Source organism: Kitasatospora sp. NPDC052868 (genome assembly GCF_044547105.1).
Taxonomy (GTDB): Bacteria; Actinomycetota; Actinomycetes; order Streptomycetales; family Streptomycetaceae; genus Kitasatospora.
The window spans coordinates 1-57,671 of sequence record NZ_JBITZW010000012.1 but is presented as its reverse complement, the minus strand read 5'-3'; the positions used below and the strand labels follow the sequence as shown (position 1 = coordinate 57,671).

The window sequence follows — 57,671 nt, the reverse complement described above, 5'->3', positions numbered from 1 at the left end:
CGACGCCTACTGGCTGCCCACGGCCTGGGCGGCGCCGACCCCGGTCTCCTTCGTCCGCGGCGCGCCCGTCGCGGCCCTGATCGGGCAGCACGACCGGGCCCTGTGCGCGTTCGCGGCGGTGCAGGCGGAGGCCGTGATCGGCAGCGGGGTGGTCGAGGCGACGGGGGACTTCCGCTTCTGGGTCAAGTCCGACAAGGTGCTGCGGCTGCGGATCGACCGGTCCGGCCGGCACTTCGCCCGCTGCCTCCAGGACCTGGTGGGCTGGTGGCCGGGGAGCGACCGGCGGATACCGGACGTCGCCCGGATGCCGGTCTACTCGACCTGGTACGCGCTGATGCAGGAGGTCTCGCCGGAGCGGATCGAGCGGCAGGCGGCCCTCGCCAAGCGGATCGGCTGCGACAGCATCATCGTCGACGACGGGTGGATGACCACCGACCGTGCCCGCGCCTTCGGCCACTGCGGGGACTGGGAGCCGCTGTCCCTTCCGGAGACCGCCGAGCACGTCGCGCGGGTCCGGTCGCTGGGCATGGCGTACCTGCTCTGGTACGGCCTGCCGCTGGTCGGGCAGGAGAGCTCGGTCTGGGAGAAGTTCCAGCCCTACGCGCTCCAGCGGGTCGAGCCGCTGCGCGCGATCGTGGTCGACCCGCGCTATCCGGAGGTCCGCGCGCACCTGGTGGAGACGACCGTCCGGGCGATCGCGGAGTGGGGGATGGACGGGTTCAAGTTCGACTTCCTGGAGCGGTTCAGCTCCGTCGGCGCGCCGCCCGCGGGCCCCGACGCGGACTTCGCCGACGTCGGCGAGGCGGTGGCCGAGCTGCTCCGCGAGATCGTGGCGCGGGCGTCCGAGGTGCGGGGGTCCGTCCTGCTGGAGAGCCGCCAGCCCTACGTCGGACACGGCTTCTGGCCGTACGCCACCATGGTGCGCGCGGTCGACTGCCCGCTGTCCACGACGCAGAACCGCAGGCGCACCATCGATCTGCGGCTGACGGCCGGTCCGCTCGCCGTGCACGCGGACATGGTCATGTGGCACCCGCAGGAGAGCGCCGAGCAGATCGCCGCGCAGCTGATCGGCGTCCTGTTCTCGGTGCCGCAGATCTCGGTCGACCTGACGGAGCAGACCCCGGAGCAGATCGAGGCGGTCTCGTTCTGGCTGGGATTCTTCCGGAAGTACGCGGAGGTGCTCCAGCAGGGCGAGTTCGTGCCGTCCCGCCCCGAGCTCGGCTACCCGGTCGTCCGGGCCGGGGACGGCCGGACGGTGGTGGTCGCCCGCTACGCGCCGGTGGTCGTGGACGTCCCGGCGGCGGGGTGGTCGGAGTTCCTGCTGGCCAACGCCGATGCCGACCGCCAGGTGACCCTCTCCGGCGGTCCGCGCCGAAACGTTTCCGCCACCGTCCGGAACGCGCGGGGGGAGGTGCTCTGGGAGGGGCGGCTCGAACTCGGCCGGGGCACCGTCGTGGTCGAGGTGCCGACGGGAGGCCTGGTCTCGCTGGCCGACACCGCGGCCTGACCGGGCCGCGGGCCCCGCCCGGCCCCGCGGCCCACCGCTCGCCATCAACCCCGCCTACCGCCGCCCGCCTCGTCTATCGCCCCCCGCCCGGTGCGCCCCTGCCGGGCGGGCCCGGCACCGCCCGGGCTCTGCTCGGCCCGGATCCCGGCCTGCCCGGCGCCACTGCTCGGGAAATCCCCGGGTCACCCCTTTCCGCGGATACGGGGATCCCGCCGCCCACGTATTCCGCCTGCCGCCGGCGCGCGATCACGGCTGCGCCGCCGCGGCCGATTCCATGCCAGTGCGATCGGCGGGTCTCCCGCCGTTTCGCCTGCATTCCCCTGCGATTCCGTCGTGAATTCGGCGCGGTTCCGCCGTCGAATTCGCCGATCCCGCACGCCCGAATCCGAATTGCCCGTTCGGGCGCTGTGCCGTGCATTCCGGCCCGGCCCCCGAAACACCGGGCAGCGCGAAACAAAGCAGCGCCCGACGAAGCGAAGCCAACTAGCGAAGCCGAGAACAGAGCAGGGCGAAACCCAACAGAACAGCGCGGAACAGAACGGTGCGCAGCGCGCCGTGCACGGACAGCAGCGGGTCTTGACGATGAGAGGCGAGTGTCCGAAGTGGCTCGACACGGCACGGTTCAGAGCACGGCGCAGGGCATGGTCAAGGGCGCGGCCCAGGGCGCGACACTGGTGCTCGGCGGGTTGGGCGCGGACTCCCACTCGGTGGGCCTCTTCGTGCTCCGCAACGCGTTGGAGGCGGCCGGCTTCCGGGTGGTGGACCTCGGCATCCAGAACGACTTCGCCCGCTTCGCCGCGATGGCGGACGACTGCGACGCGGTCCTGATCTCCAACATGGACGGGCACGCGGAGTACTACCTGCGCGAGGTCGAGGCCCTGCCGGGAGGGTGCCTCTGGTACCTGGGCGGGCTCCCGGCGGTCGCCGGGCGTACCGGGGAGCTGCTGGCCCGCGGGTTCGCGCGGGTGTACGGCGGCTTCGTCGACACCGACGAGGTGGTCGCCGCACTCGCCGAGGACCTCGCCGGCCGGGCCCGATGTACGCCGCGCCCGTCCGTCCCTCCGGTGCCCCCGCCGCGCCCGTCGGCCCCCGCGGTGCCCCCGCCCCGCCCGGGGCGCGGTGCGGGCCCGGACCCGGCGGGCCGGGCGGAGGTCCTCGCCCAGTGGCCGACGGGCGCCGGTGCGCGCGACATCGAGGCCAACGCCGAGGTGCTCGCCGCGCGGCCCTCGCTCGCCCTGCTGCAGGGCGGCGCCGCCCGGACGCTGCTGCACCCGCGCTCGGGGGTGCGCGGAAGCGACGACCAGCAGGAGCTCTTCGCCGACCTGTACGCGGCGGGCGCGGAGGTGCTGTCCTTCCAGGTCGACTCGCTGACCCGGGACGGGCGCTACGCCGAGGTCGAACAGGTCGCCCGGGACGGCGGCGCGCTCAACGGGTTCCCGGTCGTCAACCACGGGGTGGACACGCTGCGCAGGATCAGCGCGGCCTGCCCGGTGCCGCTGCAGACCCGCCACAGCGCCCGCGATCCGCGGCTGCTGGCGGAGGTGAGCTACGCGGGCGGTGTGACGGCCTTCGAGGGCGGTCCGATCTGCTACAACATCCCGTACTACGCGGACCTCCCGCTCGCGGTGTCGCTGGCGCGCTGGCGCTACGTGGACGAGCTCACCGCCCGGTACGCGGAGCTCGGGGTGGTGCTCGACCGGGAGTTCTTCGGCACCCTGACCGCCACCCTGATCCCCCCGGCGCTCGCGATCTGCACCAACATCCTGGAGGGCCTGCTCGCGGTCGGGGCCGGGGTGCGCTCGGTGTCGCTGGCCTACGCGGAACAGGGCAGCCGCGCCCAGGACGTGGCGGCCGTCGAGGTGATGGGACGGCTCGGGCGGGAGTACCTGGGGCGCGGCGGCCGGGTGCGGGTCGCCACCGTGTTCCACCAGTTCATGGGGGCCTTCCCGGCCGACCGGGAGGAGGCCGAGCAGCTGATCCGGGAGTCGGCCCGGACGGCGGCGCTCGCCCGGGCGGACCGGGTGGTGGTGAAGACCCCGGCCGAGGCGCTGCGCATCCCGGACGTCCGCGACAACGCGCGCGGGCTGGCCCTGGCGGCCGCCGGCCTGGAGCTGGCCGCAGCGGACCAGGGCGCAGCGGACCGGGCCGCAGCTGACCGGGGCGCCGTCGACGGGATGGAGGCGCACCGGATCGAGCGGACCGCCCGGCACCTGCTGGAGGCGGTGCTCGCACTGCGCCCGGGGGACGTCGGGGGCTGCGTCGAGGAGGCGTTCGCCACCGGGGTGCTGGACGTGCCGTTCTCACCGAGCCGGTACAACGCGGGCCGGCTGCTGACCGGCCGGGACACGAACGGCGCCGTCCGCGTCATCGACCCCGGCGGGGTGCCGCTGCCGCCGGACGTCCTGGCCTTCGAGACCGAGCGGATGCGCGAGCGGCTGGCGATCGCCCGGGTGCCGCGCGCCGAGGCCTGGCGCCTGGTCGCCCGGGACGTCCTGGAGGCGAGCCGCCTGCGGGCGGGCTGGCCGCTGGACGGGCGCCGGACGATCCGGGCCGTCGGATGAACCCGGACCTCTGGCTGCCCGCCGCGGACCGGCCCGGGGCGACCAGGCGGCTGGTGATCCTCCCGCACGCGGGCAGCGGCACGGCCGTGTGGTTCCGCTGGGCCGCCGGCCTGCCCGCCGACGTCGAGGTGCGGGTGGCCAGGCTGCCGGGGCGGGAGAACCGGCTGGCCGAGCCCGCGCCGGCCTCGGCGGCGGAGGCGGTCGACGCCCTGGCCGGGGCCCTGCGGTCGCTGCCCGCGATGCCCCTGGTGGTGCTGGGCCACAGCCTGGGGGCCACGCTGGCGCACGGCCTGTGCGCCGCGGTGCCCGGCGCCGCGCGGGCGCTCGTCCTCTCGGGGGAGACGGCGCCCGGCACCCCGCGCAGCCACAACGACCTGCTGGCGCTGGGGGACACCGAGCTGGCCCGGACGGCCTCCCGGCTCTGGGGCGGCGTCCCGCCGGAGGTCCTGGACCACCCGGGCGCGCTCGCGCTGTTCCTGCCCGCGCTGCGCGGCGACCTCGCCCTGGCGGCGAGCGTGCGGGCGCCGACCGGTCCGCCGCTGGACATCCCGTTCGACGTGTTCGTGGGAGTGGACGACCCGCTCGACGAGGACGGTTGGCGCGGTTGGGCCGCCCTCACCCGCGGCGCCACCGCCTTCCACCGCCATCCGGGCGGGCACCTGGCCGTCCTCGACGTGCCGGCCGTGGCCGACCGGATCACCCGCACCTGCCTTGGGAGACTGTCGTGACGTTCCTCCACCGGGCTGTCGCCCTGGCCGAGCAGGCACCGGACGCGCCTGCGGCCACCCTCCTGTCGCCGGACACCGGACCGCTCACCCTGACCCGCCGTCAACTGATGGACCGGGCAGGCAGCGTGGCGCGACAGGTCCGCGCCCGCACCGCGCCCGGCGACCCGGTCCTGGTCGCCCTGCCGACCGGTCCGGAGCTGGTAGCCGCGCTGATCGGCGTCCTGCTGGCCGGCCGGGTCGCGGTGCCCGCCCCCGCGGACCAGGGCGCCCGGACCAGGGACCGGCTGCGCGGCATCGTCGCGGACGCCGGGTGCGGGCTGGTCCTCAGCCGGCTCGACCTCGCGGACGCGGCGGTGCCCGACCTGGCGGGCGAGCCCGACCTCCGGGTGGAGCCCGCCGACCTCGCGGTGCTCCAGTACACCTCGGGGTCGACCTCCGCCCCCAAGGGCGTCCGGGTGGGCACGGCCAACCTGGAGGCGAACCTCTCCGCGATCGAGCGGGCCTTCGACCAGCGGCACACCGACGTGGTCGCGGGCTGGCTGCCGCTCTTCCACGACATGGGCCTGGTGGGCACGCTGCTGCACCCGCTGCGGATGGGCCTGCACACCGTCCTGATGGCCCCCGAGCACTTCGTGCGCCGGCCCGAGAGCTGGCTGCGGGCCGTCTCCGACTTCGGCGTCACGACCAGCGGCGGACCGGACTTCGGGTACGCCTGGAGTGCCGACCGGGTGGATCCGGCCCGGCTGGCCGGCGTCGACCTGAGCCGCTGGCGGGTGGCTTTCACCGGGTCCGAGCCGATCTCGCCCCGCACGCTGGAGCGGTTCGCGGACGCGTTCGCCGGCCACGGCTTCCGGGCCGAGGCGCTGACGCCCTGCTACGGGCTCGCCGAGTCCACGCTGCTGGTCGCCTCCCACCCGGTCGGCACGGCCCCCCGGCCGGGCGCGGCCGGGGTGAGCTGCGGCCGGCCGCTGGAGGAGGTCGTGATCGTCGACGGCGACGGCACACCGGTCGACGGCGTCGGGGAGATCTGGGTGCGCGGCCCCAGCGTGGCCGGGGGCTACCACGGCCGGCCCGGGGACGGGTCGTTCGACGCGCACACGGCCGACGGACGCGGCGGCTGGCTGCGCACCGGCGACCTGGGCGAGCTGCGGGACGGCGACCTGTACGTCCGCGGCCGGTCCAAGGACGTGGTGATCCTGCGCGGGGAGAACCACCACGCGGCCGACCTGGAGGAGATCGCGGCCGGCGCGCAGGGGGTGCTGGCCGCCTGCGCCTTCGCCGCGCCGGGCGGCGACGGCCGGGAGCGGCTGGTGGTCGCGGTGGAGGTGCGACGGTCCGCCGGGGAGGCCGTCGAGCCGGTCCGCCGGGCCTTCCGCGAGCGGCTCGCCCTCGAACCCGACGAGGTGCTGGTGGTCCGCGGCCGCGCCCTGCCCCGGACCACCAGCGGCAAGCTCCAGCGCTCCGCCTGCCGGGACGCCTGGGCGGCGGGGGAGCTGCCGGTCCGCCACCGGTGGACGGCGGCCGCGAGCGGCCCAGGCCGCCACGGCTCGGGTCTCGACGGCACGGGTCTCGACGGCCCGGTCGAGGAGGCCCTGGCGGAGCTGTGGCGGGACCTGCTGGGAGCGGAGGTCCGCTCCGCCGACGAGAGCTTCTTCGCCGCCGGCGGGGCCAGCGTCCTGGCCGTGGAGCTCTCCGTGCGGGTGGCCGACCGCTTCGGCGTCCGGATCACGCCGGCCGAACTGCTCGCGGCCGGCACCTTACGCGCCCAGGCCGGGCTGATCGGGACGGCCCCCCGGGGCGCCGCCGCCCCGCCCGAGCCGGACAGCGCGCCGCTCTCGCTCCAGCAGGAGGGCCTCTGGCTGCTCTCCCGGCTGTCCCCGGACGCACAGCCCGCGATCCGGATCACCGTGGGCGTGCCGGCCGGCGCGGACGTCGACCTGGCCCTGTCCGAGCTGGTGCGCCGTCACCCCGGGCTCGCGACGGCCGGCCCCGACGAGCACGGCCGCCAGCACCGGACGGCGTGGAGCGCCCCGGCGGGGCGGCCCGACCCGGCGGCGGGGCACCCGTTCACGGCCGAACTCCGCGGGGACCGGCTGGAGCTGGCCTGGGACCACCGGGTGGTCGACGGCTGGTCGATCCGGGTGCTCCTGGAGGAGCTGGACGCCCTGCTGGCCGGCCGCCCGCTGCCGCCGGCCCCGCCGTCCGCACTCGCCTGGGCGCAGGCCCAGCGCGAGGCGCTGGCCGCCGGTGACGACGCCGCCGACCTGGACTTCTGGCGCGACCGGCTCTCGGCCGGCCGCACCGCGCTGCCCTGGGCCGAACCGGGCGGCGCCGAGGCCGGCCTGACCTCCCGCCGCCTGCACGGCGCCGAGGCCCTCGGCCGGCTGGCACGCGAGCTCGACACCACCCCCGCCGTGCTGGTGCTGGCCGCCGTCACGGTCGTCCTCGGCCGGCTGAGCGGCCAGCAGGAGGTCGCCGTCGGCATCCCCTTCGCCAACCGCACCCCGCCGTGGACGCGCACCGTCGGCTGCCTGGTCTCCGTGCAGCGCGCGGTGGTGCACCTGCCCGACGGCGTCACCGGCACCGAGCTGGTGCGCCGGCTGACCGCGGAACTCCAGGAGCTGCGCGGGCACTCGTCCGTCCCGCTGGAGGCCCTGCCGGGCCGACTCGGCCTGCCCGGGGACCAGGCCCGGGTCGACGTGGTCTTCGACCACCTGCACGTACCCGAGCGGGTCGGCGCCCTCACCGTGCTCGGTACCTCGCTGGACAGCCGCCCGCCGCAGGCCAAGGCCCCGCTCACGATCACCGCGGTGGAGGACGGCGGCCTGCGGCTGCACCTGCTGCGCCGGCGCTCCTACCTCGGCGACGAGATGGCCGAGGAGCTGGCCGACCAGGTGCAGCTCGCCCTGGACGCCCTGCTCGCCGCGGCCGACACCCCGTGCCTGGGCTGGTCCCTGCGCACCGCCCGGGCCGAGCGGGAACTCCCCCTGCTCACGGCGCCGCTGACCCGGCCCGACGTCCCCTCGGTGCCCGCGTCGGTGATGGCCGTCGACCCGGACCGCACCGCCCTGCGCCGCGGCGCGTCCACCTGGACGTACGGAGAGCTGCAGACCCGGGCCCTGGCGGCGGCGGGCACCCTCCAGGAGGCGGGCCTGCGCCCCGGCGACGTGGTCGGCGTGCTCGGCAGCGCCGGCTTCGACACCGTCGCCGCCGCGCTGGGCACCATGCTCGCCGGCGGCGCCGTGCTGCACCTGGACCGGCGGCTCCCGGCCGGACGGCTGGCCACCATGGTGCGGGAGTCCGGAGCCGCGCTGGTGCTCCGCGCCCAGGGCCGGGACGCCCGGGACGCCGCGCTCGGGCGGGTGCTGGAGATCGGCACCCGGCCCGGCCGGGCCGTGGCGGCCGACCCCGGCGCGCCCGCGTACGTCGTCTTCAGCACCGGGACGACGAGCGCGCCCAAGGCGATCGTCGGGACGCACCGCGGCCTCGGCCACTTCCTGGACTGGCAGCGGCGGGAGTTCGCCGTCGACGGCGGGGACCGCTTCGTGCTGCTCACCAACCTGGCCTTCGACATGGCGCTGCGCGACCTCTGGCAGCCGCTCGGCACCGGCGGGGTCCTGCACCTGCTGGAGGACCCGGAGCGGGTCGGCGGCGACCACGTGGTGCCGCTGCTCGCCGCCCGCGCAGTGACCAGGCTGCACCTGGTGCCGACGCTGGCCCGGTCCTGGCTGGCGACCGCGGAGCCCACCCCGCTGCCCGCGCTGCGCAGCGTCTTCCTGGCCGGCGAGCCGCTGAGCGGCGCGCTGGTAGAGCGGTTCCGGCGGCACTTCCCCGGCGACTACGAGGTGCTGAACTTCTACGGCCCCTCCGAGACCACCCAGACCAAGGTGTTCCACCGGGTGCCGCAGCGGCCGCCGCTGGGCGTCCAGCCGATCGGACGGCCGCTGCCGCAGACCGCGGTCACGCTGGTCAACCGGGCCGGCGCCGCGTGCGGCCTGGGCGAGTCCGGCGAGATCGTCCTCAGGACGCCCTTCGCGACCCGGGGGTACGCCAACGCGCCGCAGGCCCAGGCGGAGCGGTTCGTCCTGGACCGGTTCGGCAGCGGGGAGCCGGTCTACCGCACCGGCGACCTGGGCCGGGCCCGGCTCGACGGGACGCTGGAGATCCTCGGGCGCGGCGACCGCCAGGTGAAGGTCCACGGCGTGGCCGTCGACCCGCAGGAGGTCGCGGACCTCCTCGGCGGCCTGCCCGGAGTCCGGCAGGCCGCCGTCCGGGCCGAGCCGGGGGAGGACGGGGACCACCGCCTGGTCGCCTGGTTCGCCGCCGACCGCGGCTGGGACGACCTGCGGGCGGAGCTGGCCGACCGGCTGCCCCGGGCCCTCGTCCCCGAGCTCGCCGTGGCCTGCGAGCGGCTGCCCGTCCACCCCAACGGCAAGGTCGACCTGCGCTCGCTGCCCGCGCCCGGCCCCGCGGCGCCCGCCGCCGCCGAACCGCCGGCGGACGCGCTGGAGGCCGCCGTGCTCACGGTCTGGCGGACCGTCCTCGGCGAGCCGGACCTCGACATGCACGCCGACTTCTTCGTCCACGGCGGCCACTCGCTCAAGGCCCTCGAACTGGTGGCCGCGCTCGCCCGTGAACTCGGCCGCGACGTCCCGCTCGCCGACGTCCTGGCCGCCCGGACCCCGCGCGAACTGGCCCGCCGGCTGCCCTCGGCCTCCGGCCCGGCCGGGGCGGACCCGCCCGAGCTGGTCCGCGCGCCGGACGAAGCCCACCAGCCGTTCCCGATGACCAGGGTCCAGGAGGCGTACTGGGTCGGGCGACGGGACTTCCTGGAGCTCGGCGGCGCGGCCGCCCAGACCTACCGGGAGCTGCGCTGCCCCGCCGGCCTCGACCTGGAGCGGCTGGAGCAGGCCTTCCAACGGCTCGTCGAGCGGCACCCCTCGCTGCGCACCGTCGCCACCGAGGACGGGCGGCAGTACGTGCTGGCGCAGACGCCGCCGTTCCGGATCCGGGTCCAGGACCTGCGCCCGCAGACGGACCCCGAGGCCGGTGTGCGGCGGTGGCGGGAGGAACTCGGCCACCGGGTGCGCCCGCTGGAGGAGTGGCCGCTGATCGAAGTCCGGGCCAGCCTGCTCCCGGACGAGGTCCGGCTCCACGTCGGGATCGACGCCTGGGTGTGCGACGCCTGGTCGCGGGTGGTCCTGGTGGACGAGCTCAGGGAGCTCTACGAGCGGCCGGGGGAGGAGCTGGCGGAGCTCGGGCTGACCTTCCGCGACTACGTGCTCAGCGTGGACACCGTCGTCAAGGACACCGACCTGGAGTGGTGGCGGGGCGAGCTGGAGAGCCTGCCGGAGGCCCCCCGGCTGCCGCTGGCCCAGCGCACCGGCTCGCGCTTCGTCCGCCGCCAGGGCCGGCTGGACGACACGGCCTGGGCCGCGTTCCGCCGGCGGGCCGCCGACAGCGGCGTCACCCCGTCGGCCGCGCTGCTGGCCGCCTTCGGCTGGGTGCTCGCGCGCTGGGGGGCCCAGGACCGGCTGGCGCTGAACGTCACCGTGTTCCGCCGGCTGCCGGTGCACCCCGACGTGAACCGCATCCTCGGCGACTTCACCTCGGTGCTGCCGCACGCGATGGCCTGCCGCTGGGACGACTTCCAGGGGCACGCCCGCGACGTCCAGGCCCGGCTCTGGCAGGAGCTGGCCCACGGCTCCGTCTCCGGCGTGGACCTCGCCCGCGCGTCGGCCCGCCGCTCCGGGCGGCTCGACGCGACGGGCCTGCCCGTGGTGTTCACCAGCGCCCTGACCGCGCCCGGGTTCGGCCGCGCCTTCGACTGGGCCTGGCTCGGCGAGCTGGTCGACGGCATCTCCCAGACGCCGCAGGTGTGGCTGGACCTCCAGGTGTACGAGCACCGCGGCGAACTGCACTTCAACTGGGACGCGGTGGAGGAGATGTTCCGGCCGGAGGTGCTGGACGGCATGTTCGGGGCGTGGACCGTACTGCTGGCCGAGCTGGCCGGCGGCTCCTGGCGCACGCCCGCCCCCGAGCTGCTGCCCGAGGACCAGCGCCGGCTGATCGACGAGGCGAACGCGACCGAAGGACCGGTGCTCGCGCAGACCCTGGCGGACGGCGTGCTGGCGACCCTCGCCCGGACGCCCGACGCCCTCGCGGTGATCGACACCGACCGGTCCCTGACCTTCGCCCAGCTGGTCGAGGAGGCCGAGCGGGTCGCCGCCGCCGTGCTCGCCCGGGGCGTGCCGGCCGGCGGCCGGGTGGCCGTCCTGCTGCCGCACGGCCGGCGCCAGGCCGTCGCCGCCCTGGGCGTCGTGCTCGCCGGGGCGGCCTACATCCCGGTCGACACCGCACAGCCCGCCGAGCGCGTCGACAGGATCCTCGAAGACGCGCTGCCGGACTGCGTGCTGGACCTCGACGGCGCCCGCCCCGGCGCGATCGCCTTCGAGACCCTGCCCGCCGGCCGCGCCCGCCGGCTGCCGGACCCGGCCGACACCGCCTACCTGATCTACACCTCCGGCACCACCGGCCGCCCCAAGGGCGTCGTCATCCGCCACGAGGCGGCGGTGAACACCCTCGCCGACATCGCGGCCCGGATGGACCTGACCGACCGGGACCGGGTGCTCGCGGTCTCCCCGTTCGCGTTCGACCTGTCGGTCTGGGACCTCTTCGGCAGCTGGCGGATCGGCGCGGCGGTCGTCTACCCGGGCGACCGCGCGGACCCGCGCGACTGGGCCGCGACGGCGCACACCCACCAGGTGCGGCTGTGGAACTCGGTGCCCTCGATCATGGGCATGCTGGTCGACGCCTGGGAGGCCGACCCGGCCGTCCCGCTCCCTGCGCTGCGCACCGTCATGCTCTCCGGCGACTGGATACCGCTCCAGCTCCCGGACCGGCTGCGCACCGTCGCGCCCGAAGCCCGGCAGTGGTCGCTCGGCGGCGCCACCGAGGCCTCGATCTGGTCGATCGCCCACCGGATCGAGAAGGTCGACCCCGCCTGGTCGAGCATCCCCTACGGCCGGCCGCTGACCAACCAGACCTTCGAGGTGCTCGACGAACACCTCCGCCCGTGCCCCGTCCACGTCACCGGCGCGCTCTTCATCGGCGGACGCGGCCTCGCCGACGGGTACTGGCAGGACGAGGCCCGCACCGCCGAACGGTTCCCCGTCCACGACGGGGCGCGCCGCTACCGCACCGGCGACCTCGGGCGCCGGCTGCCCGACGGCTCCATCGAGATCCTCGGCCGGGACGACTCCCAGGTGAAGATCCGCGGCTACCGGGTCGAGCTGGGGGAGATCGAGCACGCGGTGGAGCAACTGCCCGGCGTGGAACGGGCGGTGGTCCTCGCCGTCGGCGACCCGCAGCGGGACCGCCGACTGGTGGGCTTCGTGGTGGCCCCCGGCGGCCCGACCGAGGAGGAGCTGCACCGGGGCCTGTCCGACCGGCTGCCGCCGTACATGGTGCCGTACGCCTGGCGGCTGCTGGACACGCTCCCGCTCTCCGCCAACGGCAAGGTCGACCGGGCCGCCCTGCTGCCGAGGGCACCCGCGGACCCGGCGGTGCGCGCCGCGCTCCCCACCGACTCCGAGGTGCTCGCCCAGGCCTGGACCGAACTGCTGGGCGCCCCGCCGACCGGTCCGGAGGACAACTTCTTCATGGCCGGGGGCGACTCGGTGACCTGGCTGCGCCTGTGCGCGCAGGTCGCCCGGGCCGGCTGGAGGCTGCCCGTCGCGGCGATCGCCCGGGACGCCACCTTCGGCGGCATCGGCGCCGAACTCGCCCCCGCCGAGCCGCAGCAGCCGCTGCCCGAGGGGCCCGTACCGCCCGGACCGATGCGGACCTGGCTGACGGCCAGGGGCCTGCCCGGGCACTTCAACCAGGCGGTCGTCCTGCGGCTGCTCCGGCCGCTGGACGCCGCGGCGCTGGACCGGGCGCTGGCCGCGGTGGTGGCGGCGCACCCGGTGCTCGCCTCGACCCTCGGCGCGGAGAGCGGCGGCGGGCACCTGGTCGAGCAGGGCGGGAGCGTCGCGGACGCCTGCCGGGGGTTCCCGCCGGACGGGCCGCTGCTGCGCGCCACCCTGCTCCCCGGCCGCCTCGTCCTCTGCGCCCACCACTGGATCGTGGACGCGCAGTCCTGGCGGGTCCTGGTCGCCGACCTCGAACAGGCACTGGACACGCTGGAGGCGGGCGAGCGGCCGGAGCTGGTGCCGGAGGCCACCGGGTACGCCGCCTGGTGCCACGCGGTGGCCGCCCTGCCCGCCCCCGAGCCGCCCTCGGTGGCGCAGGCGCCCGCGGCGGGCACCGAGGGCGAGGCCCTCGTCACCACCAGGGCCTTCCCGAAGGCCGGCGAGGAGGAGACGGCGGCGGCCCTGCGCACCCTGCGCTGCACCCGGGAGGAGCTGCTGCTCGCCGCCGCGGCCTGGGCCGACGGCGCCTCCACCGGGCACTGGGCGGTGGAGTTGGAGCGCCACGGCCGCAGCCTGCGGGGCGTCGACCTCAACCGCACCGTCGGCTGGCTCACCACCCTGGTGCCGCTGGCCCTGCGGCCGGGGACACCGGCCGAGGTCCTCGTCCAGGTCAAGGGCCTGCTCCGGGCGATGCCCGAGGGCGGCCTCGCGCTGGGCGCCGCCCACGCGGCCTCCGGCGGCTCCACCCCCCTCGCCGTCAACCCGCTCGGCCGCCTGGACGACCAGGCCTCCGACCGGTTCGAACTGGTCCGGGCGGCCGGGCTCCCGCTGCGTTCGGCGGACCTCCCCCGGCCCAACGAACGGCGCTGCACGCTCTTCCACCGCGACGGCGTACTGCAGGTGGAACTCGGTCACCGCGGCGACGGAGAGAGCTGGCTGGCCGCACTGGACGAGGCGCTGACACGGCTGCTGGCCACCACCGGCCGGGCCGCCGCCAGCACCCACGACTTCCCCGACAGCGGGCTCGACGATCAGGAACTACAGCGGCTGCTGGCCGGCCTGGAGAAGACAGATGACTAGGATTCAGGACATTCACGCGCTTGCCCCGTTGCAGCAGGCCATGCTGGTGCGCGCGGTACTGGAGCCGGACTCCGGGGCGTACGTCGAACAGCTGCGGATCGCCCTGGGGGCGGTGCCCGACCCGGACGCGCTCCACCGGGCGTGGGCCGAACTGGCGCGGCGCCACCCGGTGCTGCGCAGCTCGTTCCACCACGCCGGCCTCTCCGAGCCGCAGCAGGTCGTGCACGCCGAGGCGGCGCCGCCGTGGCGGGTCGAGGACTGGCGGGTCGAGGACCGGCGCGACGGCGGCGGGGCCGATCTCGACGCGCTCGCCGCCGCCGAACGCGCCCGCGGCTTCGACCTCACCCGTCCGCCGCTGTTCCGCCTGGTCCTGGTGCTGCTGCCGCACTCCGCCGTCCTGGTGTGGACCTTCCACCACCTGCTGCTGGACGGCTGGAGCCTGGGCCGGATCCTGACCGAGATCGACCAGGGGTACCGGGCGGCGCTCGACGGGCGGGCCGATCCCGCCGCGCCGGCGGTGCCGTTCGCGCACTTCGTCCGCTGGCTGCGGGCCGCCGACCCGGAGCCCGCCCGGGCCCACTGGAGCGCCCGGCTCGCGGGTGCGGCCACGGCCCCGGTCGTCGGCGAGCGCGGGGGCGGCGGCGGAGAGCGCCGGATCCTGCTGGGCGCCGAGGAGTCCGAGCTGGTCCGGGAGCTGTGCCGCCCCCGCGCGGTCACCCTGGGCACGCTGGCGGCGGCCGCCTGGGCGGCCTGTCTGGCGGAGCCCGGAGGCCTTCAGGACGTCACCTTCACCTCGCTGGTGTCGGGCCGCCCCGCCGACCTGCCCGGCGCCGACCGGATCGTCGGCATGCTCGTCAACACCGTCCCCTGCCGGGTGCACTTCGCCGCGGGCGAGAGCGTCCACGCCTTCCTCACCCGGCTCCAGGGGGAGCTGGCCCTCGACCGGCGGCACGGCTGGCAGGCGCTCGACGAGGTCGCGCGCTCCACCGGGCTCGGCCCGGTCGAGTCGGTGCTGGTGGTCGAGAACTACCCGCTCGACCGCGCGGTGATCGAGGACTCCCCGCTGGCCGTCCGCGCCGTCACCGTCCACGAGCAGGCGGACGTCCCGCTGGTGGTGGCCGTGGTGCCCGGCGAGCGGATCGAACTGCGGCTGGCCGCGCCGCCCGGAGGCCTCACCGACGCGGCGCTCGACGCCCTGGGCGAGCGGCTGGCGGCCTGGCTGGTCGACCTCGCCGAGGGCATGGACCAGGAGAGTGCCGAACTGCTCGGCCGCCGGGAGCGGCTGACCCAGCAGCGGCTGCGCGCCCGCGTGCACACGGCGCCCCCGCAGGCCGACGGCCTGGCCGAGGCGATCCTGGCCGCCGGCCCGGCCGTGGACGACGGTGACGAGAGCTGGAGCGCCGAGCGGGTCCTGGCGACCGCGCGGGAGTTCGCCCGCGCGGTCGCGACCGGGGAGCCCGGCCCCGTCGCCCTGGTCGGCGACACCGACCCGCGGACGGTGGCCAGGATCCTCGGCTGCGTCCTGGCCGGGCGGCCCTACGTACCGCTGGAGGGCACCGACCCGCGCCGACGGGAACGGATCGCCCACGCCGGCGCGCGGATCGTCGACCCGGGGCCGGCGGAGGAGCCGTCCGGCCCGGCGGACCTCGCGCCGCCGGCGCCCGACACCACCGCCTACCTGCTCCACACCTCCGGCTCGACGGGCCGCCCCAAGGCCGTCGTCCAGACCCACGCCGGGGTGTACGCGCACGCCCGGCGGTACGCCGCCGCCATCGGGCTGCGGCCGGGCGACCGGCTCTGCATGACCGCGTCCTTCGCCTACGACGCCGCCGTGATGGACATCTTCGCGGCGGCGACCGTCGGCGCGACGCTGCTCCTCGGCTCGCCCAGGCGCCACGGCCTGCGGGAGCTGCGGGAGCGGATCCTGCCCCGCGCCACCGTCCTGCACACCACGCCGAGCCTGTTCCGGCTGCTGGCCGAGGAGCGGCTGCCCGCCGGGATCAGGCTGGTGGTGCTGGGCGGCGAGGGCCTGCTGCCCTCCGACCTCGACCTGTTCGAGGCCGCCGCCCCCGCCGGCTGCGTGCTGGTGAACGGCTACGGTCCGAGCGAGAGCAGCACCGGGCTGCAGTGGTTCGCCGACCGCGGCACCCGCACGGCCCCGGTGCCGGCCGGACTGCCGGTGGCCGGCACGGAGGCCTGGATCGTCGACGCCGAGGGCCGGCGCGACGACGCGCCCTGGGCCCGCGGGGAGATCGTCCTGGCGAGCGACGCGGTCGCGCGCGGCTACCTCGGCGACGACACCGGGGCGTTCCGCGCGACGGCCGCCGGCCGCAGCTACGCCACCGGCGACCTCGGCCGCCGCCGGCCGTCCGGCTGCATCGAGGTGCTGGGGCGCCGGGACGACCAGGTGCAGATCGGCGCCGTGCGGGTGGAACCGGGCGAGGTGCGCGCCGCGCTGGCCGCCCTGCCCGGGGTGACGGCCGCCGAGGTGCTCGCGGTGGGCGACGGGGCCGAGGTGCGGCTGCACGCCTGGGTGACGCCCGGAACGCTCGACCCGGGCGTGCTGCTGCGCGGGCTGGCGGCCCGGCTGCCGGCCGGGTTCCTCCCGCGCCGGGTCGACTGCCTGGACCGGCTGCCGCTGCTCGCGAACGGCAAGGTCGACCGTGCCGCCCTGCGGTCGGGGCCGGCCATCGGGTCGGCCATCGGGTCGCCGGAGCCCGCGCCGGAGCCAGTGCTGGAGCCTGCGTTGGAGCCGGAGCTGGAGGCGGTGCTCGCCGTCTTCGCGGAGGTGGTCGGCGCCCCGGTGGATCCCGACCGGGCCCTGTTCGAACTCGGCGCCCACTCCCTCGACGCGCTGCGGATCGCGGGCCGGCTGGAGGCCCGGCTGTCCCGCCGGGTCCCGCTCCAGCTGCTCTTCGAGCACCCCGCCGCCCGCGCCCTCGCCGCCGCGCTGGCGGCCGCCCCCGGTGCGGCGGCCGCCGGCCCGATCCCGCGGGCCCGGCGGGACTGGCGCTCGGACGGCCCCGACCGGGCTCCCGTGCCGACCCGCCGGTGGCCGGGCCTGAGCCTGTTCTTCTTCGCCGGCCGGGCCGAGGACCCGGCCGCCGCCTACCGGCTGATGCTGGAGGCGTCCGTCCGCGCCGACGAGCTCGGCCTGGAGGCGGTCTGGACCCCGGAACGGCACTTCGACGAGTTCGGCGGCGTCTACCCGAACCCGTCCGTGCTCGCGGCCTTCCTGGCCGCCCGCACCCGCCGGATCAGGCTCCGGGCCGGCAGCGTGGTGCTGCCGCTGCACGACCCCGTCCGGGTCGCCGAGGAGTGGGCGGTGGTGGACCAGCTCTCCGGCGGCCGGGTGGACCTGGCCATCGCCTCCGGCTGGCACCAGCGGGACTTCGTGCTCGCCCCGGACGCCTACCGCGACCGCAGGGAGCGGCTGGCCGAGCGGATCGACCTGCTGGGCCGGCTCTGGTCGGGCGAGCAGGTCGAACTCCCCGGCCCGGACGGCGAGATGCTCGCCGTCCGGACCTGGCCGCGACCGGTCCAGGGCCGGGTGCCGCTCTGGCTCACCGCGCAGTCCGCGGAGACCTTCGAACTCGCGGGCGCCGCCGGGCACCACGTCCTGACCAACCTCAACTACAAGTCCCTGGACGAACTCGCCGAGCGGGCGGCGCGCTACCGCCGGGCCGGCGGTGGCGGCGGCCGGGTCACGGTGATGACCCACACCCTGGTCGGCGCCGGCGACCAGGAGGCGCGCGAGAGCGCGACCGAGGCCTACACCGCGTACGCGCGCCGCAACCTGGTGCTGCAACAGGCCCACGCGCGCGGCGCGGACCGCGGGTTGCGGCCCGCCGAGGCCGATGTGACGGCGCTGGCGCGGCGGTCCGCCGAGCGGATGGTGCGCTCCGGCGGGCTGGTCGGCGACCTCGACCGGTGCCGCGAGCGGCTGGCCGAGCTGGCCGAGGCCGGCGCCGACGAGGTCGCCTGCCTGATCGACTTCGGGGTGCCGGACGAGCAGGTGCTGGCGGGCGTCGAACTCCTGGGCGAGCTGGTCGAGGCGCCGGCGCGGCGCTCGGGACCGCGCTCCGCCGAACTCCCGGCCGCCCCGCTCCAGGCGCAGCTGTGGGTGCTCGACCAGCTCTCCGACGCACCGGGGACGTGGATGATCCCCACCCTGGTCCGTCTGGAGGGCCCGCTCGACCCGGCCGAGCTGCGGGAGCGGCTGCGGCAGGTGTCCGCCCGGCACGAGGCCCTGCGCACCTCCCTCCAGGAGCGGCGCGGCCGGGTGGTGCAGGTGGTGGAGCAGGACGCCACCGTCGACCTGGAGGTGCGGCCGGTGGCCGACGAGGCCGAGGCGCTGCGCCAGGCCCGGCGGATCCTGGACGAGGGCGTGGACCTCACCAAGGCCCCGCTGGTGCGGGCGGTGCTCTTCGAGGTGAGCGGCGGGCACCGGGTGCTGCTGCTCGCCTGCCACCACGCCGTCGCCGACGGCAGCTCCACGGTGGTGCTCGCCGGCGAACTGCTGAACGGCTCGTCCGGCCCGGCCCCGCTGCAGGCCGGCGACTGGGCGGCCTGGCAGGCCGCGCGCGAGGAGCGCGGCGAGCTGAAGCACCAGGAGGACTGGTGGGACGCCGCCCTGCGCGACCTGCCGCCGCGCCCGCGCCTGGGCGGCGGCGTACCGGACGGCCGGCGCGCCGTCCACCCGGTGCCGTTCGACGGCGCGGAAGCGGCCGCGCTGCGGGCCCTGTGCCGGGGCTCAGGCTCGACCGCGTTCGAGGTGGTGCTGACCGCCTTCGCCCAGGCGCTCGGCGCGGTGTCCGGGCAGGACGACCTGCTGATCGGTCTGCACCACGCCAACCGCGACCGGCCCGAACTCGAAGGCGTCGTCGGCCCGTTGGTGAACCTGCTGCCGTTCCGCGCCCGGCTGGGCGCGGACGGCGGCCCGAGCGGCCAGAGCGGGCTGGACGGCCTGAGCGGCCTGAGCGAACTGCGCCGACAGGTCCGGGAGGCGCTGGAGCACCACGCGGTGCCGTACGCCCGGCTGGCGGCCCGGCACGGGCGGGCGCGGCAGGCCGGCGCCGATCCGCTGCTGGACGCGGCGCTGCTGCACCAGAACCTGCCCGCGGTGAGCTCCGGCGGCCCGGTGCGCTGGACCAGGATCGATCTGCCGGGAGGGCGGGCGCGCTTCCCGCTCACGCTGGTGGCGACGGAGCACCCGGACGGCCTCTCGCTCCAGCTGGAGGTGGACGCCGGACTGATCCGCGAGGCCGAGGCCGAGCGGCTGGTGCACGCCCTGCGGACCGCCCTGGACGCCCTGTTGAGCGGCCCGCAGGCTCGGCCGCCGGCCCGGATCGAGGCCGGCCGGCCGCGCTACTCGGCCGGCCCGCACCTGCTGGCCGCGTTCGCCGGGCACGCCACAGAGGCGCCGGACGCGGTGGCTGTCAGCGGACCGGACGGCAGCCTCACCCGGGCCGAACTGCTGGACGCCGCCCAGCGGTTGGCCGGCGCGATCCGCTCCCGGGTACCGGCCGGCACCCGGGTGGGCGTCCAGGTGCGGCCGGGAGCGGACATGCTGGTCGCCCTCTACGGCATCCTGTGGGCCGACTGCACCGCCGTCCCGCTCGACCCGCGCACCCCCGCGGCCCGGCGCCGGCTCGAGCTCCAACTGGCCGACGTGACACTCGCGGTGGCCGACACGGAGGTGGAGGTGCCCCGGCTGGCACCCGCCCAGAGCGGCCCGCCCCGTACGGAGCGGCCGTCCGGCCGCCACCTCGCCTACGTGATCTTCACCTCCGGGTCGACCGGGGTGCCCAAGCCGGTCGCCGTCGGCCACGACAGCGTCCGCGCCCTCATCGGCTGGGCCCGCACGGCCTACTCCGACGCGGAGTTGAGCGGTGCGCTGCTGACCGCCCCCATCCGCTTCGACATGTCGGTGTTCGGCCTCTACGTGCCGCTGGCCGGCCCGGGCTCGGTGGTGGTCGTCGACGACCTGACCGCCCTGCTGGACGGCCCGCCGCCGGCCCCGGTCAGCCTCGTCTACACCGTGCCCTCCGCCCTCCGGGCCCTGCTGGGCGCCGGCCCGCTCCCCGCCACCGTACGCACCGTCAACCTCGGCGGGGAGGCGCTCGCACCCGACCTGCTGCCCGCCCTCCTCTCCCGGGTCGACCGGGTGTGCAACCTCTACGGCCCGACCGAGAGCACCTCCAACGCCTTCTTCGAGGACTACACCGAACCCGCGGAACCGACGATCGGCCGCCCGATCACCGGTACCGGCGCCTGGATCCGGGACCTCGCGACCGGCGCCTGCGCCGCCGTCGGCGAGCCGGGCGAGCTCGTGCTGACCGGCGCCGGACTGGCCGCCGGCTACCTCGGCGACCCGGGACACCCGTCGTTCACCGCCGACGGCTACCGCACCGGCGACCTCGCCCGGCTGCTCCCCGACGGCCGGACGGTCTACCTCGGCCGCTCCGACGACCAGATCAAGGTCCGCGGCCACCGCGTCCGGCTCGGCGAGATCGAGACGGCGCTCCACGCCCTGGACGGCGTCCGCGCGGCCGCCTGCCGGCACCGGGACGACGGCCTGGAGGCCTGGATCGTCCCGGCCGCGGGCTGCGACCGGGCCGCCCAGGCGGACCAGGCGCGGGCCCGCGCCTGGTCCGACCAACTGGCGGCCGCCCTCCCGGCCCACCTGCTGCCCTCGCGCTGGATCCTGCTGCCCGAACTGCCGCTGACCGGGCACGGAAAGCTCGACCGCGCCGCCCTCGCCGCCACCGCATGGGCACCGCTGCCCGCCGGCGCGTTCACCGGCCCGGCGCAGCTCCGGCTCGCGGCGGTCTGGGAGGAGGTGCTGGGCACACCGGTGCCCGACGCCGACGCCGACTTCTTCACCCTCGGCGGACACTCGCTGCTGGCCATCGCGCTCTGCCGCCGGATCGAGGACGACATGGGCGTCCGGGTACCGCTGCGCACCCTCTTCGACCACCCCACCGTGGCCACCCTGGCGGCGGCGCTGCGGGGCGCCGAACCCGCCCCGGCCACGGCCGCGGTACTGGTGCCCGACCCCGCCGCCGCCGCCGAGCCGTTCCCGCTCACCGAGCTCCAACAGGCCTACTGGGTGGGCGGCCGGGACGACCTGGAGCTCGGCAGCGTCGGCACCCAGGGCTACGTGGAGATCGACACCGGGGTCCCGGCCGAGCGGGTGGCCGCCGCGATCCGCACCCTGGTGGACCGCCACGCCATGCTGCGCGCCGTGTTCGAACCGGACGGCACCCAGCGGGTGATCACCGACCCCGGCGAGTTCCCGATCCTCGTGGAGGACCTCGGCGACGCCCCCGACGCCGAACTGCGGGCCCGCCGCGAGGCCCGCTCGCACCACCGGCAGGACCCGGCCGACTGGCCGCTGGTGCGGGTCTGGATGTCCCGGCTGAGGGAGCGCACCCGGATCCACCTCAGCGTGCCGGCCCTCGTCGCCGACGCGCACAGCGTCTACCTCCTCGCCCGCGAGCTGACCGCGCTCCTGGAGGACCGGCCGCTGCCCCCGCCCGGCCCGAGCTACCGCGACCTGGCGCTGGCCCTGGCGGCCGAGGACCGGACCGCCGACGACGCCGCGTTCGCCGAACTGGCGCCGACGTTCCCGGCCGGCCCGCTGCTGCCGCTGGCGGTCGACCAGGCCGGGCTCGACACCGTCCGCTTCGACCGCCGCGAGCTGCGACTGGACGCCGACACCTGGCGCGCCGTCCGGGAGGCCGGCGCGGCCCACGGCCTCACCCCGGCCGGCACCCTGCTCGCGGTCTACGCCTGGATCCTCGGCGCCTGGGCGGAGGACCAGGACTTCGCGATCAGCGTGACCTTCTTCGATCGGCCCCCGCTGCACCCCGAAGTGGACCGCGTGGTGGGCGACTTCACCAGCGCCCGACTCGTCCGGGCGGCCCCGGCGGCGGACCTGGGCGCCTTCGCGACCGGCGTGCAGCGCCGGCTCTGGGAGGCGCTCGACGGGCGGGCGCGCGACGCCGTCCGCTGCGTGCGCGCACTACGGCGGCTCGGCCGGCCGCACACCTTCCCCGTCGTCTTCACCAGCACGCTCGGCCTCGACGTACCGGCCCGCGGCAGCCTCGGCGAGGTGGTGTACGCGCTCACCCAGACCTCACAGGTGTGGCTGGACCACAAGGTGCGGGAGGACGCCGGCGAACTGGTCAGCACCTGGGACTTCGTGGACGGCCTGTTCCGGCCCGGCGTGGTCGAGGCGATGATGGCGGCCTTCGAGGCGACCCTGCGCACGCTGCCGGAGGACGGCTGGCGGGCACCGGCCCCCGAAGTCCCCGCCGAACAGGCGCGGCTGCGGCCCGCGGCCCTGGACGCCCGCTGGACGCGCACCGGCCCGGCCCTGCTCCACGAGACCCTGCTCCAGGAGACCCGGCTCGGCCGCCCGGACTCGGACGCCCCGGCCCTGGTGGCCCCCGACGGAGAAGTCCTGACGCGACGTCAACTCGCCGCTGCCGCATCGGCGGTGGCCGCACGCCTGGTCGCCGCCGGGCTGCGGGTCGGCGGCACGGTGGCGGTCGAGTCCCGCCACGGCTGGCGGCAGGCCGCAGCCGCACTCGGCGTGCTCGCCGCGGGCGGCGCGTTCGTCCCGGTGGACCCGGCCTGGCCGCAGCGCCGGATCGACGCCGTGCTGCGGACCGCCGGCGCCGAACTGGCCGTCGCACCGGGCGACTGGGGCGCGGGCCTGCGCACTGTCGCCCTGGACGACACCGACCGGTGGGGGCGCTGCGAGCTGCCGGACGTCCCGGTGGGCCCGCAGGACCTCGCGTACGTCCTCTTCACCTCCGGATCCACCGGGGAGCCCAAGGGCGTCGAGATCACACACGCCGGCGCCGTGAACACCATCGCCGACCTGTGCGACCGCTTCGGGCTGGACGGGGACCGCGTCCTCGGGGTCTCCGGGCTCCACTTCGACCTGTCGGTGTTCGACCTCTTCGGCAGCTGGCTGGCCGGCGGCGCCGTGGTCCACCCGGACTCCACCCGCGACCCGGCCGCCTGGACGCAGCGGCTCACCGACGAGCGGATCACGGTGTGGAACAGCGTCCCCGCCCTCGCGGAGATGCTGGTCGGCCACCTGGAGACGACCGGCACGCACCTGCCCGGGCTGCGCCTGGTGCTGCTCTCCGGCGACTGGATCCCGGTCACCCTGCCGGACCGGCTGCGCGCCGTCGCCCCCGGCTGCCGGGTGGTGAGCCTGGGCGGCGCCACCGAGGCCTCGATCTGGTCCATCGCCCACGAGATCGGCGCGTACGACCCGGACTGGGCGAGTGTCCCGTACGGCCGCCCGCTGCGGAACCAGGGCGTGCACGTCCTCGACGGCCGGCGCCACGAGCGCCCGGACTGGGTCACCGGCGAGATCCACCTCTCCGGGCTCGGCGTCGCCCTCGGCTACCGGGGCGACGAGGAGCGCACCCGCGCCGCGTTCTGGCGGCACCCCGGGACGGGCGAACGGTACTACGCCACCGGGGACCTGGGCCGCTACCGCCCCGACGGCACGATCGAGTTCCTCGGCCGGCGCGACAGCCAGGTGAAGGTCCGCGGCCACCGGGTGGAGCTCGGCGAGATCGAGGCCGTCCTGCTGGAGCACCAACAGGTGCGCCAGGCCGCGGTGACCGCGCCGCAGGGCCGGTCCGGACAGCGGCAGCTGGTCGCCCACGTAATGACGACGCTGGACCGGGCCGAGCTGCGCGCCCACCTGGCCCGGTCGCTGCCGGACGCCCACGTCCCGCGGACGCTGCGGCTGATCGACGCGCTCCCGCTCACCGCCAACGGGAAGGTGGACCGCGCGGCGCTCGACCGCGAGCCGGATCCCGGGCCGGAGCCGGAGTCGGAGCGGCCGGCGAGCACCCCGGTCGGGGACGCGGTGCTGGGCCTGGTCCGCGCCGTCCTGGAACGGGACGGGATCGGCCCGGACGACGACTTCTTCGCCCTCGGCGGGGACAGCGTCCTCGCCATCAGGCTGCTCGGCCGGGTCGAGCGGGAGCTCGGCCGGCGGGTGCCGATCCGCCGGTTCTTCGCGGACCCGACCCCCCGGGGCCTGGCCGCGCTCCTGCGGCCCGAACCCGCAGATCCTGCCGGACCCGCGGGCCCGGCCCGGGCGCTGACCGAGCGGCTGCGCGCCGACGCGGTGTGGCGCGGGGCGGTCGCCGAGCCCTCGCCCGGCCCGGTGCTGCTGACCGGCGCCACCGGAGTGCTCGGAACGGCCCTGCTGGCCGAACTCCTGGACCGCGGGCACGAGGTGCACTGCCTCCTGCGGGGCGACGCCGACTCCCGACTGGCCGCCGTGCTGCGCGCGGAGGGCCTGGAGGCGCACGCGGACCGGGCGTTCGCCTGGCCCGGCGGGCTGGACTCGCTCGGCCGCGACCTCCGGGAGCACGTCGGCACGGTGGTGCACGCGGCGGCCGACGTCTCCTTCGCGAAGGACTACGCCGCGCTGGCGCCGGTGAACGTCGAGGGCACCCGCCGGGTGCTCGAGCTGTGCGCCCGGGGGGCCGAACTCCACTACGTGTCCAGCCTGTCGGTCTTCAGCGAGCACGGTCGGGCCGCGCTGCCGGAGGACACGCCCCCGCCCGCGGACCCGCCGGGCCGCTCCGGCTACGCACAGAGCAAGTGGGTCGGGGAGAGCCTGGTCAGGTCCTTCGCGGCGGCCGGCGGCCGGGCCCACATCCACCGGGTCGCGCTGGTGCCCGACGCCCGCCCGGGCGCCGACGACTACTTCGGGGCCCTGGTGCGGGGCTGCCTGGCGGTCGGCGCCTACCCCGAGTCGGCGGACCTCGTCGTGCCGGTGGTCCGGCGCCGGGTGGCCGCCGAGGCGATCGCCGCCGCCCTGGGCACGCCGCCGCGCACCTGGCACCACCAGGAGGCCGCGCCGACCCTCGCCCAACTGGCGGCCGCCGCGGGGGCGGAGCCGGGGGCGCTGACCGCGGCCGCCCCCGAGGAGTGGCTGCGGCGCGTCGAGTCGGCCGTCGCCGACCAACCGGAGCACCCCCTGGCGCGGTACCTGGACCACCTGCGCGGCTCGCTCGGAGCCGGCGCGCTCGGACCGCTCGGTCCGCGCGGCGGCCGGCTCGACAGCACGGAGAGCCGTCGCCGCCTCGCCGAACTCGGCGTCCGGCCCGACCACGACCTCGACACCCTGCTTCGGGAGCTCCTATGACCTGGCTGTACGACTGGCCGTCGGCCGCCGGGGCGTTCCGTGCGCTCGCGGAACGCCACGGCGAACTGCACCGGATCCCGCACGGCGGGCTGGGACCGGGCGGCGAGCAGCTCTCGGTCGACGTCGCCCTGATCGGCCCCGCCGACGCCCGGCGCTGCGTCGTCGTCTCCTCCGGCCTGCACGGCGTCGAGGGCGTCGCCGGCTCCGCGATCCAGCGGGCCTGGCTGGAGGCGTACCGCGGCGGTGACACCCGGCTGGTGATGGTGCACCTGCTCAACCCGTTCGGCTTCGCCTGGCAGCGCCGGGTGGAGCAGGACAACATCGACCTGAACCGGAACTTCCTGCCGGCCGGGGAGCCCTACCGGGGCGCGCCGCCGCACTGGGACCGGGTCGGCGGCTGGCTGGCCCCCGAACGGCCGGCCAGCCGACTGGACCCGCTGCTGCCCAAGGCGCTCGTGGCACTGGCCCGGATGGGACGCCGGCCCCTGCTGCAGGCCGTCGGCGGCGGGCAGTACGAGAACGAGCGCGGCCTGTTCTACGGCGGGTCCGGGCCGGCCTCGCTCCAGCCGCTGCTCCGCGGGGCCCTCCCGGCGTGGACGAAGGGCGCGGCGGAGGTGCTGCACCTGGACATCCACACCGGCCTGGGCCGCAGCGGGGAGCTGCAACTGCTGCTGCCTCGCCTCCAGGGCACCCCGGCGGCGGACGAGCTGGTCGCCAGGTTCGGCCCGGACGCCCGGCCGGCGCTGGGGGAGGTCCGGCACTACCGGGTGCAGGGCGGGCTGGGCCCGTGGTGCGAGGCCCTGCTGCCGGACGTCCGGTACACCCTGTGCGCGGCGGAGTTCGGGTCGGTGTCCTCGACCGCCGTGCTGTCCGCGCTGCACCAGGAGAACCGCGCCTGGTTCTGGGGCGGGCGCGAGGACCGGCCGTCCGCGTGGGCGCGGGACCGGCTGGCGCACGCCTTCGCACCCCTCTCGCAGACCTGGCGCCGGCGGGTGCTGGAGCGCGGGGTCCACCTCATCGACCAGGCCCTGGAGGGCTGATGACGATCGACCGCTTGATCCGGCAGACGCACGCCCGGGTCGCGGACACCCAGCAGGGTGTCCCGACCTACTACGACCGGAGGGTGATCCGGCAGGAGGAGGAGCACGACCCGGCGTGGCGGGCGCGGTTGGAGCACCACCTCGCGGACCGGCGGGAGGGACGGTTCGTGCCGTGGACGGTCCGGGCCGGCGTCCGGCGGGAGGGGCTCGACCCGCACCGCCGCAGCGAACTCCCGGACGAGACCCTGATCATGAGCCAGGGGACGGCGCAGCCGATGCGCTGGCGCGGCGGCCACCTGTTCAAGAGCGTCTACGACTTCGCGCTCACCACCATGCTGCTGGAGGAGCTCCGGCCGGCCGCCATCCTGGAGATCGGCTCGGGCACCGGGACGAGCGCGCTCTGGCTGGCCGACCTCGCCGCGTCGATCGGCTTCCCGTGCCGGATCGTCTCGCTCGACCTCAAGCCGGTCGAAGTCTCGCACCCGGCGGTGGAGTTCGTGGTCGGGGACGCCCGCAGGATCGGCGAGGTGCTCGCCTCGGACGTGCTGGCGGCCGGGCCGCGGCTGGTGTTCGAGGACGCCCACGTCGGGGTGGCGGAGGTCCTCGGGTACGTCCACCCGAGGCTGCGGGAGGGCGACTACCTCGTGGTCGAGGACAGCGTGGGCAAGGCGGAGCAGCTGGCCGCCTTCGACGCGGCGCACCCGGGGGAGTACGCCGTGGACACCGGCTACACCGACTTCTTCGGCCGCAACACCACCAGTTGTGTCGACTCGATCATGCGGAGGATGGCGTGACCTCACTGCTGTCGGTGTTCCCGGCCGGGCTGCCGATCGGCGGCGCGGAGCCGGTCCGGGCCGCCGTGCCCGGCCTCGCCGCCCTGCTGACCTGGGGCGACCTGGAGCGGATCCTGGCGACCTCGTGCTTCGAAGGGGCCGGGAGCGAGGCCATCCGGGACGCGCTGGACCTGCCCGGGCCGGGCCTCAGCCGGGTCTGTGTGCTGACGAACGGCGAGTCGATCTGGCGGGCGCCGCGCGCCACGGCGCTCGCCGACCTCCGCACCCGGCTGCCGGGGGCGACGCTGCGGGTCGAGGCCCTCGAAGAGGTCCATCCGCCGCTGGCCGCCGTCGCGGCCGAGCTGTCGAGCGCCGGCGGGGCCGTCTACATCAACGCCTACGCGGCCTGGAGCGACAACAAGGGCCTGGCGCTGCACTACGACTACACCGACAACCTGGTGCTGCAGCTCGAAGGGCGCAAGCACTGGCGGGTCTACCGGCCGACCCGTCCGGCGGTGCGGGGGCCGGCGTCGTCGGCCTACAAGGAGGGCCTCCAGGCGGCCGCGCGCGGCGAGGGGTCGGGCGACCACCGGGGGCTGCGCGAGGTGCGGGCGGGGCTGTACTGGGAGGGCGACCTGACGGCGGGCGACGTGCTGTACGTCCCGCCGGGCTGGTTCCACGAGGTGGTTCCGGTGGGGGAGCCGACCCTGCACCTCGCCTGCGCCTACGCGGCCCCCGGCACGGCCTTCCGGGAGCCGGGGACGATCCGGCTGCCGGACGGGCTCCGGCCCCTGCCGCCCGCGTAGCGGCTGGGCCGGTGCGGGCGGCCCGGGTGCGGCCGGGCCCGGTCCGGAGGCGGCCCGGGGAGCGGGTGCGTGGTGCCCCGCCCCCCGGGCCGCCCGGCCGTCAGCTCCGGTGGACCCGGACCTTCACCTGGCCGCCGTCCGCCACCGCGCCGACCAGCGTCGGCTCCGGGGCCTCGGCGTAGGCGACGGAGGTGGCCAGCACCTCCGCGGCCAGGAACGCCTCGTGGGCCTGCACCGCCGCCAGCACGTCGTCCGAGGCGTCCAGGGTAAGCGCGATCCGCTCGGACACGTCGAGGCCGGCGTCGCGGCGGGCCTGCTGCACCAGCCGGACGACGTCCTTGGCGAGGCCCTCGGCGGCGAGCTCCGCCGTCACCGCGGTGTCCAGCACGACCAGCCCGGTGCTGTTCGGCAGGGCGGCGCTCTCGTCCGGGTCGGAGGCGACCAGGCGCTCGGTGAACTCGCCCGGCAGCAGCTCGATCCCGGCCGCCGTCACCCGGCCCGCACCGTCCTGGGTCCACTCGCCCGCCTTGACCGCGCGGATCACCTTCTGGGTGTCCCGGCCCAGCCGCGGTCCGCAGGCCGAGGCGTTGACCGCCAGCTCGAACCGGCCGTGGGTGTCGACGTCGGTGGTGAAGAGCACCTCCTTGACGTTGATCTCGTCGCGCAGGATGTCGGCGAACGGCTCCAGCCGGGCGGCGTCGGCGGCCGCGACGGTCAGCCGGGCCAGCGGCAGGCGGACCCGCAGGCCGCGGGCCTTGCGCAGCGACAGCGCGGCCGACGCGGCCTGGCGCACCCGGTCCATCGCCGCGACCAGCTCGGGGTCGTGCGGCAGTTCGTCGCCGGCGGGCCAGTCCGTGAGGTGCACCGAGCGCCCGCCGGTGAGCCCCCGCCAGAGCTGCTCGGTGGTGAGCGGCAGGACGGGCGCGGCCACCCGGGCGGTGACCTCCAGCACGGTGTGCAGGGTGTCGATGGCGTCCGGGTCCGCGTCCCAGAACCGCTTCCGGGACCGCCGGACGTACCAGTTGGTCAGCACCTCGGCGTGGTCGCGGATCCGCTCGCAGGCGCCGGCGAGGTCGAGCGCCTCCATCGCGGCGGTGACGTCGTCGACCAGCGAGGCCGTGCGCGCCAGCACGTACCGGTCCAGCACGTCGGGGCTGTCCGTGCGCCGCACGCCGCGCCGGCCCGCCGCCCCGGCGTAGAGGGAGAGGAAGGACCAGGTGTTCCACAGCGGCAGGATCGCCTGGCGCACGCCCTCCCGGATGCCCTGGTCGGTGACCACCAGGTTGCCGCCGCGCAGGATCGGCGAGACGAACAGGAACCAGCGCATCGCGTCGGAGCCGTCCCGGTCGAACACCTCGTTGACGTCCGGGTAGTTGCGCCGGGACTTCGACATCTTCTGGCCGTCGTCGCCCAGCACGATGCCGTGGGCGAGCGCGGAGGAGAAGGCCGGCCGGTCGAACAGGGCCGTCGCCAGCACGTGCAGGGTGTAGAACCAGCCGCGGGTCTGCCCGTTGTACTCCACGATGAAGTCGCCGGGGTAGTGGTCCTCGAACCACTCGGTGTTCTCGAACGGGTAGTGCACCTGGGCGAAGGGCATCGCCCCCGACTCGAACCAGCAGTCCAGCACCTCGGGGACCCGGCGCATCGTCGAACGCCCCGTGGGGTCGTCCGGGTTGGGCCGGGTCAGCCCGTCGATGTGCGGCCGGTGCAGGTCGGTGGGGCGCACGCCGAAGTCGCGCTCCAGCTCGTCCAGCGAGCCGTAGACGTCGGTCCGCGGGTACCGCGGGTCGTCGGAGACCCAGACCGGGATCGGCGAGCCCCAGTACCGGTTGCGGGAGATGTTCCAGTCCCGGGCGCCCTCCAGCCACTTGCCGAACTGGCCGTCGCGCAGGCTCGAAGGCACCCAGTCGATCTGCTGGTTGAGCTCCACCATCCGGTCGCGGACGGTGGTGACCCGGACGAACCAGGAGTCCACGGCACGCTGCATCAGCGGGTTGGCGCAGCGCCAGCAGTGCGGGTACGGGTGGTCGTGGGTCTCGTGGCGGAGCAGCACACCGGAGGCGTGCGGGGCCCCGTCGCGGAGGTCGCGGATGATGGTCTTGTTGGCGTCGAAGATCTGCATGCCCGCGTACGGGGCCACGTCGGGGGTGAACTCGCCGCGGGTGTCGACCGGGATCACCACCTCGATGCCGGCCTCGTCGGTGACGGCCTTGTCCTCCTCGCCGAAGGCCGGCGCGAGGTGCACCAGCCCGGTGCCGTCCTCGACGGTCACGTAGTCGGCGGCCAGCACCCGGTGGGCGTTCTCCCGGCCGGTCAGGAAGTCGAACGGCGGGGTGTAGGAGAGCCCCAGCAGGTCGGCGCCCTTCAGCCGGCGCAGGACGGTCGGCTCCTCGCCCAACTCCCGGGCGTAGTGCGGGACCCGGGCCTCGGCGAGGACGTAGCGCCGCGCGCCGCGCTCGGCGTCGGTCTCCACCAGCACGTAGTCGATGTCGGGGTGGACGGCGACGGCCAGGTTCGCGGGCAGCGTCCACGGGGTGGTGGTCCAGATCAGCGCGTAGGCCCCGTCGAGCGCGTCGTCCGACCCGGCGTCCGACCCGGCTGTGGTCCCGGCTGCGGTCCCGCCGGTGCTCCAGGTCGTGGAGAGCCGGAGCCCGACCGTGACGGCCGGGTCCTGCCGGTCCAGGTAGACGTCGTCCATCTTGGTCTCGGTGGCCGACAGCGGCGTCTCGCAGCGCCAGCAGTACCAGAGCACCCGGAAGCCCGAGTAGACCAGGTCCTTCTCCCAGAGCTGCTTGAACGCCCACATGACCGACTCCATGTAGGAGAGGTCGAGGGTCTTGTAGCCGTGGTCGAAGTCGACCCAGCGGGCCTGGCGGGTCACGTACTCGCGCCACTCCGCCGTGTACCGCAGCACCGAGGAGCGGCAGGCGTCGTTGAAGGCCGCGACGCCCATCGTGTCGATCTCGGACTTGTGCTTGATACCGAGCCGGCGCTCCGCCTCGACCTCCGCGGGCAGCCCGTGGGTGTCCCAGCCGAACCGGCGCTCGACGCGCCTGCCGCGCATCGTCCGGTAGCGCGGCACCGCGTCCTTGACGTACCCGGTCAGCAGATGGCCGTAGTGCGGCAGGCCGTTGGCGAACGGCGGGCCGTCGTAGACGACGTACTCGTTGCTCCCGTTCTCGCCGGCCGGGCGGGCCTCGACCGATGCCGTGAACGTGTCGTCGGCCGCCCAGAAGTCGAGCACCTCGCGTTCGAGCGCGGGGAAGGAGGGATGGGCCGGGACAGCGGGGTAGGCGGTGCCGGGACGGTCGTCCATGGTGTAGCTCCTCGTGCAGCGGGATCGAAGCTTGCTGGCACGGGGACGACGGCCCGGTCCGGGACGCCGCGGTACCACCCCGCTTGCCGCCCACGGATGGGCGACCTCTCGTAGGCGGCTGTGACGGGCCGCACCCGTCCGGTTCTACTCCGGGCCTTTTCGGGTCCGTTTCTTCCGGAGGCTCCCCGGTGATGGCCGGATCGACGCCAGTGGGACTTTTCAGTTGTCGTGGAACCGCGCGACTCCAGGGGCCGGAAATCACCCGGCCAGGCCTTTCGGGAGGCCGTGGCCGACCGCTCGGATCGGCCGGATCGAATTCCCGGAATTCCTGCGCACAGGCTACCCCATGGCCCGGGCCCGGCGTCGCGGCTTTTCTGCTGACGGACCGACAGAACAGCGTTGAGCTGGGTATTTTTGTCCCACCTCAGACCGCGTAGGAGTTCGCCTGCCGCCGGTAGAGCTCGGCATAACGGCCCGGTGCGTTCATGAGTTCGTCATGGGAGCCCTCCTCGACAATGGTGCCGCCGTCGAGCACGACTATCCGATCGGTCATGCGGACGGTGGAGAACCTGTGCGAAATGAGAATCGCTATTCCGCCGCGGTCCGCGATCATTTCCCGAACCTGCTGGGCGAACCGCTGGAAGAGTTCGTGTTCGGCCGCCGGATCGATCGCGGCGGTCGGCTCGTCCAGAACGAACAGGAGCGGGTCGCGCCGCATCAGGCCGCGGGCGACGGCGAGCTTCTGCCCCTCGCCCCCGGACAGCTCGACGCCGTCGAACACCGGCCCCAGCTGCGTGTCCGGACCGTCGGCGAGCCTGTCGACCAGCGCCGTGGCACCGGCCCGGTCGATCGCGGCGCGGACCGCCGACGGATCGTCGATCCGGGGCAGGTCGCCGAGCCCGACGGCCTCCCGGACCACGGTCTGGAACCGGGCGAAGTCCTGGAACACCGCCGTGCACCGCGCGGACCACTGCGCCGGGTCGAGCTCGGACAGCGCCGTCCCGTCGATCAGGATCCGGCCGGACGTCGGTTCGGCCAGCCCGGTCAGCAGCTTGACCAGGCTGGACTTCCCGGCGCCGTTGAGGCCGACCAGGCCCACCACCGTGCCCGGGGCGATCCGCAGGTCGACACCGTCCAGCACCGGGCGGTCGGAGCCGGGGTAGCCGAAGGTGACGCCCCGGAGCTCGATGCCCCGGGCCAGCCGGTCCGGCGGCGCTGCGCGGCCCCGTCGGGCCCGGGCCGCGTACTCGGTGAACCAGACGTAGTGGTCGATCGTGCGGGCGCTCTCGGTGAGCCGACCGGCCCCGTACACGGCGATGGCCACCTGCTGGGTGAGCTGGCCCATCAGCGAGATCAGCATGACGATGTCCGCGGGCGTGGCCCGGCCCTCCTCGCGGAGCCGGACCAGGGCCGCGAAGGCGGCCGCCATGGCGGCGAAGAAGCAGACCCAGCCGGTCAGTTCCCACCGCAGGCCGCGGATCCGGGCCCGCGACTCGGCCCGTCCGGCCCCCGTCCAGAGCTCCGCGGCACGCCGGTCCAGCTCGACCGCGCTGCCGGCCACCCGGACGTCGCCCGCGGGCCCCGGGCGGGTGCAGAGTTCGTGCAGCTCCCGCTCCAGCCGGGCCGCCGGGGCCGAGGCGTCCCGGGCCTCCCGGACCAGCCGCCGGGCCCGGGAGGTGCAGTAGAGCATCGGCGCGGCCGCGAGCATCACCGCGGGGAGGAGCGGATCGACCTGGGCCAGCAGCCAGACCCCGAGCGCCAGCCCCAGGACCGCCCCGGCCGTCTCGGCGGCGAACCAGCAGGTCTCGGCCATGTCCCGGGTGCCCTGCCGCAGCCGCGTCAACCGGTCGGCGAACTCCGGGTGTTCGAGGTGCGCGATGGTCGGCACGCCCGCCGCCGCGGCCAGCACCTCCTGGTCGAGGTCGCGGGCGACCAGCTCGCCCAGGTCCGCGCAGCGCAGCTGGCGCAGCCTGGTGAGCGCGCTCTGCGCGGTCATCACCGCGACGCCGAGCGCGGCGGCCGCCAGGACGGCGGAGGTCGAACCCCGCCCGGCGCCCTGCACGATCCAGCGCTGCGCCGCCGCCGTGCCGGCCAGCGAGGCCGAGGCCGCCAGGATCAGCAGGGCGACCAGGACCACGCCGCCGCGGTCGGCGCGCAGCCCGAGTGCGAACAGGTGCCGCGCGGTGCGCAGTCGCTTGGTCATGACGCGGCCGCCCCGGTGTCGAAGTGGTCCGACTGGAGCCGGAAGAGGGCCGCGTAGACGCCGTCGCGGTCCAGGAGGTCGGTGTGCCGGCCGGACTCCACGATCCGCCCGTCACGGAGGACGACGATCCGGTCGGCGTGCCGGAGCGTGGAGAGCCGGTGCGAGATCAGCACGGCGGAGGCGTCCCCGATGGCGGTGACGACCCGCTGGAAGAACTCCGTCTCGGCCCGGACGTCGAGATTGGCGGTCGGCTCGTCGAAGACGACCAGGCGGCGTCCGTGCGCCACCCCGTACAGGGCGCGGGCGATCACCAGGCTCTGCCACTGGCCGCCGGAGAGGTCCCGGCCGGCCTCCCCGCCGCGCCACAGCACGGTGTCGAGCCCGTCCGGGAGGGTCTGCAGCAGCGGCCCGGCGCCGGCGCGGTCGAGTGCCCGCAGGACGGCGGCATCGTCGGCGGGCCGCTCGGGCGCGGCCAGCGCGACGTTGTCGCGCAGCGACGCCGGGTACCGCAGGAAGTCCTGGAAGACCACGGCGATCCGGCGGCGCCAGTCCTCGATGTCCAGCTCCGTCAGATCGGTGCCGGCCACGGTGATCCGGCCGCGGGTCGGGGTGTGCAGGCCGGCCAGGAGCTTGATCAGGGTGGTCTTGCCCTCGCCGTTGGCCCCGACGACGGCCAGCACCTCGCCCGGGCGGATCTCCAGGTCCAGGCCGTCGAGGATCTTCCGGGACGCGCCCGGGTATCCGAAGGAGACGTCCTCGAAGCGGACGGCGCCCGCGACCGGTCCGACCGCGGGCGCCGCCTCCTGGCGGGGCGCCGGGCGGGCGTGTTCCAGCCGGTCCAGGGCCCGGACGGCGCCGAGGCCGTGGGCCAGGTCCAGGTCCTGGCCGAGCAGGACGCCCATGCCCCAGACCGTCATGGCCGCGACCAGGCAGGTCGCCAGCTCGCCGGCGTCGAGCCGGCCCGCGGCGGCGGCGACGCCAGGGACGACGAGGGCGCAGGCGGCGGAGAGCGCGGTCAGGGCGACGGGCGCGGTCTGCCGCCGGACGACGACCCGCCGGGCGGCCCAGCGGACCGACATCCACGCGTGGTGCTCGGCCCGGCGGCGCTCCACGATCCAGCCGGCCAGTCCGAACAGCCGGACCTCCTTGCCCGCCGTCGGGCCGGCCGCCACCTCGGACCAGTACTCGGTCTTCCGTTCACCGGGGATCGCGTCGTCCTCGACCGCCACGAGGTGGACCCACTGCCTGCGGACCACGGCCCGGTTGAGCATGGTCACCACCAGCAGCGGCAGGGCGAGCAGGGGCAGGTGCCAGGCCAGGACGGCCGTCGCCGCGACCGTGCCGACGAGCCGGGCGAGGAGGTGCACCTGCCCGGTGGTGGCCGTTCCGGCGGACCGGGTGCGCCAGGTGAACCCCAGGTCCGTGGCCCGGGCGGCATCGGCCATGAAGCCGGGCTCCGACAGGTGGCTGATCTCCCTTGGAGCGGTGGCCAGTTCGCGGATCCGCCGACGCACGCCGCCGTCGATGGCCCAGGCCACCCGCTGCTCGAAGATCTGCTGGACGGTGGAGGAGGCCTGGAACAGCAGCATGGTGGCGAGGAGGCCGCCGAGTGCGAGGAACGCCTCGGTGGTGCCGGTCGAGCCGGTCGGTTCTCCGGCCCGGGCGACGGCCCCGACCAGTCGGCCGGCCGTCATCGCGGTCAGCGGGGCGGCCAGCACGAGCAGCCCGGCGGCCGCGAGGAGTCCGATCCGGTCCCCGCGCCGGGCCAGGCCGAGCAGTCGTAACAGTCGCCACCGTTCGCGGATCAGCCCGCGCAACGGGTCCGCCCCAACCCCACCCAAGGAGACCCTCCCGCCCCGTGAACGCTCACGTGATCGATCACGGGATTATGGTGCGCCTCGCCGAACGCTGTCAACGCCGGGTGGTCGAGCGCTGTCGACTCCGCGTCGTCGATACCGGACCGAGACGGTCTTTGCGGCACCCTGACGTGACCGATGAGCCGATGAGACACTCCCTCAACAGGACGCTGACGTCCCGCTTCTACCGTGCCACCCATGTCACATACACACGGTCCGACCACCGGTCACCACACCGCCGCGCACCGCCGCACGTCCCCCCGGCGGCTCGCCGCCGCCGGGTCCCTGCTGCTGAGTGCGGTGACGACGACGGCGGTGCTGCTGCCGACCGCGGCCTCGGCCGCGGAGCCGGCCTCCGTCACCACGCATGCCGGTGCCACCACCGAACAGGAGCGCAGCCGGATCGACACCTACTGGACCCCCGACCGGATGAGGCTGGCCGGCGCGATGGTCCCCGAGATCACCCCCGTGCCCGAGGACGACAACACGCCCGACGACCCGCGCCCGCTCCCCGCGAACACGCCGGACCCGGGCACGGTCTGGACGCACGCCGGAGCGGCGGACCGGAGCATCGGGCGCCTCTTCTTCACCTTCTCCGACGGCTACGACGGCAGTTGCACCGCGACGGTCGTCACCGGCGCGAACCGCAGCACCGTCATCACGGCGGCGCACTGTCTGCGCGGCGTCGGGGATCCCGCCGCCGACGGGACCTGGAACCACAACCTCTACTTCGTGCCCGGCTACCGCAACGGGACGAAGCCGCTCGGCGGCTTCAGCATCAAGTCCATGGCCACCTCCTCGCGTTGGGACGCCGACCCGGGCACGACCAACTCCGAGGCGATCGCCGTCGCCGGGTACGACACGGGGATGCTGGTGGCGAACCCGTCGGCCGGCGGGCGGCGGATCGCGGACGTCACGGGAAGCCAGCGGATCGCCTTCACCAGGCCCGTGCAGGGCGAGTTCGTCCACACCTTCGGGTACCCGAAGGACCGGCTCAACAGCCCCGACGCCAAGTACGCCGGATCGCGCATGATCCACTGCGCGGGACCGGCCCGGCCCGGGACGAAGGCCCCGCTGTTGTGGGGCGAGCCCTGCGACATGGGGCACGGGGCGAGCGGCGGCCCGCACCTCGCGCAGTTCGACACCCGGACCGGCGTCGGGACCGTCGTCGGCGTCACCACCACCGGCGAGGAGCTCGCGGGCGGACCCGCCGACACGCTCTTCGCCACCCGCCTGGGCGACGGCGCCCGCCTGCTCTACACCTGGGCGCAGAGCCGGGTGGTCTGACCTGCTGTCCGGTGCCTGCCCGGTGCCTGTCCGGCTTCTTCCCCGCCGGGCAGGCACCGGTCGGGCAGGTGGGAGCGCGCGGGTGGCGCGGGCTCAGTCGTAGATCCGGCCGTAGAGGTCCTGGATCTGGTCGGCGGTGGGCACGACGGGGTTGTTGGCGGGGGAGCCGGAGGCCAGGGCCTGCTCGGCCATCAGGGGCGTCAGCCTGGTCCACGCCTCCCGGTCGATGCCGTGGCTCCGGGGCGTGGGTACGTCCAGGTCCCGGCAGAGGCGGCGGAGTTCGTCGACGAGCCGGTCGGCGGCCACCTCGTCGGCGTCCGTGGCGGTCGCGGCTCCCAGGGCGCGGGCGCAGTCGGCGTACCGGCCGGGCGCCGCGTGCACGGAGAAGGCCGTCACCGCGGGGAACAGCATCGCGTTCGACAAGCCGTGGGCGACGTGGAAGTGGGCGCCGATCGGGCGGCTCATGCCGTGGACGAGGGCGACGCTGGAGTTGGAGAAGGCGATGCCGGCCTGGGTCGCGGCGAGCATCATCGCCTCGCGGGCCCGGATGTCCGAGCCGTCCGCGTAGGCCCGGCGCAGATGGCGGCCGATGGTGCCGATCGCGGTGAGGGCGAGGCCGTCGGAGAAGGGGTTGGCCCGGCGGCTCACGTACGCCTCGACGGCGTGGGTGAGGGCGTCGACGCCGGTGTCGGCGGTCAGCCGGGGCGGCATCGACATGGTCAGTTCCACGTCGACCACGGCGGCGAGCGGCAGGAACGCCGGGCCCAGGCAGAGCATCTTCTCGTCCGTGCCGCTGTCGGTGATGACGGTGAACTGGGTCGCCTCCGATCCGCTGCCGGCGGTGGTGGGGACGGCGATCACCGGGAGCGCCGGTCCGAGGTTGACGCGCGGCGCCCGGTAGTCGCGCATCCGGCCGCCCTGCACGCCCAGCAGGGCGAGGGCCTTGGCGCTGTCCATCGGGCTGCCGCCGCCGAACCCGATGACCGCGTCCGCCCGGTGGTGGTGCAGGGCCTCCAGGCCCGGGGCCAGCGAGTCGGTCGTCGGGTCGGGCACGGTGTCGGAGAACAGCCGCGGGTGCAGTCCGGCCTTGCGCAGGATCTCCGCCAGCCGGTCCGCCGCGCCGGTCCCGACCAGGAACGCGTCCGTGACGAGCAGCGGGCGGCTCAGCCCCAGCCCTGCGACGACCTCGCCCAACTCCTCGGCGGCGCCGCGGCCGACGCGCATGATCCGTGGCAGGGAGAGACTGGCGACCATGGAGAACCCCTCGACGGTGGGAGGAACGGCGGCCGGGTGCGCGGGCCGGGGAGGTTCGACTGTGCCGCCCGCGCGGGTGTGCGTTCAACCGCCAATCGTGCAGACGGGGTGTGCGGAAATGCAGATACGCTGATCCGGTGCCCTCCCGTTCCCGCCCGGCCGGCGACGACCCGGCCGGCGAATACCTGGCCGGCGACGACCCGGTCGGCGGCCACCCGGCCGCGGTCCCGGCCGCCGTTCCGCCCGCGCGGACGGAGCGCGGCGGCCTCGATCCGCGCACGCTCCGCGCCGACGATCTGCGCTATCTGCTCGCCGTCGCCCGTACGGGACTTCTGGTGACCGCGGCCGAGGTGCTCGGGGTGGACCACACCACCGTGTCCCGCCGGATCACCGCGCTGGAGACGAGGCTCGGCGTGCGGCTGATGGAGCGAGGCGCGGACGGCTGGGTCCTGACGGACGTCGGAAAGGCCGTCTCCGAGAGCGCCCGCGCGATCGAGGACGCCCTCGTCCGGGTCGTCGACGCGGTCTCCGGTCAGGACGCGCCGTCGCTCCACGGCACCGTCCGGGTCAGCGCCCCGGACGGCTTCGGTACCGTCTTCGCCACCCCGGCGCTGGCCCGGGTGCGTCGGAGCCACCCCCGACTGCACGCCGAACTCATCACGGCGACACGCCAGTTGAACCTGCGCCCGGCCGGCTTCGACCTCGCCCTGACCATCGGCAGGCCGCCCAGGAGCCGACTGGTGACCGAGCACCTCACCGACTACGCGCTGGGCCTGTACGCCGACGACGAGTACCTCGCGCGGTGCGGGGCCCCCGGTACGGTCGCCGACCTTCGCGAGCATCCGCTGGTCTTCTACGTCGAGTCGATGCTCCAGGTCGGCGACCTCGACATCGAGCGCCATCTGCCGGGCGTCACACCGGCGTTCTCCTCCACGAACGTCTTCGCCCAGGTCGAGGCCACCCGGCTGGGAGCCGGCATCGGTGTGCTGCCGGCCTTCCTCGCCGGCCGGGCCGGCCTGCGGCGGCTGCTGGCCGACGAGGTCGACATCCGCCTGCCGATCACGCTGGCCGTACGGCGGGAGGCGGTCACCAGGCCCGCCGTCCGCGCCGTGCGCGACGCCCTGCACCGCGAGGTCGCCGACCGCACCGCCGAACTGCTCCCGGACCGCCCCGCCCGGACACCCCGGTCGGCCGACCCGCTGCACTGACCTGGGGGCCGGTCGTCCGGCGGTCAGCGGCCCGTCGGGGCCTCGCCGCAGAGCAGGGGGTGCAGGAGCGGGACGTACAGGTCGGCGACTTCTTCGGGGTCCAGTCCGGTGAGCCGGTCGGCCTGGACGGTCGCGTAGAGGGCGCCGAGGCCGAGCAGTACGCCGATGGCCATCTCCGCCCGCAGCGGGGCGCCCGGACCGGGGAGGCGGGCGGCGAGGGCGTCGATGACCTGCGTGCGGAAGTTGGCCCGTGCCTGCCCGCCGAGCTCCAGGTGGTGGCGGGAGAAGGCGATGCGCAGGATCGGGTCGCGGGTCTGGCCGCGCTGGGTGGCGAGCAGGTGCAGCACCATGTGCCGGGCGAGGCGGTCCAGAGGGGCGTCGAACAGGGCGGTGGCGTCGGCGTCGAAGGTGAAGACCTGGGTGAACAGCTGTTCCTTGCTGCCGTAGTACTTCATCACGAGCGCCGGGCTGACGCCCGCGTCGGCGGCGATGGCGGCGATGGTGGTGTCGGCGTAGGCGTGGCGGGCGAAGGCGCGCCGGGCCGCGGCGAGGATGTCCGCGCGGCGGGCGTCGGCGTCACGCGCTCGTGCCGGCCGGTCCGGGGCCGGGTCGGGCGTCGGCGATGGCGGTGCCGGCGGGGCCGGCGGGGCCGGCGGTGTCGGCGGTGTCGGCGGGTTCCCGGGCGTCGTTCGCGGGCGGGCGCTGCGCGGGGAGGCGGAGTTCGGATCGGGCATCTTGGTCAGTCTCCTGGAGGGGGGACGGCGTCGGTCGCGGCCGGTGCGGGATGAGGCAGGCGGCCGCGCAGGCCAGCAGCGCGACCGCGCCCGCCGCGGCGAAGGCCACGCGGTACCCGTCCAGGGTCGGCGCCGGCACGGCCGCGCCCGCCGGGTCGGCGAACAGGCGGGTGTGCTGCGCCAGTACGGTGGCGACCACCGCGCTGCACAGCGCCTGCCCGATGGTGCGCATGAGGACGTTGAGGCCGTTCGCCGCGGCGGTCTGCTCCAGCGGCACCGCCCGCATGATCAGCATGGGCAGGGCCGAGTAGGCGAGCGCGGTGCCGACCGAGACCACGGCCGCGCCCGCGATGACCGCCCACAACTGCCGGCTCTCGGCGAAGCGCAGACCGTAGCCGGCCGCGATGACCGCCGTGCCCAGGGCGAGGGTGGCCTTGGCCCCGCGGGCGGCGGACAGGCGGGCGGACAGGGAAGCGCACAGCACCATGATCACACCACTGGGCAGCAGACAGACACCCGCCGCCATCACCGAGAGCCCGAGGCCGTACCCGGTGGCCCGGGGCGCCTGGACCAGCTGCGCGGTGACGAGGGAGTTGGCGTAGAAGGCGAACCCGGCCAGCAACGCGGCCAGGTGCGGCAGCAGGACCGCCGGACGCATCGCGAGCCGCACGTCCACCAGCGGCCGCGGCACCCGGCGCTGCTGGACGGTCCAGCCCGCCAGGATCAGCAGCGCCGACCCCGACAGGCCCAGCATCCGCCAACTGCCCCAGCCCCACTGGCCCGCCTTGGACAACGCCAGCAGCAGGAGCACCAGCCCCGCACTCAGCCCGCACGCCCCGAGCAGGTCGAAGCGCCCCGGTGACCGGACCGGCTCCTCCCGCAGCAGCCGCCACGCCAGGGCGAGCACCCCCGCCGAGAGCACGGTCATCGCCCAGAACATCGCGTGCCAGTCCGCGTACTGCACCAGTACCGCGGCCAGGGGCAGACCGAGGGCCGCGCCGATGCCCACCGTCGAACTCATCAGCGCCACCGCGGAACCCGTCCGCTGCGGGGGCAGCACACCCCGCAGGAAACTGATCGACAACGGCACCACCGCCGCGCCCACCCCCTGCAGCGCCCGCCCTGCCAACAGCCACGGGAGGGTGTCGGCGAACGCGCACACCAGCGACCCGGCGGCGAGCGCCCCGAGCGCGAGCAGCAGCATCCGCCGCTTGCCGTACATGTCCCCGGCGCGCCCCAGCAGCGGGGTGGCGACCGCGCCGGTCAGCAGCGTGAGCGTGACCACCCATCCGACGTCGACCGGTGCCGCGCCGGTCAGGTGGGGCAGTTGCGGCAGCAGCGGCACGATCGCGGTCTGCACCAGAGTGGTGACGATGCCGCCGGCCGCCAGGACGGTCATGACTCCACGGTCGGCGGTCGCGGTCGCGGTCCCTGCCCCGGTCGCGGTCGCGGTCGCAGACGTCGGCGGATGCGAAGCAGCGGGCACGGCGAACCCCCCTCAAAGGTGAATGGCGTTCACCACCCTAGGTGAACGCCGTTCACCTCACAAGGGAGGCCGGCCGGCGCGTGCGGTGCGGCGGGGACGGGGTGACCGGTCCTGCCGCGCGGGTTCCGTCGCCGAGCCAGGCCGGTCTGCTCCGCACCAGGCCCGACCAGTCCCGACCAGTCCCGACCAGCCCCGACCACCGCAGGCCTCAGCGCACGAGGGTCCGCACGATCGCCGCCCGGCCCCCGACCCGGATCCGGCGCTCCAGGCCGTCGTGACGGACGGCCGCCGTGACGGTCGACGGGCGGCCGAGGTGGTCGCCCATGTCGACGACGAGGCGGTCCACACCCGATCCGGCCGTGTGCGCGGCCAGGCAGGCCGTGCTGTTGGCGTTGGCGATGTCCTCGGGGACGCCGATCGACGGCGCGAACATCCGGGCTGCCGTCCGGCCGTGCCGGTCCGGGGGCGAGTAGGCGTAGCAGCCCAGCAGGCCGTAGCGGTCACAGGCGGCACTCAGTAGGGGGAAGTCCGGGGTGAGTCCGGCGAGCACGGCCCGGGACGGGACGGGCAGCAGAAGTCTCGGCCGCCCGTTCGACGCCACGCAGGCGTCCCCGGCGACCGCCTCCGCGGTCAGTCCGAGACCCTGTGTGACCGCCTCCAGTTCGGGGCCCCGGACCTCGCGCAGGCTGACCGGGCCCGGGTCGAAGGAGGCTGTCAGGCTGTCACCGTCACGGGTGGCCCGGCCGTCGAAAGTGCGGTGGGTCGTCCGCAGGACGGCGTGGTAGGCGTCGCCACCGGTCCGGTAGGCGTCGCGGCCGGCACGGTGGGCGTCGCCACCTGTCCGGTGGGCGAGCAGTGCGAGGGCGGCGACGGTGCCGTGGCCGCAGGCGGGCAGTTCGCCCGCGGAGGTGAAGAACCGGAGGGTGTACGAGGGGCGGGCGCCCTCTACTCCGGTCGCGCGGAGGAAGACGGCGTGCGACGTTCCCAACTCCGCCGGAATGCGGCGTCGTTCCTGGTCGGTCAACGGCGCGTCGTCCAGCACGGCGGTCGGGCTGCCACCCCCGCGCCGCCGACGGCACGCGTCGACGATCGCTACCTCGGGCACGGCGCCGGGCCGGTGGTCAGCAGCATCGTCAGGTCGAGTGCGGGCGCGCTGTGTGTCAACGCCCCGACCGAGATGAGGTCCACGCCCGTCGCGGCGATGGCGCGGACGGTGTCCAGGCGGACGGTGCCCGAGGCCTCCAGCAGGATCCGGGGAGCGTCGGCCCGTCCGGCCCGGAGGCTCACCACCTGCTCGATGTCGGCCAGGGGCATGTTGTCGAGCATGATCCAGCGGGCCCCGGCATCCAGCGCCTCGGCGGCCTCTGCCACGGTCCGCACCTCGACATCGACCTCCACCGTCCGCCCGGTACGCGCCATCCCGAGGTGGACCGCCTCGATCGCCGCGGTCACCCCGCCCGCCGCGGCGATGTGGTTCTCCTTGAGCAGGACCATCGCCGCGAGGTCCGGCCGGTGGTTGTGGCCGCCACCGACGGTCACCGCGTACTTGTCGAGGGCGCGCAGGCCCGGCGCCGTCTTGCGGGTGTCCAGAATGCGAGCCCCGGTCCCGGTTGCAGTCCTGGTTGCGGCCACCGCCTGGACGTAGCGGTCGGTCAGTGTCGCGATGCCGCACAGGCGTTGCAGGAGGTTCAGTGCCGTGCGCTCGCCGGTGATCAGGCTGCGCGCCGGGCCGCACAGGCGCACCAGGAGGTCGCCGTCGGCCATCCGGGTGCCGTCGGCGACGCCGGCCTCGACCCTGACCTCGGGATCGACCTGCGCGAAGACCTCGGCGACCAGAGGGAGTCCGGCGGCGATGCCGCCCTGCCGGGTGCGGATCTCGGCCGTGGCCACCAGGCTTTCGGGAACGCTCCACGCGGCGGTGATGTCGTCCTCCGCGGCGTCCTCGGCCAGGGCGGCGGCGACGGCGGTCCGTCCGGGCGCTAAGGGGAACTGCGTCGAGGGAACCTGTTTCGTCGTCATCCGGTCTCCACCTCTGAGTGGCCGCCCTGCCGGGCACTGTTTCGATTTCCGAAGCGATCGCCGATGGTAGCGTGTCGGAATCCGAAGCATCAACCTTGGAGGCTGGACTCCACGCCATGCCAACACCGAAGCCGGGCAAGCCAGTTCGTGGTTCGACCACCGGCCGTCCCCTCATGGCCGCACTCGACCTGTTCGGGCGGCGGTGGAGCCTGCGCATCCTCTGGGAGCTGAGCGGCGGCCCCCTCGGGTTCCGTCCGCTGCAGAAGCAGTGCGACGGCATGTCCTCCAGCGTGCTGCGCCAGCGCCTGGCCGAACTGCTGGACGCCCACGTGGTTCAGCAACTGCCCGACAGTCGGTACGAGCTCACTCCGCTCGGGCGCGACGCCTGCCTCTCGCTCAGCCCCCTCGCCCAGTGGTCGGAACGCTGGGCGGCGGCGCTCGACAGCGGCGCCACGGACTGACACCCACACGGGCCCGGGTGTTGACGAGACGTCAGGGGAAGTCGCCGACACCTGGCGCTTCGGATGTCGAAGCAGTTTGGCCCGGCCAATCGACGACGGCGCCCCCGACAGGCATGGCCAGGTCCGGGGCGCGGCACTCCCCGCGCGCGAGCGGTCCGCCGGCGGCACGACTGCGCGCCCGGAGGCCGGCCTCCGGGCCTCGCCCGTTCGCCCGGATCAGCCGCCTGCGCGTATACCGCCAGGTCTGCTTCGAGCTCCCGCTCCTCCGTGATCTGACTATGCATTACCTTCTTTGTCTTAGCGGGCCGGACGTGCCCGCGTATCCCTCAACGGAGTGGGAGATCAGCGGTGTTGACGGACGCACTGGTAGAGCTGGCAGCGGCGGGCGGAACCGCAGTCGTCAGCGCGGCGGCAACGGACATCTGGCAGGGCACCAAGGGCAGGGTCGCCCGGCTGTTCGGCCGAGGCGATGACCGGGACGAGCAGCGCGTTTCGGTGCAGCTCGATCGCATCCCGCTGGAGCTCGACCAGGCGCCTGAACCGCAGCAGGAGCGCGTCCGGGCGTCCCTCCAGAACCGCTGGACAGAGAAGCTGGCCGAGCTTTTGGAGGAGAACCCGGAGCTCGAAGCCGACCTCCGGTCTCTGGTCGAGGAGGTCCGCGCCGCCGTCCCCGCGGCGCAGCAGTCCTTCGTCCAGACCAACAACGCCTACGGCAACGCCACGCAGAACATCACCCAGGCCGGCGACATCGTGTTCGGCAACAAGCCCCGGACCCGGTGATGGGCAGCCCCGACAAGCCGGGTTCCCAGGCCAACAACGCCTACGGCAATGCCACGCAGAACATCACCCAGAGCGGCGACATTGTTCTGGACTCACCTGAGGAAGTCGAACGCCGGGCGAAGCACAACCGGTTCGTCAGGACCGGCATCGCCCTGGGCCTGGCTGCCGCGGTGACGGTGGGCTTCGTCGTCTTCCAGATCGAGCGGGAGTCGGAGACCTCGAACGACCTGGCTCGGAGCGGTCCGGAGCTGAAGTCCAATCTCGCAGCGTCGCAGGTCTCGGCCTACATCGAGAGTGGCATCGACGGCGAGGAGTACGACGCGTCTGTTCAGAATCCGGCGCGAACGAAGCTGGACCTCCGCGGCCCCCACATCGACATCACGCTGGGGAACATCGCTAACGGCACCTCGTTGGTCACGAGGGCCAGCATCACGTTCAACCGGTTCCAGTACCTGAGATCGTGCGCTGCTGCCGGCGGTCCGGTGGTCGTCTCGGTGAACTACCAGTTCAAGATCCCCGATGGTCAGCAGCCGGTACCGCCGGCGAAGCCCTTCACGCTCACGAAGGCGATCAGCTACGAGGTGACTGCCAACAAGCACGACCGCCTCATGCTCACGGTGGGAGTGCCGACTATCCCCTTTGGCAAGTCGCCGTGGCTGGGCGTGGTCGATGTCGTCCTTGAGCACGACGGCGGCCAACAGCTCAAGATCGGCCCCATCGCGCTCGTGGACTCCGGTGCCAACTCTGAGTTCTACCCGGCCGACGACAAGTGGAAGATCCCCGACATGCCCACCGATGGGTGCATCGACGAGAACATCAAGCTGGTCTCCGAGGTATTGAAAACACCAAACCTTGTCGTTTCGAGGGAAGTTGCCGGCCTGGACCGCGCCCTCCGGAACTTCAAGGCGTCGCCTACCGGGCAGCCCAAGGCGGACGTACCACCCCCGTTCCCCCCGGACCCCACCAAGAACCCGCCCACCGGACAGGGCGCTGATGGCGATCCGCTTGTAGACCCCAACGTCTACACGCTCCTCTGACAGCTCGCGACGAGCGTGCGGGCGCCAAGGCGCTGTCCTCAACCACCTGATGCTGCGAGCGGGCCACCCGGATCCTCGGGGTGGCCCGCCCGCTCGTCGTCAGTGGGCGGTCTTCGCCGTGCCGTCCTCGGCCGGACGATGCTGCCGGGGCACCGGGTGACGACCGTGTCAGTTGTCGGCTTCGGCGATGTCTTGAACAGCACCGCGCCGTCACCGCCGTCGGCGACGACCTCCCACTGCTCCGCGCCCTGTTTGGGTCGCCGGCCGACGCGGCCACCTTCCGGGCATCGGCAATCGTCCGGACTGCCTACGGCCGGCCGCGGACACTGCAGCCGCCCCCGCATCCGCCCAGAAGACGAGTTCGAACCCAGGTCCCGCTGATGACCAGGGATCCACACTTCGGGGCCAACGCCGCAGCCGCCGTCCGCCGCAGCCGGTGCCCGTTCACGCACTGCCCGTTCACGCACTGCGCGGCGATGCAGGGCACACAGCGGGTGGGTCAGTTCCAGGCGGTGCAGTTGATGTTGGTGCCCCACTGCGGGTTGCCCCACGGGTCGCCCACCGCGAACGAGGCGCCGCACGCCCGGACCCAGTTGCCCGGCCCGTCGTAGGCTTCGACGGTCTGGAAGTGGGCCCGCCCACTCGTCTTAAGCAGGCCCGTGGCCTGCCAGGGCCAGTGCCCGTTGCCCGCGGTCTGCGAAACGTCCAGATATGCCCCATCGTTGTAGTAGTTCACGTAGGCCTCCGCGTACGCCCGGTCGTGGCCGTCGGAGCCGCTGTACACATGCATGCGTACATCGTTCACCTCCCCGCCCGCGTACGGTGTCCAGTGTGCCCACGCCGTCACCCAGGCCGAGGTCAGGCCCTGCTGCTCGGCACCGGAACGCAGCCGCTCGGCAGCCTCGGCAGAGATTTCCTGTACCGCGCCGATCACGTGATACCGGCCGCTGTGCGGGGCAGTGTCGACGGGTTCCGCATTTGCCGCCCCCGCCGCGGGCAGCGCCAGCAGCACTGCCGCCGCCAGGATCGCGGGCAATCGCTTCGCTATCATAATCTGACTCCTCGTCAACTTACTACCGCTGGAAGCCGGTTGCCCCAGGGCGATGCGAGCCTCCAAGGGCATGCTCTCCATTGACGCAGGCGTCACCGCGCACCGGTACCCGTCTGTGGCGCCGGAGCTGAATTCCGCCGGTGCGTGTCCCGCCGAGCATTCTTGACTCTCGTTCCTGGCCGTGCTCGCGGCTTCAGACGGGGTGGGTGGTGGTTCCTTAGTGGTCGGCTCCGGACGTCCTTCGGGGGTTGACCCCGCCCGACGCCAAGCAAGCTCGGCGCACGGACGGCGTTCATCCCGCTCACCGCTCTCACCGGTGGACCAGCGCCGACCTCAGCACAGAACACGCTGGGTGGCGCGTGATGCCGACAAGCGTGCTTCTACTCGGCCCTGTCGGGGACAGCTCCTTGGGCGTAGAAGGAGACGACGCCGCGCCACGGCGATGGGCCGCCCAGCGTTCGGTGAAGGTGCTCTTGTGACGGGTCGAGCGAGCGTCGGGCCGCGTTGACGAACTTCAGGTGTGCCTCCTCCAGCGCGCTGTGGATCGGCCGAAGCTCCTCAAGGTCGGTGGGCCGGCGACCGTGGAACAGGATGGTGAAATCCTCCACGACCTCGCAGAGCTCCACAGCCGCGGCGGCGGCCTCACGAGTTGCCACCAAGCTCAACGACTGCACTCCGGCATTGAACGGCCCCCAGACGTCAGAGGCAGGCTGGCGATCCTCAAGGAACGCGCCGCGGAGCTCGGCTTCCACAGCGCCGAACGCCTGCAGGAACCTCTCGTAGGCGGCGGCCTGTGTCCCTTGCAGCCACTGGCGGGGGAATCCTGGCCGAGACCGAGCAGGGGCTGTTCACCCTGCCGCGACCGCAGCCCCCGGCGAGCGCGCAACCAGCCTGCTCAGCCCAATCGAAAGGCCAAACCGGGCATCACTTCATACCGCCCTCCGAGTAGACCCGGTCGATGAGGCTGTTCAGGTGGAACTCCAGCGTTGCGAGGTTGAAGCAGGTGGTCATCGGCAGGGTGGGGTGCGGTCGGCAGCCGACCTTGAGGGAGTCGGGCAGGCTGTCGAAGGTGAGGACCCTTTCATAAGCGGCCCGGTAGAGCGCGTACTCCGCGCCGTCGATCTCCTCGATGGGAAGGTCGCCCTCCCAGGCGTCCTCGTACCACATGCCGGAGATACGGCGGATGAAGAGAAGAGCGCGTTGGCCCACGGCGAGCGACCGCTGACCCCAGTGGGGCGGCTTGCCGACGAAACGGATCTCTGATCCCACCCTGGCCTCGAAGTCCCGTGCCGAATAAACCTCTTCGACGATCGCCGTGAACTGCTGCGCGGCCGGAGCGCCAGTGATCGCCACCCTGATCAGGGCGTTCCGCTTCACCTTCTCATACAGAAAACTCATGGCCCGATTGTCATCTTTGCTGTCGGCCGGCGAAAGAACATCGGCGAAACGGACATCAACTCACGTACCGCCCTCTGAGTGCGCCTCGCCACGCCATCCGCCAGGTGGGGCCAACCTAAACCGTTCCTGGGTGAGGCCACTTGCGGCCGTCACCCCGGGGCCGGAAACACTTCGGCGGAGCTCGGCCGCCGCAGACGGTACTCGAGGCTCCAGCTCGGCCCAGTGAACGAAGCGCAGTTCGTCGGGCATTGCGACCAGGCTGGTGATCGCGTCCCAGAACGCATCCAAGTTCATGCCGTAAGGGAAGGGAAGTCGAGCTCTCGCTTGAGGACGGCGTGGAGAGCACACTCACTGTGTACGGGGCCGACGTCGATCACCACGCGTCGGCCCACAGCTGGCTCGGGCTCCTCGGGGACCCCCCAGAAGGAGGGGAGCCACCAGCACAGGGCCGACCGGTCATCGGGCCAAGGCCGGTGCTCTTCGCTCCTCCAGTCCTCGAAGAAGTCCGTGGCCAGGTCGATCGGGCGCCAGTCGGCGTCAGACGGCTCGTCAGCTGTCGGCGGCCGTACGAACAGCCTGCCTCGCTGATCACAGGCACCGAATTCCTGTGTCGGCAACCGGATCGAGGATACGGTCGGTCAAGTACCCGTACGCCTCCTGGCCGATCTGGTGCACCGTGGCCAGGGCGGCGCCCATCTCGCTGTAGAACGACGGAGTCCGACCCTGGTCCATGTGTGGTGCAGCATGCTTGGCACCGGCAGGGATCGAAGGCCTTCGAGCATCCGATAGACGTGGACTTCCTTGGCCTGCTTCCACGCCCACTCGGGCGCGTACACCTTGAAGATCGCGGTATGCGCAGGATCCGCGCAGCGGATCTCGTACACCGCACTCAACCGGCGGCCAGTGCGCGGCACCGCCTCGATCACCTCTGCTGCGGGGTACACCTCGTGTGGTCCGCGCTGCCGGTCCGAAGCCCTGCTTGGCATCCTCGCCCTGCTGCACGGCGCCTCCAGCGCCGAGGTCCGCATTCTGTACGGCCCCTCGCGCAGGTGTGGCGCGAGGGGCCGGGCGGGGGGTGAGTCACTGCGGGGGCTTGGTGCCGTTGGGCCAAACGCAGGGGGAGGAGAAGCCGATGACGAGCGTCCCGTACGAACTGCCGATGCCGTCGATGGAGCCGGTGAACTTGTTGGTCGGGTTGGTGAAGTGGGCGGAGGTCCGCAGGGCTCCGGGGTCGTCCAGCTGGAATCCCATGGACTCGATCCGGACCCGGAGGTGCTCGACGTATTCGGCCTGGCGGTCCGCCGGGATGCCGGAGAGCCGCGTTTCGGTGACCTCGACGACCCGGCCGTCGTACTCCGAGGGGGCGTCGTTCTTGAAGCAGTTGGTGCCGTTCTCCCGCTCGCTGGCCGTGGTGACCGGTTGGGGCAGGTCGGTGATGGCCTGCCCCGCGTAGTCCGCGGTCTGCTGCTTCGCCTGGCCCTGTGTCATGGTCGGGGCGTCGGAGTCCTTGCCGCACGCTGCGACCGTCAACAGCACTCCGGCGGCCAGCGTTGCCGCGATCGTCCGGTGTCGCCTCACTGACTGCTCCCGTTGCCTGCGATTACGGCGCCGAACGCCTTGACAGAGACGCTGCCCGGCAGCCAGTAGTGCGAGTGGTCGGTACTGCCGGCCGGGAGGTGTCGGGCCCCGAAGTCGTTGTCCACGGGGTCCAGTCCGAAGGCCAGGCCGGTGCTCGCCACGTTTTTGATCATCGTGTCTTCGCTGCCCCGGGCGACGTAGACGTGGGACGGGTCGATGTTCAGGTCCTTGGCGTGGCTGACGCCGACGCCGGGGCTGCCGACCAGGATCACGTCGTCCACGGGCAGTTTGTTGTCGCGCATGGCGAAGCCGACTGCGACGGTTCCGTAGCTGTGGCCCAGGAGGGTGTTGTGCGAGGGGTTGCCCTCGTGGGTCGTGCGCAGGGCGGTCTGGAAGCGGGCCAGGTCGTTCTTGGCGTTCTCGGCGTACGAGTCGGACCCTGCTTCGGTGTACACGTTCTGGGGCGCGTCGTAGCCGACCCAGGCGATGGCGGCCGTTGTCTTGGGGCTGCCGGGGTCCGATTCCCTTGCGGCCTTCACCATCTCGTCCGCCTTGTCCACATCCCCGCTGGCTGTGGCGAATCGGGAGGAGGTACCGGGGACGAAGGTGACGACGTTGTCGGCGGTGTCGGGGTTGTTGACGGAGATGATCGCCCGGCCCTTGCCCTTGGTGTCGAAGCCCACCAGGAAAGCCGGCGCGCCGCGCATCGTCAGATTGTCGCCTGTCAGCCGGCTTTCGATGTTCTTGATCGAGTCGACCTTCTCCTGCAGGTCCTTCCGCTTGTGGTGCCATTCGTCGTAGTCGGGGTTCGGGATCGGCTCTCCCTTGACCCATCCGTTGAACTGCTTGGGCTCGGGCCCCAGGTGGTCGAGCTGGAGTTGGAGGTCCTGCTTGCTCCGTGCCAGGTTGATCCGGTTGGCCTGGTCGCGGGCGACGACCGGGATGCCGTCGAGGTTGCCGACCTGGTCGGGGTGGTTGAGGATGAAGCGCTGCTGTTGGGCTTCGGTGAGGCTGTCCCACCAGCGCTTCGCGGCGTCGGGGTCGGTCCCGGTCGGAGGTACCACGTCGCGGGCGGCGACCGCGTCCTGGTCCTTCTTGACGGTGGCCGAGTCCAGTCCGGTGCCGCTGGTCGCGTTGTAGGAGAGGTGGCTAAGGCGCTGTTCGATCTCCTGGTCGGCGTGGGCGGCTTCGTTGAGGGCGGCGGTGATCCGTCGGCTGATCTCCTTGGCGGTCTCCTCGGCCTTGTCGCCGGCGTAGTTCGCGGAGCCGGGCTCAAGGTCCCAGCTGAGGGTGCCGTCCGAGGCGACGGTGAACTTCCCTGTCCTGGCGTCGTCCAGAGCGCTGATCAGGTGTGCCTGGGCGGCCGCGAAGCCTTCGGCGGCGTCGGCAAGGGTACGGCTGACGAAGGAGAGTTCCTGCTTGGCGTTGCGGAGCTTGGTGGTGATCGCCGTGAACTCGGCTCCGGCGCTGTCTGCGCTTGATCCGGTCCACACCGACAGGCCGAGCCGGTCGACGACCTCGTGCTGCCAGGAGTCGATGTGTTGTCCGAACGCGGTAATGAGGGTGTCGTAGGCGTTCTTCGCCGTGGTGATGTTGTTGATGTTGGCGTTCTTGAGGGTGGTGATGTCCATCGGTTTTCACTGTGCCTTTCCTGCGCCGGCGGCTCGGCGGGCTTCGGCGGCCGGGGACAGGTCACTGGTGAGGACGGTGTTGAACGGGTCATTCACCGGAGGCCGATAGGTGCCGGTAGCAGTGACGCCGTTCATGGACATCGACACGTTCTGCTCGTTCTGTCGGTAGGCGGTTGCAGCGGTCGTGAGCTTGGTGCCGGCGCTGCCTATGTCGCCGGCGATCTTGTCCAGCAGAGTCTTCCAGTTGGCGGCGCAGTTGTGGATCGCGGGCCCGGTGAGCCAGCCCTGGAGCGTCGACGCGGCCTGGTCGTTGGGCTCCGTGATCTTCGCCGTCTCGGGCGGTATCTGGCTGCCCAGGTGCTGGGCGGTTTGTCCGCACCCCTCCAGCGCTGACGGGTTGACGGCGAAAGCGGGATTCGAATAGGGACTCGTCACGGTTCCCCCCGTGTGTCAAAGTGCGATCGTTTGAGTATCGTCAGCATACGACTCGCGACGGGCTGGTGACGTAGGGTTGCGGGAGGGTGCGAGACCAGCGTGGGTGGCGGCACGCCGTCCTGTGGATCTCCACGCATTTGCTTACCTGCGAGGCGCGGCTGCGGCACCCGGGGCCGGCTGGTGAACGGTCCAGCCCTCGCGGACCAGCGGGGTGCTGTCGTAGGCCCACCAGATGGTCCGGCTCTCCGGGTCGAGGATCAGGTGGTCACCGCCGGCGGCGTGCTGGCCGAGGGCCAACCCGTCCGGCCGCGACGCCGAACGCGGCCGCGTTGGACAGCTCGGCCGCGTAGTCGGGCAGGTCGACGCTGCTGATCTGCTTGCCCGCCTCCAGCATCCTGTTGAGGATCCATCGCCGGTTCAGCAGCCCGTTGCGCACCCGCAGCCCGGTGGCGGTACCGGGTGCCAGGAACGGGCCGGTGCGGTCGCCGCCCTTCTGGCAGCCCTTGGCGTAGTCGCGCAGGGCGCGCTCGTAGCGGGCGAAGGCGGTGCGGTGGTCGCCGCGGGCCCGGGCCAGCTCGCCGGCCAGGACGTAGGCGGCCACCACGGCGGTGCCGGTGCCCATCCCGCCGATGGTGGCTCCGCAGGCGGCGTCGCCGAGCAGAGCGATCCGGCCGGCGGACCAGGCGGGGACGTCGGCCCGGCTGATCGAGTCGAAGTACAGCTCGGGGGTTTGCTCCAGGCTCTCCAGCAGCCGGGGTACCTCCCAGCCGAGCCCTGCGAAGGCGTCCCGGACCAGCGCCTTCTGCTGTGCCACGTCGTGGCGGTCGTAACGGAGTTCGGTCGAGGCAAAGAGGAGGAAGGCGCCTGCCCGAGTCGGGTCGCGGTGGTCGGCGCCGACCGCGGCAAGCCGGCCGGGGACGTTGAGACCGACCGAACCGGGCGGCAGGCCAAGGTAGTTGGGCAGCTGCCAGGTGGCCGCGTAGTAGCCGAGGTGGCGGACGTAGCGCTCCTCCGGGCCGAAGGCGAGCCGACGGGTGTTGGAATGCAGCCCGTCGGCGCCGATCACCAGGTCGAACGTGCGTGGCGCGCCGTGTTGGAGGTCCACCCGGACGCCGGTGGGGGTCTCCTCCAGGGCGGTGATCGAGTTGCCGAAGAGGTACTCGGTGCGCGGGAGGGTGCGCTGGTGCAGCACCTGGGCGAGCTCCCCGCGTGGGACCTCGACGTCCCCGCCGGCGAAGTCGGCCGGCAGGTGGAGGAGCCGGCGGCCGCGCCGGTCGACGAAGGTCATCGGGCTGCCGCCGGTGCCGAGCGCGCGCAGCTCGTCGAGAACGCCCATCCGCTCCAGCACGGTCAGGTGGGTCCGGCCGCGGAAGTCGACCGCCTGGCCGCCGCCGCGTAGGGCGGGGGCCAGCTCGACGACGGTGGTCTCGAAGCCGTACCGCCCCAGCCAGTAGGCCAGTGCGGGGCCCGCGATGCTCGCGCCCGAGATCAGGACCTTCGTGCTCACGTGAACCACTCCATCCGGGGCTGTCGAATAACTGTGTCCGGCGGACACTATTTATTGCTGTGTACGGTAGACGCAGTTGGATCGCCTCGCAAGGGGCAGTCGGAACCACAGGACGGAGCGGGAGTTGAGCGAGGAAGCGAACGGGGCGGTGCAGCTGCTCTGGGGGCCGCCCGCCCAGCCGTCCCGGGGGCCGAAGCCCGGGCTGAGCCTGGCGCGGATCGCCGCGGCAGGCGTCGAGATCGCGGACGCCGAGGGCCTCGGCGCCGTCTCGATGCAGAAGGTGGCCGGGCTGCTCGACTTCACCAAGATGTCGCTCTACCGCTACGTGCCCGGCAAGGCGGAGCTGGTCGCGCTCATGGTGGAGGCCGCGGTCGGCGAACCGCCACCGGCAGTGGATTCGCTCGACTGGCGTGAGCAACTAGCATCCTGGGCGCGGCAGTTGGCGATGTCGTTCACCGAGCACCCGTGGCTGCTCGACGCCACCGTCGGACCGCGGGTGATGGGCCCCAAGGAGCTCGGCTGGCTGGAGCGGGTGGTCGCGGCCCTGGACGGCCACGGGCTTACCGGCCCCGAGCGGATGGACGCCGCGGTGCTGCTGGCCGGGCACGTCCGGGGCCTCGCGGAGCACGCCCGCGCGGCCCGGCCGGACGGCTCGCCCGAGGCCGAACTCCTGGCCGTCCTAGGCCCCCTGGTGCACCAGCACGCCGACCGCTTCCCCGCGCTCGCCGCGGCCTTGACCTCAGACGACGGCCGGGACCAGGCCCTGGACTTCGGCCTGGAGCGCATCCTCGACGGCCTGGAGGCCCTGATCACCCGCCGCACCCGGTAGGGAATGTGCGACCTCAACCGAGGACGCCTCCATGGCTCGCACCGGGAACGCGCCCCGCGCCATGGCCACCGTGCGCAACCTCGCCATCTGCCTGATGTGCCATGCCGGCACGGTACTTCGGGCTCACCGCCCAGGGCGGCGCGGCCGGCGTCACCGGGGACGTACGAGCTCCCGACCGTCCGGATAAACGGATGGTCGGGGCGCGCGTGACGCGGCAGGATGCTCCGCATGACACTGCCCACCCCGGAGCTGCACACCGCCCGCCTGCGACTTCGGCCGTTCACCAAGGCCGACGCGGCGCCGCTCTACGCACTGCACAGCAGCGCCCACGTGCTGCGTTACTGGGACTCCCCGCCGTGGACCGAACCGGCCCGCGCCCAGCGCTTCCTCGCGACCTGCCGGACGATCGAGGAGGAAGGCACGGGAGCGCGGGTGGCCGTCGACCGCGCCTGTGACGGCGCGTTTATCGGCTGGTGCGGCCTGACCAGTTGGAACCCGGACTTCCGCAGCGCGTCGCTGGGCTACGTCTTCGACGCCGCCGCGTGGGGCCACGGCTACGCCACGGAGACCGCGCACGCCGTCCTGCGGTGGGCGTTCGACACCCTGGACCTGAACCGCGTCCAGGCCGAGACGGACACCCGCAACGTGGCGTCCGCCCGGGTCCTGGAGAAGCTCGGCTTCGTCCGTGAAGGCACCCTCCGCGAGGACTGCGTCGTCAACGGCGACGTCTCCGACTCCTGGGTCTTCGGCCTCCTCCGCCGCGAGTGGCACCCGCCGGCCGCCGGCTAGGACCGAGACCTGCCCGCGTTTGCGTCCGCAACCCCCGCCGAGGTCGCCGTGGCCCGCTCCGGCCCTTGGCCTCACCTCTGACCGTCCGAGCCGGAGACATTGTCGAATCCTGTGGACTGACCGGGCGGCCCAATGACGGGTCGATCAAGCAAGCGACTTGCGGTAACGGACGTACTCGTTCTGCCGCCGGAACCCCACGCTCTCGTAAAGGTCGTAGGACTGGTGCGGATTTTCCGTGCCGGTGAACAGCCGGGCGGTCGTTGCGCCCTGCTTGCGAAGGCTCCGCAGTCCGTCCAGCAGCAGGACCCGGCCGATTCCGAGGCGTCGCTGATCCGCCCGGACACTCAGCTCCTCCACCTCGCCCACCGTGGGGTCGTGACGACGGATGGAGCAGAGGGCGACACCGACCATGCCCCGCCCGTTCCACGCAGCCCTCCAGCATGCCGGATCGGCGGTGTCGACGAAGTCCTGGAAAGGCCATCTCCGAGCGAAGCCGGTGGCCGTGTATGAATCGACGACCGTCCTCCAGGCTGCACGGAAATGGACTGTCCCGATCGGCCCTGTCCGTATCCCGGCCGGCAGTTCGCCGCCCGGCTCGGGCACCTGCTGCAGATCGCCCAGCTCCAGCTCGACCAGACTGAAGACCCGTCGATAGCCGGCTGCGCGCAGAAGTGCCGTGGCGTCCTGCTCGGAGGCCATGGCGTTCGCACCGACCACTGCCGTCCGCGCCGTTCCGTGCTGTTTGACGAGCCGGCGAATCCGCTCTTCGGCCCAGCGCAGCATGGCTGAGCCGATGCCCTGACCGCGATGCTCGGGCAAGAGGTAGCCCCGGTGGAGGTACAGCCACGTATCGTCCCGCTCCTGCCACCACCGGATCGTCGAGTAGCCGACGACGACCCCGTCGAGCACCACCAGGATCTGGTTCTTGGACGGCTCCTCCAGCTTGGCGGAGGCCTCGGCGACCTCGGCCGCTGTCGGGAGCCCTTCCACAACCGAATGGGCATCGACCCGATCCCGTTCAGCGCAACCCAGCCGCACGGCGGCCATGGCGCCGTGGTCCTCGTGGCCGCGATACGGCCGGAACCCGAAGCCGACCGGAAGGTCATGTCCTGCCATGCCATCCGACATGACCGGATGGTCTCGAACTTCGAGGCAGGTCCGCCACCCTATTCACGCCACGGTCGGTCACCCCTGCTTCCGGTCGTCGTCGTAGGCGCTGGTGCCCTCGTCCAGTAGCGGGCCGTTCGCGGCGGGCTGCGGGTGCTTCAAGTGGGCCGGGGCCAGGGCGCGCAGGCCGTGGTAGCCCAGTAGCGTGATCAGGGTGCCCAGTGCGATGCCGCCGAGCTCGAAGTCGTCGGTGAAGTGCAGCGTCACGTTGCCGATGCCGACGATCACGCCCGCCGCGACCGGCACCAGGTGCAGCGGGTTGGTCAGGTCCACCCGGTTGTGGATCCAGATCTGCGCGCCCAGCAGGCCGATCATGCCGTAGAGGACGACGGTGATGCCGCCCAGCACCCCGCCCGGGATCGCCGCGATCACCGCACCGAACTTCGGGCACAGTCCGAACAGGATCGCGAAGGCGGCCGCACACCAGTACGCCGCCGTCGAGTACACCCGGGTCGCCGCCATCACGCCGATGTTCTCCGCGTACGTCGTCGTCGCCGGACCGCCCACCGCGGTCGACAGCACCGTCGCCGCGCCGTCCGCCATGATCGCCGTGCCCATCCGGTCGTCCAGCGGGTCACCCGTCATCTCGGAGACCGCCTTCACGTGCCCCGCGTTCTCCGCGATCAGTGCCACCACCACCGGCAGCGCCACCAGGATCGCCGACGCCGAGAAGCTGGGCGCGTGCAGTGAGGGCAGGCCGATCCAGTCCGCCTTGCCGACGCCCGACAGGTCGAGGCGCCAGTGCTCGGTGGCCGCCCCGCCGCCCACCGGCGAGTCGATCTTCCCGAAGACCCGGTCGAACAGCCACGAGACCGCGTACCCGAACACCAGCCCCAGGAAGATCGCGATCCGCGACCAGAACCCGCGCAGCACGACCAGGGCGAGGGCCGTGAACGCCATCACCAGCAGCGCCGTCCACTGGTCCTGCGGCCAGTACGTCCCCGCCGCCACCGGCGCCAGGTTGAACCCGATCAGCATCACCACCGCCCCGGTGACGACGGGCGGCAGCACCGCGTGGATCACCCGCGCCCCGAACCCCTGCACCGCCGCCCCGCACGCCGCCAGCACCGCGCCCACCACCAGCAGCGCACCCGTCAACGTCGCCGCGTCCCCGCCCTGCGCCCTGATCACCGCCGCCACGCCCACGAACGACAGGCTGGAGCCCAGGTAGGAGGGGATCCGCCCCTGCGTCACCAGCAGGAAGAACACCGTCGCCACACCCGACACCATCACCGCGAGGTTCGGATCCAGGCCCATGAGGACGGGCGCCACGAAAGTAGCCCCGAACATGGCCACCACGTGCTGCGCCCCGAGCCCGACCGTCCGCCCCCACGACAACCGCTCGTCCGGCCGCACCACCGCCCCGGGCCGCGGCGACCGACCGTCCCCGTGCAGCTTCCACCCGAACCCGACCTTCATTCGTTCCCTGTTCCACTCGACCGGACCGTCCCGGAGGGAGTTCCGGGAGCACACGCTGGCCGCACCATGATCTCCCGGTCGCACCGCAGGTTGTTCGAGGGGGCTCTGGTGTCGGCGGGCGGCCAACGCGGTGGTGTCCAACCCGGAGTGGTACGCCGGGCGCCCCGGAGGCCCTGATTCGGTGCCCGCGGCCGACCGGTGGAGTTGCCCGAAAGGGCCGCTGCCGGTCGGCCTGCTTGGCCCCACGGGCCGTCAGGTGGTCGAATCGCCTGGTGCGTCCGGGCCGATCGGCCCGGACGGCGTCCGTTCCGGCCACCCTCGGAGCGGTTCGGCCACCCACCGACCGTTCCGGCCGCCCACCGACTCAGGGAGACGCATGTCCTTTCTGTCCGAGCACCGCAGGACCGCCGTCGGCGTCGTGGCCCTCACCACGCTTGCGATCTCCTGCGGCACGGCCACCGCCAGCAGCTCCGCCGCCGTGCCGGGCAAGGTCCTGTGGACCCCGAGCACCGGCAAGGGCCCGTCCTCGTTCGCCGCCGTCCAGTGCGCGGCGGGCGGCTTCGGCGTGGTCAAGGACTCCGCCAAGGGCAGTGTGTGGCGGGCGTTCCAGGCCGCGGGCGAGGA

Annotated in this window: 32 protein-coding genes and 1 pseudogene (1 of these 33 running past the window's edge); 16 read left to right on the top strand and 17 right to left on the bottom strand. The window is 74.0% G+C overall.

Annotated elements, in window-relative coordinates; translation table 11 throughout:
* The 8 genes from ACIGZJ_RS21390 to ACIGZJ_RS21355 all read left to right on the top strand — a co-directional run.
* Nucleotides 1-1,507: the 3' portion of a glycoside hydrolase family 36 protein gene (locus ACIGZJ_RS21390; RefSeq protein WP_396458685.1), read on the top strand. Its footprint begins 218 nt before the window's first position; only the last 1,507 of its 1,725 coding nucleotides appear in the window; its start codon lies beyond the left edge, outside the window; its stop codon occupies nucleotides 1,505-1,507.
* A 593-nt stretch (nucleotides 1,508-2,100) separates the two neighbouring features.
* The gene (locus ACIGZJ_RS21385; RefSeq protein WP_396458684.1) at nucleotides 2,101-4,068 is read left to right on the top strand and encodes a hypothetical protein; all 1,968 of its coding nucleotides are present in this window, start codon (nucleotides 2,101-2,103) and stop codon (nucleotides 4,066-4,068) included.
* Nucleotides 4,065-4,796 carry a thioesterase II family protein gene (locus ACIGZJ_RS21380; protein WP_396458683.1) on the top strand — a complete coding sequence of 244 codons (732 nt, stop codon included), beginning with the start codon at nucleotides 4,065-4,067 and terminating at the stop codon, nucleotides 4,794-4,796. The genes ACIGZJ_RS21385 and ACIGZJ_RS21380 overlap by 4 nt, the downstream gene beginning before the upstream one ends.
* Complete coding sequence (locus tag ACIGZJ_RS21375) at nucleotides 4,793-13,789, top strand: amino acid adenylation domain-containing protein (RefSeq protein WP_396458682.1); 8,997 nt, start codon at nucleotides 4,793-4,795, stop codon at nucleotides 13,787-13,789. The genes ACIGZJ_RS21380 and ACIGZJ_RS21375 overlap by 4 nt, the downstream gene beginning before the upstream one ends.
* Nucleotides 13,782-24,983, top strand: a complete 11,202-nt coding sequence (locus ACIGZJ_RS21370) for an amino acid adenylation domain-containing protein (RefSeq protein WP_396458681.1) — start codon at nucleotides 13,782-13,784, stop codon at nucleotides 24,981-24,983. The genes ACIGZJ_RS21375 and ACIGZJ_RS21370 overlap by 8 nt, the downstream gene beginning before the upstream one ends.
* Nucleotides 24,980-26,023 (top strand): DUF2817 domain-containing protein, encoded by a 1,044-nt coding sequence (locus ACIGZJ_RS21365; protein ID WP_396458680.1) that lies wholly within the window; start codon nucleotides 24,980-24,982, stop codon nucleotides 26,021-26,023. Before ACIGZJ_RS21370 ends, ACIGZJ_RS21365 begins: the two co-directional genes overlap by 4 nt.
* Nucleotides 26,023-26,817 (top strand): CmcI family methyltransferase, encoded by a 795-nt coding sequence (locus ACIGZJ_RS21360; protein ID WP_392937774.1) that lies wholly within the window; start codon nucleotides 26,023-26,025, stop codon nucleotides 26,815-26,817. The genes ACIGZJ_RS21365 and ACIGZJ_RS21360 overlap by 1 nt, the downstream gene beginning before the upstream one ends.
* The gene (locus ACIGZJ_RS21355; protein WP_396458679.1) at nucleotides 26,814-27,602 is read left to right on the top strand and encodes a JmjC domain-containing protein; all 789 of its coding nucleotides are present in this window, start codon (nucleotides 26,814-26,816) and stop codon (nucleotides 27,600-27,602) included. Before ACIGZJ_RS21360 ends, ACIGZJ_RS21355 begins: the two co-directional genes overlap by 4 nt.
* A 100-nt stretch (nucleotides 27,603-27,702) precedes the next feature.
* Here the strand turns inward: ACIGZJ_RS21355 and ileS are convergent, their stop codons facing one another.
* From ileS to ACIGZJ_RS21340, 3 genes are all read right to left on the bottom strand, one after another.
* Nucleotides 27,703-30,918 carry an isoleucine--tRNA ligase gene (ileS, locus tag ACIGZJ_RS21350; RefSeq protein ID WP_396458678.1) on the bottom strand — a complete coding sequence of 1,072 codons (3,216 nt, stop codon included), beginning with the start codon at nucleotides 30,916-30,918 and terminating at the stop codon, nucleotides 27,703-27,705.
* A 424-nt stretch (nucleotides 30,919-31,342) separates the two neighbouring features.
* Entirely contained in the window at nucleotides 31,343-33,121 is a 1,779-nt protein-coding gene (locus ACIGZJ_RS21345; RefSeq protein ID WP_396458677.1) for an ABC transporter ATP-binding protein, read from the bottom strand.
* Entirely contained in the window at nucleotides 33,118-34,962 is a 1,845-nt protein-coding gene (locus ACIGZJ_RS21340; RefSeq protein WP_396458676.1) for an ABC transporter ATP-binding protein, read from the bottom strand. The genes ACIGZJ_RS21345 and ACIGZJ_RS21340 overlap by 4 nt, the downstream gene beginning before the upstream one ends.
* 213 nt (nucleotides 34,963-35,175) lie before the next feature.
* Between ACIGZJ_RS21340 and ACIGZJ_RS21335 the strand changes: the two genes are divergently transcribed.
* Nucleotides 35,176-36,264 carry a trypsin-like serine peptidase gene (locus ACIGZJ_RS21335; RefSeq protein ID WP_396458675.1) on the top strand — a complete coding sequence of 363 codons (1,089 nt, stop codon included), beginning with the start codon at nucleotides 35,176-35,178 and terminating at the stop codon, nucleotides 36,262-36,264.
* Between the two features lie 93 nt (nucleotides 36,265-36,357).
* Here ACIGZJ_RS21335 and ACIGZJ_RS21330 read toward each other — a convergent pair whose 3' ends face one another.
* Nucleotides 36,358-37,518, bottom strand: coding sequence for an iron-containing alcohol dehydrogenase (locus ACIGZJ_RS21330; protein ID WP_396458674.1), 1,161 nt, complete (start codon nucleotides 37,516-37,518; stop codon nucleotides 36,358-36,360).
* A gap of 137 nt (nucleotides 37,519-37,655) precedes the next feature.
* On the opposite strand from ACIGZJ_RS21330, the gene ACIGZJ_RS21325 reads away from it, so the two are divergent.
* On the top strand, nucleotides 37,656-38,726 hold the full coding sequence (locus ACIGZJ_RS21325; protein ID WP_396458673.1) for a LysR family transcriptional regulator: 1,071 nt from the start codon (nucleotides 37,656-37,658) through the stop codon (nucleotides 38,724-38,726).
* Nucleotides 38,727-38,749: 23 nt separating this feature from the next.
* Here the strand turns inward: ACIGZJ_RS21325 and ACIGZJ_RS21320 are convergent, their stop codons facing one another.
* The 4 genes from ACIGZJ_RS21320 to nadC all read right to left on the bottom strand — a co-directional run bounded on the left by ACIGZJ_RS21320 (nucleotide 38,750) and on the right by nadC (nucleotide 42,965).
* Nucleotides 38,750-39,280, bottom strand: coding sequence for a TetR family transcriptional regulator (locus tag ACIGZJ_RS21320; protein WP_396458841.1), 531 nt, complete (start codon nucleotides 39,278-39,280; stop codon nucleotides 38,750-38,752).
* A gap of 22 nt (nucleotides 39,281-39,302) precedes the next feature.
* Nucleotides 39,303-40,859, bottom strand: a complete 1,557-nt coding sequence (locus tag ACIGZJ_RS21315) for an MFS transporter (RefSeq protein ID WP_396458672.1) — start codon at nucleotides 40,857-40,859, stop codon at nucleotides 39,303-39,305.
* A gap of 295 nt (nucleotides 40,860-41,154) precedes the next feature.
* Entirely contained in the window at nucleotides 41,155-42,051 is an 897-nt protein-coding gene (locus ACIGZJ_RS21310) for a PhzF family phenazine biosynthesis protein (protein WP_396458671.1), read from the bottom strand.
* Entirely contained in the window at nucleotides 42,039-42,965 is a 927-nt protein-coding gene (nadC, locus tag ACIGZJ_RS21305; protein WP_396458670.1) for a carboxylating nicotinate-nucleotide diphosphorylase, read from the bottom strand. Before nadC ends, ACIGZJ_RS21310 begins: the two co-directional genes overlap by 13 nt.
* A 173-nt stretch (nucleotides 42,966-43,138) precedes the next feature.
* On the opposite strand from nadC, the gene ACIGZJ_RS21300 reads away from it, so the two are divergent.
* The 3 genes from ACIGZJ_RS21300 (at nucleotide 43,139) to ACIGZJ_RS21290 (ending at nucleotide 45,243) form a co-directional block, all read left to right on the top strand.
* Nucleotides 43,139-43,426 carry a winged helix-turn-helix transcriptional regulator gene (locus ACIGZJ_RS21300; protein ID WP_396458669.1) on the top strand — a complete coding sequence of 96 codons (288 nt, stop codon included), beginning with the start codon at nucleotides 43,139-43,141 and terminating at the stop codon, nucleotides 43,424-43,426.
* Nucleotides 43,427-43,777: 351 nt separating this feature from the next.
* Nucleotides 43,778-44,206: a hypothetical protein gene (locus ACIGZJ_RS21295; RefSeq protein WP_396458668.1), complete on the top strand. Its 429-nt coding sequence runs from the start codon at nucleotides 43,778-43,780 to the stop codon at nucleotides 44,204-44,206.
* A complete protein-coding gene (locus ACIGZJ_RS21290) occupies nucleotides 44,206-45,243 on the top strand; it encodes a hypothetical protein (RefSeq protein ID WP_396458667.1) in 1,038 nt (345 codons plus the stop codon). The genes ACIGZJ_RS21295 and ACIGZJ_RS21290 overlap by 1 nt, the downstream gene beginning before the upstream one ends.
* A 499-nt stretch (nucleotides 45,244-45,742) precedes the next feature.
* Here the strand turns inward: ACIGZJ_RS21290 and ACIGZJ_RS21285 are convergent, their stop codons facing one another.
* From ACIGZJ_RS21285 to ACIGZJ_RS21255, 7 genes are all read right to left on the bottom strand, one after another.
* Nucleotides 45,743-46,294 carry a hypothetical protein gene (locus ACIGZJ_RS21285; RefSeq protein WP_396458666.1) on the bottom strand — a complete coding sequence of 184 codons (552 nt, stop codon included), beginning with the start codon at nucleotides 46,292-46,294 and terminating at the stop codon, nucleotides 45,743-45,745.
* A gap of 380 nt (nucleotides 46,295-46,674) precedes the next feature.
* Entirely contained in the window at nucleotides 46,675-47,046 is a 372-nt protein-coding gene (locus tag ACIGZJ_RS21280; RefSeq protein ID WP_396458665.1) for a hypothetical protein, read from the bottom strand.
* A gap of 172 nt (nucleotides 47,047-47,218) precedes the next feature.
* Entirely contained in the window at nucleotides 47,219-47,692 is a 474-nt protein-coding gene (locus tag ACIGZJ_RS21275) for a hypothetical protein (protein ID WP_396458664.1), read from the bottom strand.
* Between the two features lie 1,080 nt (nucleotides 47,693-48,772).
* Complete coding sequence (locus tag ACIGZJ_RS21270; protein ID WP_396458663.1) at nucleotides 48,773-49,222, bottom strand: hypothetical protein; 450 nt, start codon at nucleotides 49,220-49,222, stop codon at nucleotides 48,773-48,775.
* A 44-nt stretch (nucleotides 49,223-49,266) separates the two neighbouring features.
* Nucleotides 49,267-50,901, bottom strand: coding sequence for an alpha/beta hydrolase (locus tag ACIGZJ_RS21265; RefSeq protein WP_396458662.1), 1,635 nt, complete (start codon nucleotides 50,899-50,901; stop codon nucleotides 49,267-49,269).
* 6 nt (nucleotides 50,902-50,907) lie between these two features.
* Nucleotides 50,908-51,336: a WXG100 family type VII secretion target gene (locus ACIGZJ_RS21260; RefSeq protein WP_396458661.1), complete on the bottom strand. Its 429-nt coding sequence runs from the start codon at nucleotides 51,334-51,336 to the stop codon at nucleotides 50,908-50,910.
* Between the two features lie 265 nt (nucleotides 51,337-51,601).
* On the bottom strand, nucleotides 51,602-52,843 hold the full coding sequence (locus tag ACIGZJ_RS21255) for an FAD-dependent monooxygenase (protein WP_396458660.1): 1,242 nt from the start codon (nucleotides 52,841-52,843) through the stop codon (nucleotides 51,602-51,604).
* Nucleotides 52,844-52,967: 124 nt separating this feature from the next.
* Between ACIGZJ_RS21255 and ACIGZJ_RS21250 the strand changes: the two genes are divergently transcribed.
* Together ACIGZJ_RS21250 and ACIGZJ_RS21245 are read left to right on the top strand one after the other, a co-directional pair.
* Complete coding sequence (locus tag ACIGZJ_RS21250; RefSeq protein ID WP_396458659.1) at nucleotides 52,968-53,672, top strand: TetR/AcrR family transcriptional regulator; 705 nt, start codon at nucleotides 52,968-52,970, stop codon at nucleotides 53,670-53,672.
* 228 nt (nucleotides 53,673-53,900) lie between these two features.
* Nucleotides 53,901-54,461 (top strand): GNAT family N-acetyltransferase, encoded by a 561-nt coding sequence (locus tag ACIGZJ_RS21245; RefSeq protein ID WP_396458658.1) that lies wholly within the window; start codon nucleotides 53,901-53,903, stop codon nucleotides 54,459-54,461.
* Nucleotides 54,462-54,605: 144 nt separating this feature from the next.
* Here ACIGZJ_RS21245 and ACIGZJ_RS21240 read toward each other — a convergent pair whose 3' ends face one another.
* Together ACIGZJ_RS21240 and ACIGZJ_RS21235 are read right to left on the bottom strand one after the other, a co-directional pair.
* Nucleotides 54,606-55,589: a GNAT family N-acetyltransferase gene (locus ACIGZJ_RS21240; protein ID WP_396458657.1), complete on the bottom strand. Its 984-nt coding sequence runs from the start codon at nucleotides 55,587-55,589 to the stop codon at nucleotides 54,606-54,608.
* A 57-nt stretch (nucleotides 55,590-55,646) separates the two neighbouring features.
* On the bottom strand, nucleotides 55,647-57,047 hold the full coding sequence (locus ACIGZJ_RS21235) for a uracil-xanthine permease family protein (RefSeq protein WP_396458656.1): 1,401 nt from the start codon (nucleotides 57,045-57,047) through the stop codon (nucleotides 55,647-55,649).
* 376 nt (nucleotides 57,048-57,423) lie between these two features.
* Between ACIGZJ_RS21235 and ACIGZJ_RS21230 the strand changes: the two are divergent.
* Nucleotides 57,424-57,671 (top strand): annotated as a pseudogene (locus ACIGZJ_RS21230) (hypothetical protein); the annotation flags it as partial.

Excerpts from the sequence above, each read along its gene's own strand:
- ACIGZJ_RS21380 (WP_396458683.1), top strand. The coding sequence starts at position 4,065 with ATGAACCCGGACCTCTGGCTGCCCGCCGCGGACCGGCCCGGGGCGACC.
- ACIGZJ_RS21370 (WP_396458681.1), top strand. The coding sequence starts at position 13,782 with ATGACTAGGATTCAGGACATTCACGCGCTTGCCCCGTTGCAGCAGGCC.
- ACIGZJ_RS21365 (WP_396458680.1), top strand. The coding sequence starts at position 24,980 with ATGACCTGGCTGTACGACTGGCCGTCGGCCGCCGGGGCGTTCCGTGCG.
- ACIGZJ_RS21360 (WP_392937774.1), top strand. The coding sequence starts at position 26,023 with ATGACGATCGACCGCTTGATCCGGCAGACGCACGCCCGGGTCGCGGAC.
- ileS (WP_396458678.1), bottom strand. The coding sequence starts at position 30,918 with ATGGACGACCGTCCCGGCACCGCCTACCCCGCTGTCCCGGCCCATCCC.
- ACIGZJ_RS21345 (WP_396458677.1), bottom strand. The coding sequence starts at position 33,121 with ATGACCAAGCGACTGCGCACCGCGCGGCACCTGTTCGCACTCGGGCTG.
- ACIGZJ_RS21335 (WP_396458675.1), top strand. The coding sequence starts at position 35,176 with ATGTCACATACACACGGTCCGACCACCGGTCACCACACCGCCGCGCAC.
- ACIGZJ_RS21330 (WP_396458674.1), bottom strand. The coding sequence starts at position 37,518 with ATGGTCGCCAGTCTCTCCCTGCCACGGATCATGCGCGTCGGCCGCGGC.
- ACIGZJ_RS21315 (WP_396458672.1), bottom strand. The coding sequence starts at position 40,859 with ATGACCGTCCTGGCGGCCGGCGGCATCGTCACCACTCTGGTGCAGACC.
- nadC (WP_396458670.1), bottom strand. The coding sequence starts at position 42,965 with ATGACGACGAAACAGGTTCCCTCGACGCAGTTCCCCTTAGCGCCCGGA.
- ACIGZJ_RS21300 (WP_396458669.1), top strand. The coding sequence starts at position 43,139 with ATGGCCGCACTCGACCTGTTCGGGCGGCGGTGGAGCCTGCGCATCCTC.
- ACIGZJ_RS21290 (WP_396458667.1), top strand. The coding sequence starts at position 44,206 with ATGGGCAGCCCCGACAAGCCGGGTTCCCAGGCCAACAACGCCTACGGC.
- ACIGZJ_RS21285 (WP_396458666.1), bottom strand. The coding sequence starts at position 46,294 with ATGATAGCGAAGCGATTGCCCGCGATCCTGGCGGCGGCAGTGCTGCTG.
- ACIGZJ_RS21275 (WP_396458664.1), bottom strand. The coding sequence starts at position 47,692 with ATGAGTTTTCTGTATGAGAAGGTGAAGCGGAACGCCCTGATCAGGGTG.
- ACIGZJ_RS21265 (WP_396458662.1), bottom strand. The coding sequence starts at position 50,901 with ATGGACATCACCACCCTCAAGAACGCCAACATCAACAACATCACCACG.
- ACIGZJ_RS21245 (WP_396458658.1), top strand. The coding sequence starts at position 53,901 with ATGACACTGCCCACCCCGGAGCTGCACACCGCCCGCCTGCGACTTCGG.
- ACIGZJ_RS21240 (WP_396458657.1), bottom strand. The coding sequence starts at position 55,589 with ATGTCGGATGGCATGGCAGGACATGACCTTCCGGTCGGCTTCGGGTTC.
- ACIGZJ_RS21235 (WP_396458656.1), bottom strand. The coding sequence starts at position 57,047 with ATGAAGGTCGGGTTCGGGTGGAAGCTGCACGGGGACGGTCGGTCGCCG.